This window comes from Oceanobacillus sp. FSL K6-0251 (assembly GCF_038004725.1).
GTDB lineage: Bacteria > Bacillota > Bacilli > Bacillales > Amphibacillaceae > Oceanobacillus > Oceanobacillus oncorhynchi.
This window is the reverse complement of record NZ_JBBORS010000001.1, coordinates 3,193,715-3,251,385: the sequence shown is the minus strand read 5'-3', so window position 1 is coordinate 3,251,385 and position 57,671 is coordinate 3,193,715. Positions and strand designations below refer to the sequence as shown.

56 protein-coding genes, 1 tRNA gene and 1 riboswitch (1 of these 58 cut by a window edge) are annotated in these 57,671 nt (G+C 39.3%); of the genes, 34 read left to right on the top strand and 23 right to left on the bottom strand.

The genetic code is table 11. The features are described from left to right. On the bottom strand, positions 1–80 hold the 5' portion of the coding sequence (locus MKY45_RS16260; RefSeq protein WP_042535404.1) for an ABC transporter ATP-binding protein. It extends 1,648 nt beyond the left edge of the window; only the first 80 of its 1,728 coding nucleotides appear in the window; the start codon lies at positions 78–80; its stop codon lies beyond the left edge, outside the window. A 708-nt stretch (positions 81–788) separates the two neighbouring features. Next, positions 789–861: transfer RNA gene (locus tag MKY45_RS16255), tRNA-Val, on the bottom strand. A 299-nt stretch (positions 862–1,160) separates the two neighbouring features. Between MKY45_RS16255 and MKY45_RS16250 the strand changes: the two genes are divergently transcribed. Both MKY45_RS16250 and MKY45_RS16245 read left to right on the top strand, forming a co-directional pair. Continuing rightward, on the top strand, positions 1,161–2,396 hold the full coding sequence (locus MKY45_RS16250; RefSeq protein WP_193063234.1) for a dicarboxylate/amino acid:cation symporter: 1,236 nt from the start codon (positions 1,161–1,163) through the stop codon (positions 2,394–2,396). Between the two features lie 139 nt (positions 2,397–2,535). Next, positions 2,536–2,736, top strand: a complete 201-nt coding sequence (locus MKY45_RS16245) for a CsbD family protein (protein ID WP_042535399.1) — start codon at positions 2,536–2,538, stop codon at positions 2,734–2,736. A gap of 540 nt (positions 2,737–3,276) precedes the next feature. On the opposite strand, the gene MKY45_RS16240 is transcribed toward MKY45_RS16245, so the two are convergent. The 3 genes from MKY45_RS16240 to MKY45_RS16230 form a co-directional block, all read right to left on the bottom strand. Then, on the bottom strand, positions 3,277–3,468 hold the full coding sequence (locus MKY45_RS16240; protein ID WP_042535397.1) for a hypothetical protein: 192 nt from the start codon (positions 3,466–3,468) through the stop codon (positions 3,277–3,279). A 281-nt stretch (positions 3,469–3,749) separates the two neighbouring features. Then, on the bottom strand, positions 3,750–4,352 hold the full coding sequence (gene rpsD, locus MKY45_RS16235; protein ID WP_042535395.1) for a 30S ribosomal protein S4: 603 nt from the start codon (positions 4,350–4,352) through the stop codon (positions 3,750–3,752). 393 nt (positions 4,353–4,745) lie between these two features. After that, positions 4,746–5,225 (bottom strand): GAF domain-containing protein, encoded by a 480-nt coding sequence (locus tag MKY45_RS16230; RefSeq protein ID WP_193063236.1) that lies wholly within the window; start codon positions 5,223–5,225, stop codon positions 4,746–4,748. Positions 5,226–5,355: 130 nt separating this feature from the next. Here MKY45_RS16230 and refZ point away from each other — a divergent pair, with 130 nt between their 5' ends. From refZ to MKY45_RS16205, 5 genes are all read left to right on the top strand, one after another. Further along, complete coding sequence (refZ, locus tag MKY45_RS16225; RefSeq protein ID WP_042535390.1) at positions 5,356–5,979, top strand: forespore capture DNA-binding protein RefZ; 624 nt, start codon at positions 5,356–5,358, stop codon at positions 5,977–5,979. Between the two features lie 173 nt (positions 5,980–6,152). Continuing rightward, a complete protein-coding gene (ezrA, locus tag MKY45_RS16220; protein ID WP_341173111.1) occupies positions 6,153–7,847 on the top strand; it encodes a septation ring formation regulator EzrA in 1,695 nt (564 codons plus the stop codon). A gap of 157 nt (positions 7,848–8,004) precedes the next feature. After that, positions 8,005–9,147, top strand: a complete 1,143-nt coding sequence (locus MKY45_RS16215; RefSeq protein ID WP_042535386.1) for a cysteine desulfurase family protein — start codon at positions 8,005–8,007, stop codon at positions 9,145–9,147. A gap of 5 nt (positions 9,148–9,152) precedes the next feature. After that, entirely contained in the window at positions 9,153–10,355 is a 1,203-nt protein-coding gene (gene thiI, locus MKY45_RS16210; RefSeq protein ID WP_042535385.1) for a tRNA uracil 4-sulfurtransferase ThiI, read from the top strand. Between the two features lie 845 nt (positions 10,356–11,200). Next, positions 11,201–11,398, top strand: coding sequence for an alpha/beta-type small acid-soluble spore protein (locus MKY45_RS16205; RefSeq protein WP_040979745.1), 198 nt, complete (start codon positions 11,201–11,203; stop codon positions 11,396–11,398). A 161-nt stretch (positions 11,399–11,559) separates the two neighbouring features. Here MKY45_RS16205 and MKY45_RS16200 read toward each other — a convergent pair whose 3' ends face one another. Continuing rightward, positions 11,560–12,357 (bottom strand): NAD kinase, encoded by a 798-nt coding sequence (locus MKY45_RS16200; protein WP_042535382.1) that lies wholly within the window; start codon positions 12,355–12,357, stop codon positions 11,560–11,562. A gap of 271 nt (positions 12,358–12,628) precedes the next feature. On the opposite strand from MKY45_RS16200, the gene MKY45_RS16195 reads away from it, so the two are divergent. The 3 genes from MKY45_RS16195 to tpx all read left to right on the top strand — a co-directional run bounded on the left by MKY45_RS16195 (position 12,629) and on the right by tpx (position 14,294). Next, on the top strand, positions 12,629–13,189 hold the full coding sequence (locus MKY45_RS16195) for a DUF2953 domain-containing protein (RefSeq protein WP_042535380.1): 561 nt from the start codon (positions 12,629–12,631) through the stop codon (positions 13,187–13,189). Further along, positions 13,186–13,701, top strand: coding sequence for a GerW family sporulation protein (ytfJ, locus tag MKY45_RS16190; RefSeq protein WP_042535378.1), 516 nt, complete (start codon positions 13,186–13,188; stop codon positions 13,699–13,701). The genes MKY45_RS16195 and ytfJ overlap by 4 nt, the downstream gene beginning before the upstream one ends. Positions 13,702–13,793: 92 nt before the next feature. Beyond that, the gene (gene tpx / locus MKY45_RS16185; RefSeq protein ID WP_042535376.1) at positions 13,794–14,294 is read left to right on the top strand and encodes a thiol peroxidase; all 501 of its coding nucleotides are present in this window, start codon (positions 13,794–13,796) and stop codon (positions 14,292–14,294) included. Between the two features lie 45 nt (positions 14,295–14,339). On the opposite strand, the gene ade is transcribed toward tpx, so the two are convergent. Together ade and MKY45_RS16175 are read right to left on the bottom strand one after the other, a co-directional pair. Further along, positions 14,340–16,115: an adenine deaminase gene (gene ade / locus MKY45_RS16180; protein ID WP_289584940.1), complete on the bottom strand. Its 1,776-nt coding sequence runs from the start codon at positions 16,113–16,115 to the stop codon at positions 14,340–14,342. Between the two features lie 21 nt (positions 16,116–16,136). After that, positions 16,137–17,453, bottom strand: a complete 1,317-nt coding sequence (locus tag MKY45_RS16175; RefSeq protein ID WP_193063239.1) for an NCS2 family permease — start codon at positions 17,451–17,453, stop codon at positions 16,137–16,139. A 155-nt stretch (positions 17,454–17,608) separates the two neighbouring features. Continuing rightward, positions 17,609–17,712, bottom strand: a riboswitch (purine riboswitch). A gap of 182 nt (positions 17,713–17,894) precedes the next feature. Between MKY45_RS16175 and MKY45_RS16170 the strand changes: the two genes are divergently transcribed. Together MKY45_RS16170 and MKY45_RS16165 are read left to right on the top strand one after the other, a co-directional pair. Continuing rightward, the gene (locus MKY45_RS16170) at positions 17,895–18,887 is read left to right on the top strand and encodes a class I SAM-dependent methyltransferase (RefSeq protein ID WP_193063241.1); all 993 of its coding nucleotides are present in this window, start codon (positions 17,895–17,897) and stop codon (positions 18,885–18,887) included. A 21-nt stretch (positions 18,888–18,908) separates the two neighbouring features. After that, complete coding sequence (locus MKY45_RS16165) at positions 18,909–20,093, top strand: acetate kinase (RefSeq protein ID WP_042535370.1); 1,185 nt, start codon at positions 18,909–18,911, stop codon at positions 20,091–20,093. Between the two features lie 101 nt (positions 20,094–20,194). Here the strand turns inward: MKY45_RS16165 and MKY45_RS16160 are convergent, their stop codons facing one another. Further along, positions 20,195–20,626 carry a universal stress protein gene (locus MKY45_RS16160; RefSeq protein ID WP_042535369.1) on the bottom strand — a complete coding sequence of 144 codons (432 nt, stop codon included), beginning with the start codon at positions 20,624–20,626 and terminating at the stop codon, positions 20,195–20,197. 211 nt (positions 20,627–20,837) lie between these two features. Further along, the gene (locus MKY45_RS16155; protein WP_193063243.1) at positions 20,838–21,935 is read right to left on the bottom strand and encodes a M24 family metallopeptidase; all 1,098 of its coding nucleotides are present in this window, start codon (positions 21,933–21,935) and stop codon (positions 20,838–20,840) included. Between the two features lie 186 nt (positions 21,936–22,121). Between MKY45_RS16155 and MKY45_RS16150 the strand changes: the two genes are divergently transcribed. The 4 genes from MKY45_RS16150 (at position 22,122) to MKY45_RS16135 (ending at position 25,299) form a co-directional block, all read left to right on the top strand. Next, positions 22,122–22,790: a PspA/IM30 family protein gene (locus MKY45_RS16150; protein ID WP_042535367.1), complete on the top strand. Its 669-nt coding sequence runs from the start codon at positions 22,122–22,124 to the stop codon at positions 22,788–22,790. A 92-nt stretch (positions 22,791–22,882) separates the two neighbouring features. Beyond that, complete coding sequence (locus MKY45_RS16145; RefSeq protein ID WP_042535366.1) at positions 22,883–23,569, top strand: metal-dependent hydrolase; 687 nt, start codon at positions 22,883–22,885, stop codon at positions 23,567–23,569. A gap of 122 nt (positions 23,570–23,691) precedes the next feature. Further along, on the top strand, positions 23,692–23,919 hold the full coding sequence (locus MKY45_RS16140) for a hypothetical protein (RefSeq protein WP_042535365.1): 228 nt from the start codon (positions 23,692–23,694) through the stop codon (positions 23,917–23,919). 72 nt (positions 23,920–23,991) lie between these two features. After that, the gene (locus MKY45_RS16135) at positions 23,992–25,299 is read left to right on the top strand and encodes a DRTGG domain-containing protein (RefSeq protein WP_193063245.1); all 1,308 of its coding nucleotides are present in this window, start codon (positions 23,992–23,994) and stop codon (positions 25,297–25,299) included. 132 nt (positions 25,300–25,431) lie between these two features. Here the strand turns inward: MKY45_RS16135 and MKY45_RS16130 are convergent, their stop codons facing one another. Beyond that, the gene (locus MKY45_RS16130) at positions 25,432–25,725 is read right to left on the bottom strand and encodes a YtpI family protein (RefSeq protein ID WP_042535359.1); all 294 of its coding nucleotides are present in this window, start codon (positions 25,723–25,725) and stop codon (positions 25,432–25,434) included. Between the two features lie 116 nt (positions 25,726–25,841). Between MKY45_RS16130 and MKY45_RS16125 the strand changes: the two genes are divergently transcribed. Then, entirely contained in the window at positions 25,842–26,786 is a 945-nt protein-coding gene (locus MKY45_RS16125) for a DHH family phosphoesterase (RefSeq protein ID WP_193063247.1), read from the top strand. A gap of 134 nt (positions 26,787–26,920) precedes the next feature. On the opposite strand, the gene ytrI is transcribed toward MKY45_RS16125, so the two are convergent. Both ytrI and MKY45_RS16115 read right to left on the bottom strand, forming a co-directional pair. Further along, positions 26,921–27,424: a sporulation membrane protein YtrI gene (gene ytrI, locus MKY45_RS16120; protein ID WP_042535356.1), complete on the bottom strand. Its 504-nt coding sequence runs from the start codon at positions 27,422–27,424 to the stop codon at positions 26,921–26,923. Next, positions 27,424–27,756, bottom strand: a complete 333-nt coding sequence (locus MKY45_RS16115; RefSeq protein ID WP_042535354.1) for a YtrH family sporulation protein — start codon at positions 27,754–27,756, stop codon at positions 27,424–27,426. The genes ytrI and MKY45_RS16115 overlap by 1 nt, the downstream gene beginning before the upstream one ends. Before the next feature lie 235 nt (positions 27,757–27,991). On the opposite strand from MKY45_RS16115, the gene dnaE reads away from it, so the two are divergent. The 7 genes from dnaE (at position 27,992) to MKY45_RS16080 (ending at position 38,903) form a co-directional block, all read left to right on the top strand. Further along, on the top strand, positions 27,992–31,309 hold the full coding sequence (dnaE, locus tag MKY45_RS16110) for a DNA polymerase III subunit alpha (protein WP_193063249.1): 3,318 nt from the start codon (positions 27,992–27,994) through the stop codon (positions 31,307–31,309). Positions 31,310–31,602: 293 nt separating this feature from the next. Then, positions 31,603–32,841 carry an NAD(P)-dependent malic enzyme gene (locus MKY45_RS16105; protein WP_042535350.1) on the top strand — a complete coding sequence of 413 codons (1,239 nt, stop codon included), beginning with the start codon at positions 31,603–31,605 and terminating at the stop codon, positions 32,839–32,841. Positions 32,842–33,500: 659 nt separating this feature from the next. After that, positions 33,501–34,355: an acetyl-CoA carboxylase, carboxyltransferase subunit beta gene (accD, locus tag MKY45_RS16100; RefSeq protein WP_042535348.1), complete on the top strand. Its 855-nt coding sequence runs from the start codon at positions 33,501–33,503 to the stop codon at positions 34,353–34,355. A gap of 6 nt (positions 34,356–34,361) precedes the next feature. Further along, positions 34,362–35,315, top strand: a complete 954-nt coding sequence (accA, locus tag MKY45_RS16095) for an acetyl-CoA carboxylase carboxyl transferase subunit alpha (protein WP_341173110.1) — start codon at positions 34,362–34,364, stop codon at positions 35,313–35,315. A 342-nt stretch (positions 35,316–35,657) separates the two neighbouring features. Beyond that, positions 35,658–36,617, top strand: coding sequence for a 6-phosphofructokinase (gene pfkA, locus MKY45_RS16090; protein WP_042535344.1), 960 nt, complete (start codon positions 35,658–35,660; stop codon positions 36,615–36,617). A 36-nt stretch (positions 36,618–36,653) separates the two neighbouring features. Continuing rightward, positions 36,654–38,414, top strand: a complete 1,761-nt coding sequence (pyk, locus tag MKY45_RS16085) for a pyruvate kinase (RefSeq protein ID WP_193063252.1) — start codon at positions 36,654–36,656, stop codon at positions 38,412–38,414. 93 nt (positions 38,415–38,507) lie between these two features. Further along, positions 38,508–38,903, top strand: coding sequence for an FxsA family protein (locus MKY45_RS16080; protein WP_042535342.1), 396 nt, complete (start codon positions 38,508–38,510; stop codon positions 38,901–38,903). An 86-nt stretch (positions 38,904–38,989) separates the two neighbouring features. On the opposite strand, the gene ytvI is transcribed toward MKY45_RS16080, so the two are convergent. Beyond that, positions 38,990–40,099 carry a sporulation integral membrane protein YtvI gene (gene ytvI / locus MKY45_RS16075; protein WP_341173109.1) on the bottom strand — a complete coding sequence of 370 codons (1,110 nt, stop codon included), beginning with the start codon at positions 40,097–40,099 and terminating at the stop codon, positions 38,990–38,992. Between the two features lie 493 nt (positions 40,100–40,592). On the opposite strand from ytvI, the gene citZ reads away from it, so the two are divergent. The 8 genes from citZ to MKY45_RS16035 all read left to right on the top strand — a co-directional run bounded on the left by citZ (position 40,593) and on the right by MKY45_RS16035 (position 50,264). Next, positions 40,593–41,714, top strand: coding sequence for a citrate synthase (gene citZ / locus MKY45_RS16070; RefSeq protein ID WP_042535340.1), 1,122 nt, complete (start codon positions 40,593–40,595; stop codon positions 41,712–41,714). Positions 41,715–41,768: 54 nt separating this feature from the next. Then, a complete protein-coding gene (icd, locus tag MKY45_RS16065; protein WP_042535339.1) occupies positions 41,769–43,043 on the top strand; it encodes an NADP-dependent isocitrate dehydrogenase in 1,275 nt (424 codons plus the stop codon). 152 nt (positions 43,044–43,195) lie between these two features. Beyond that, a complete protein-coding gene (gene mdh / locus MKY45_RS16060) occupies positions 43,196–44,134 on the top strand; it encodes a malate dehydrogenase (RefSeq protein ID WP_212928482.1) in 939 nt (312 codons plus the stop codon). A 466-nt stretch (positions 44,135–44,600) separates the two neighbouring features. Continuing rightward, positions 44,601–46,013 (top strand): hypothetical protein, encoded by a 1,413-nt coding sequence (locus MKY45_RS16055; protein WP_042535334.1) that lies wholly within the window; start codon positions 44,601–44,603, stop codon positions 46,011–46,013. Positions 46,014–46,223: 210 nt separating this feature from the next. After that, the gene (locus MKY45_RS16050; protein ID WP_193063258.1) at positions 46,224–47,957 is read left to right on the top strand and encodes a carbon starvation CstA family protein; all 1,734 of its coding nucleotides are present in this window, start codon (positions 46,224–46,226) and stop codon (positions 47,955–47,957) included. 80 nt (positions 47,958–48,037) lie between these two features. Continuing rightward, a complete protein-coding gene (locus MKY45_RS16045) occupies positions 48,038–48,298 on the top strand; it encodes a cory-CC-star protein (RefSeq protein ID WP_042535332.1) in 261 nt (86 codons plus the stop codon). 48 nt (positions 48,299–48,346) lie between these two features. Then, a complete protein-coding gene (locus MKY45_RS16040; protein ID WP_341173108.1) occupies positions 48,347–49,303 on the top strand; it encodes an ArsA family ATPase in 957 nt (318 codons plus the stop codon). Next, a complete protein-coding gene (locus MKY45_RS16035) occupies positions 49,284–50,264 on the top strand; it encodes a quinone oxidoreductase family protein (protein ID WP_042535328.1) in 981 nt (326 codons plus the stop codon). Before MKY45_RS16040 ends, MKY45_RS16035 begins: the two co-directional genes overlap by 20 nt. Positions 50,265–50,419: 155 nt before the next feature. On the opposite strand, the gene MKY45_RS16030 is transcribed toward MKY45_RS16035, so the two are convergent. The 8 genes from MKY45_RS16030 to nfsA all read right to left on the bottom strand — a co-directional run bounded on the left by MKY45_RS16030 (position 50,420) and on the right by nfsA (position 55,142). Beyond that, positions 50,420–51,280: a DUF421 domain-containing protein gene (locus MKY45_RS16030; RefSeq protein WP_042535326.1), complete on the bottom strand. Its 861-nt coding sequence runs from the start codon at positions 51,278–51,280 to the stop codon at positions 50,420–50,422. Between the two features lie 12 nt (positions 51,281–51,292). Then, on the bottom strand, positions 51,293–51,496 hold the full coding sequence (locus MKY45_RS16025) for a DUF1657 domain-containing protein (protein ID WP_042535324.1): 204 nt from the start codon (positions 51,494–51,496) through the stop codon (positions 51,293–51,295). Positions 51,497–51,507: 11 nt separating this feature from the next. After that, positions 51,508–51,858, bottom strand: a complete 351-nt coding sequence (gene spoVAE, locus MKY45_RS16020) for a stage V sporulation protein AE (RefSeq protein WP_042535322.1) — start codon at positions 51,856–51,858, stop codon at positions 51,508–51,510. Beyond that, positions 51,855–52,871 carry a stage V sporulation protein AD gene (gene spoVAD / locus MKY45_RS16015; protein WP_042535321.1) on the bottom strand — a complete coding sequence of 339 codons (1,017 nt, stop codon included), beginning with the start codon at positions 52,869–52,871 and terminating at the stop codon, positions 51,855–51,857. The genes spoVAE and spoVAD overlap by 4 nt, the downstream gene beginning before the upstream one ends. Beyond that, on the bottom strand, positions 52,871–53,350 hold the full coding sequence (gene spoVAC, locus MKY45_RS16010; protein ID WP_042535319.1) for a stage V sporulation protein AC: 480 nt from the start codon (positions 53,348–53,350) through the stop codon (positions 52,871–52,873). Before spoVAC ends, spoVAD begins: the two co-directional genes overlap by 1 nt. Positions 53,351–53,410: 60 nt before the next feature. Continuing rightward, entirely contained in the window at positions 53,411–53,857 is a 447-nt protein-coding gene (locus MKY45_RS16005) for a hypothetical protein (protein ID WP_042535317.1), read from the bottom strand. Positions 53,858–53,943: 86 nt separating this feature from the next. Then, complete coding sequence (locus tag MKY45_RS16000; protein ID WP_042535315.1) at positions 53,944–54,147, bottom strand: DUF1657 domain-containing protein; 204 nt, start codon at positions 54,145–54,147, stop codon at positions 53,944–53,946. 260 nt (positions 54,148–54,407) lie between these two features. Next, positions 54,408–55,142 carry an oxygen-insensitive NADPH nitroreductase gene (nfsA, locus tag MKY45_RS15995; protein WP_341173107.1) on the bottom strand — a complete coding sequence of 245 codons (735 nt, stop codon included), beginning with the start codon at positions 55,140–55,142 and terminating at the stop codon, positions 54,408–54,410. Positions 55,143–55,391: 249 nt separating this feature from the next. On the opposite strand from nfsA, the gene MKY45_RS15990 reads away from it, so the two are divergent. Beyond that, a complete protein-coding gene (locus MKY45_RS15990; protein WP_042535311.1) occupies positions 55,392–55,793 on the top strand; it encodes a YwpF family protein in 402 nt (133 codons plus the stop codon). Positions 55,794–55,980: 187 nt separating this feature from the next. After that, on the top strand, positions 55,981–57,345 hold the full coding sequence (locus MKY45_RS15985) for a TrkH family potassium uptake protein (RefSeq protein ID WP_341173106.1): 1,365 nt from the start codon (positions 55,981–55,983) through the stop codon (positions 57,343–57,345). A 72-nt stretch (positions 57,346–57,417) separates the two neighbouring features. Here MKY45_RS15985 and MKY45_RS15980 read toward each other — a convergent pair whose 3' ends face one another. Beyond that, the gene (locus MKY45_RS15980; protein WP_445667626.1) at positions 57,418–57,540 is read right to left on the bottom strand and encodes a YjcZ family sporulation protein; all 123 of its coding nucleotides are present in this window, start codon (positions 57,538–57,540) and stop codon (positions 57,418–57,420) included. Between the last annotated feature and the right edge of the window lie 131 nt (positions 57,541–57,671).

The window sequence follows — 57,671 nt, the reverse complement described above, 5'->3', positions numbered from 1 at the left end:
GTAAGCTCGATAAGCATTAATGAGAATGCAATTATTGAAGGAAATGTATAAGGTCTTAAATAGGAAAACACCTTTCGCAAATCAACCACCCGCCAACTAAAAGAGTAAAAGTATTCAGAAATTAAAATGGAAATAAATTGTTTACTATATTATAGAATGAATGGTGATAAATAAGCCAGTATTTGGTTCGGTTTACGAAGTGATGATGGGGGGGAGTTATAACCCTGTAAAATCTACAATAATAACTATATAAATTGAAATTAATAGCTACCGCTACAACGGGTTTCATGGGGTGAGTAATCGCAACCCTAGAAAAACACTCCGCTTTCCGTGGGCCCCGAGCTCATCTCCTTTAAAGAAGACTTGCTGATTGGCAAGCCGTTAGGCGCAGACAGAAGCAAAGTCGCACTTATGCCCCGCGGGTAGAAAAAAAGAAGTTCGCTTTTTTTCTGCGGGGTCTTCCCTCCGCGCTTTCCCACGACGGACAGGACGTCCTAGTGTCGGTCGTTGGTCACAGGACGTGACCGTTCTTAGCTGACCAGGAGTCTCTGTGTTTTTCTTCTGGGACTGCGGTTACTCGCCCCACCGAAAACCATTGCGATTACTCGCCCCATCAAAAACCATCGCTAGTTACTGTTTTCAATCATTATTTCGTCGTTTTTATAAGAAAAATAAAGTGTAATTTCTTACTTCAATTTATATAGATAGTATGTAAAAAGGAAAACGAGCATGAGTAAAAATAAAAATAGCAACTCCTAAATGGTTAGAAGTCGCTATTTATTAATGAATGATTCCGATTGGACTCGAACCAACGACTTCCACCCTGTCAAGGTGGCGCTCTCCCAGCTGAGCTACGGAATCGTATGTAAGTACAAATTATATTATACAGCCAAATGAAGCAGAAGACAAGCTAATAAATATTTATTTCGTTCTAATTGAATCGCATCGAAAAATGAGTTTTTGATGACTGCTTTATTTTAATAGACTATTCTCTATGCTTTTGTCCGCCTGTTAAAGTGGAATAAATGAGGGACAATACATCTTAGGAATAGATAAATTTAAAATCATAAGAATATTTAATAACTTTCCTTCAATTCTTCCTTCCTGTAAAATGAAATAGATTACATTATATTTAATTTGAAAGAGAGAGGAAATATAAAATGCTAGAAAAATTAAAAGCCTATCGATTTCCACTTATTCTTTTAGCTTCTATTATTATTGGAGCGATAATTGGATTGATTTTTGGAGATGATGCAACTGTTATCAAACCTTTTGGGGATTTATTTATTAATTTATTATTTATGATTGTTATCCCGCTTGTATTTTTCTCTATTTCGTCAGCGATTGCCGGCATGGATAGCATGAAGCGGCTTGGGAAAATCATGGGGTCGATGATTACCGTATTTGTCGTAACCGGGGTGATTGCTTCTGTAGTGATGCTTATTGCTACTGTTATATTCCAGCCGGGCTCAGGTGTCGATATCCCTTTAAGTACTCCTGAAAATATAGAAGAACAGAGTTTAGGGGATCAATTAGTCAATACATTTACAGTACCTGATTTTGTTGATTTATTTTCAAGAGATAATATGATGGCCCTTATTGTGATGTCCATCCTGGTCGGTGTTGCAACTGGATTGGCAGGAGAGAAGGGGAGACCGTTTGGAAGATTGCTAACGAGTGCTTCCGATGTGTTTATGAAGTTAATTAAACTCATTATGTATTATGCTCCGATTGGGCTCGGCGCGTACTTTGCATCCTTAGTAGGGGAATTTGGTACAGCGTTGATTGGTGATTATGCCAGGGCAGTGATTGTCTATTACCCTGTGGCTGTATTGTATTTTGCGATTGGTTTTACATTATATGCCTTCCTTGCTGGCGGAAAAAAAGGAGTCAGCCGCTTTTGGAAAAATATACTTGGACCGGCTGCAACCTCACTGGGGACTGGAAGCAGTGTTGCAACAATCCCGGTTAACCTGCAGGCGGCAGAACGGATTGGTGTTCCGAAAGATATTCGTGAGACCATTATGCCGCTTGGAGCCACCATTCATATGGATGGTTCCTGTTTATCTGCTATGTTAAAAATCGCCTTTATCTTTGGGGTATTTAATCAGGATTTCACTGGAATCGATACATTTTTAACTGCCATTGGTATTTGTTTATTATCTGGTATCGTGATGAGTGGAATTCCGGGAGGCGGCTTTACAGGGGAGTTAATGATTATCACATTGTATGGCTTTCCGATTGAGGCCCTGCCAATCATCACAGCTATCGGAGTGGTTGTTGACCCGCCGGCTACAATGGTGAATTCTACTGGTGATACGGTGTCGAGTATGGTTGTGGCAAGACATATCGAAGGGAAAGACTGGATGGAGAAAGCAGATGCCGCCAGGACTTAATTTATAAAATGCAAAGGTGCTGTGTCCCGGTAAGTTTGGGGCACAGCACCTTTTTTAAATTATTTAGTTTAGAAATATATTATTCGTGGAACACAAATAATATAAATAAATTGTTAGATTTCGTAGGAGGTATATTAACATGAGTGATGGTTTTAAAGATAAAATTAAAGGTGCAGGAGATAAAATAAAAGGTGAAGCAAAAGAAGCGTACGGCAAAGCAACAGATAACCCGAAAAAGCAAGCGGAAGGAAAAGCTGATAAAGCAAAGGGTGCCGCAAAAGATAAAAAAGGCGAAATAAAAGATGAGCTGAACAGTTCGAATGAAAATGATACAAAATAAAAGGCTGTTTTAACGGCAATAACATTTTGAAAATCGTTAGGTCGGCTTTTGCCTAAATATAAAAACCCCAGATACCTTGATAAGCAAGGAATCTGGGGTTTTTTGAACAGGCTTCACGCTATTAATGAGAGTAGAAATGAATGGAATATAACAGCCTTGATATAGCAAGGTTTGAATGGTCATTTTGTAAAGAGTAAGAAAGTATATAAAAAATGCTGAATATAGCCGCTCCAACGGAAAAAGCAACAGGTAGACCTGAGCAGGAAGCGGTTTTCTTACCGTGAGGCTGAACGTTGCCCGCGGAAAGCGACTTCCCGTAGCGGACATCCGGACATCGCTTCGGCGAGGACACCTGTGATTTAAAGACCAAGCGGTGTTCTTGGTTTTTCTAAAACCCGCCGAAAAAGCAGGCGAAACTGCATTCATGGATACTCCAAACTGATTAACCTGAACCAGATTGTGGTTCTTAAGATTAATAAAATAATTTTCATTTTATAAAAATAGCCCTTCACAGAGCGTGAGAGGCCTTATCAATTAAATTTACTGTTTTTCCATGTTATTAAACTCTGAAGTGTCGCGAATTGACCAACTAATTATTCCTGGTCCAGCCACAGGCTCAGAATAGATGATTTTCTTTCTGGAAATATTTTTAAAATATTCATTAGCTTCTTTTTGAGAATTAGCGACTACTGTATGTTGCGCCCCGTTCGTATAAATATCAAATGCTTCCATTTTAAAATCCCTCCAAGTTATTAAACGTATTATTCTTTCTCATGTTTAAAAACCAGTATTGCCAATCTATCTATATATTAAACAATCAATAAGGACTTTTTAAATAAAAAAGCCCTCATATTGAAAGGTTAAGCTTCCTGCTCACGCATTTTTTCTAACTAAAAAGCCACCGAAAATACAGTTCTTCAACCTATTGCAAAATGTATAAAAAAAAAGCCTTGAAACATTGATTTAACAACATTTCCAAGGCTTTTCTTGTATTTAAATTCAGTTCAACCCGATTAACGAGAGTAGAATTCAACAATAAGCTGTTCGTTAATCTCAGCTGGAAGTTCAGAACGCTCAGGGAAACGAGCATACGTACCTTCTTTTTTCTCCGCATCAAAAGTAGTATATTCTGGTACGAAGTTGTTCACTTCAATCGCTTCTGTAACGATATCTAGTTTTTGAGATTTTTCACGAAGAGCAATTGCTTGACCTGGTTTTACAGAGTAAGATGGGATATCTACGCGAACGCCATCTACTGTAACGTGACCATGGTTAACCAATTGGCGAGCTTGTTTACGTGTGCGAGCAAGACCTAAACGGTAAACAAGGTTATCAAGACGAGATTCAAGAAGAATCATGAAGTTTTCACCATGGATACCTTTCATGTTACCAGCTTTATTGAACAGGTTACGGAATTGACGTTCGTTCAATCCGTACATGAAGCGTAGTTTTTGCTTCTCTTGCATTTGCAAGCCGTATTCAGATAGTTTTCTGCGTGAGTTCGGTCCATGTTGACCAGGAGCGTAAGGGCGTTTATCTAATTCCTTACCAGTTCCAGTTAATGAAATGCCAAGACGACGTGATTTCTTCCATACTGATCCAGTATAACGTGACATAGGACATTTCCTCCTTTATGTTTTATTTGCATAAAATAAAACGCGCGTGATCGTTCCGTTGTTCATTATGTTTTCATGTACCATCGCTCCAGCAGCAGAGAGTTACACGATACACCTTTATAAGCTGAAACTTACAAAGGAACAAAATGAGTGCAAGCGTCGACTCACTTAGGCCACTTTATTATTTTACACAAATTATAGTATATAATTTACATATACGCTTGTCAACATAAAATTAACATAGAGTTAAATAAATCAGGCTAAATTAGAGTGAAATTAACAAAATGTTAAGTTAGAATATTTTTTTCTCTAAGAGCAAAAATGATTTATTATGCATTCGAATCCGTTATAATGAATATATCTACAGTTACCATTTATAGTGAAAAAGGACGTTTATAAATGTTTCTCAAGCTGTGCAACAAATTTTTCTAAATTATCTTGATCGATTGCATCGAATCTGTCATAAATCGGACTGTCGATATCCAAAACACCGATAATTTCCTTATTGCGGGAAATAGGAATAACAATTTCGGACTTTGAAGCTCCGTCACAGGCGATATGACCAGGAAATTGATGGACATCTGCTATACGCTGTGTTTTATTTTTAGAAACCGCAGTACCGCAAACTCCTTTTCCAAAAGGGATACGAATGCAGGCAGGAAGTCCTTGAAAGGGGCCGAGCACTAATTCTTCGTTTTCGGTTAAGTAGAATCCAACCCAGTTAACTTCATCTAAAAATTGGTTGAGCAGAGAGGAAGCATTTGCTAATAGCGCGGTTTGATTTGATTCTCCTGTGGATAGTGCGTCCAGTTGTTTAATAAGAAGCTCATAGTCTTTTGTTTTTTCTCCAGAATAATCAAGTTGTTGAAACATGATGTATTACCTCCTAAAAGTTTATAGTAAAAGCGTGACAAATAATGACATATTGAAATTTATTGTCGATAATCGATTAAAGGATTTATCCCTTTCTTTGTCGTATGAATAGAGTAAGGAGTTGAAAAGAATGAAAAATAATATAACGAAGCAAAAAGTAGTTGATGCTGCTTCCTCCCTATTCTTTCAAAAAGGATTCCATGGCACTTCTGTGCGCGATATTGCAGAGCGGGCCTCTGTGAATGTTTCCTTGATCAGCTATTATTTTAAAGGGAAGCAGGGCCTTTTAGAATATGCTGTAACAAACTATTATGAAGCATATTTAGAAAAAATAGAAGAATCACTGGAAAAAACAGAAGCTGATGCTGCAATCTATCGATTAAATGAATTAATTTTTACAATTATACATTATAAGCAAATGCATCATCAATTAACATGTTTTATTCAGCGCGAATTATCTCTTGATTCCGTGTTTGTCAGAGAAATGACCGTCACCTATCTGGCGAAAGAAAACTATTATTTAAAAGCGCTGTTTCAGGAAACAATTGGTAAAAGCGTCGGACAGGAAGAGAAGCACTATTTATTTATGCAGCTGAAGGGGATGCTGATTACCCCTTATATTTTGCATTCAGATTGGAAGGACCAAATTGTAGGGGAATTTGCTCATGAACAATTTGTTAAAAAGTATACAAAAAGTATACAAAAATGGATACAGTTTAATACGGACGTGAGGATAGGAGGGGAGATTCAATAATAAAAAATATGTCTTTTTCTCCGTATTACAATAAAAAGTTGTTGAATCGATAAGAAAAATGTATTTTCTTTAGCCAAAAGGGCGGAATACATGATATTATAAAGGATATATTATTGTGATTTTTATAATTGTTGATATATTTATATAGAGGTTTATTGGTTGGGAGGCAAAGTATGGCTGTCGTAGTAGGGATTATTTTAGCGATTATTGTATGTTTAACCGTTGCTTTAATTGTAAGAAAACGAGTTTACGATCATGTGGACCATATAGAAAAATGGAAATTAGATATCACGGATAGAGATGTAGCAAAACAGATTGGGCAGATTAAAGCATTGAATCTTTCTGGAGAGACCTTAGAGAAATTTGAAGCCTGGAAAGAAGAATGGGAAAAAATCGTAACAAAATCCTTGCCTGACGTAGAAAAATATCTTGTGAATGCAGAGGAAGCAGCTGACCGTTTTCTTGTGCCGAAAGCAAACAAGATTTTAAAAGAGGCGGAAAGTCATCTGGGGAAAACAGAAGAAGAAATAAAAGAAATTATTGCAGAGTTAGAGGAATTACTTCGTGCAGAGGCAAATGGACGTGAAAGCGCGGAGGAATTAAAGCCTAGAATCAAAGGATTAAGAAGCATGCTTTCCCAATCCAGATACCAGTATGGCAAGGCTGAAAAGGAATTTGATAAAGAAATTGATGCATTGGAACTGATGCTGGAGCAGTACGATGAATTTGTGAATGATGGTGATTATTTAAAAGCAGATGAAAGCATTCAAGAGCTAAAGGAAAGTACTCAAACGGTAGAGAATAAATTAGAATTATTCCCTGATTTGCTCAAACAAGTAAAGCAGGATATGCCGTCACAATTAACAAATCTTTCCGCCGGTATGAAAGAGATGAAGGAAAATGGATACCGGATTAAACACTTAGGTTTTGAAAAAGAAATTATTACATATCAGGAACAATTGAGAAATCTGGAATCTCAGCTGGAAACAGCAGATATAACAGAAGTTGAAGAGCAGCTTCAGCAAATGGAGACCCGTATTTCAGAAATGTACGAAGCGCTGGAAGGGGAAGCAATTGCTAAAAATTATATAGAGAAGAAAGCTCCGGAGTATGAAGATTCAGTAAAACAAATAAGTGCTACGTATGAAGCAGCAACACTGGAAATTGAAGAAATCCAAAAAGCTTACCACGTAGAAGACGATGATATGGAACGTTTCCAAACCATGGGTAAAGCGATCAAGGCTTTGAAAAATCATGTAGAAACAATAGAGCAGAGTATAGATGATGACAAACAATCTCATTCTGAATTGAAAAAAGGAATTGAAGAAGGCTTTAAGAAGATTGAAGAGCTGGAAGAGGAACATGAATCGTTTAAAAAGTCTATCGTAAATTTACGGAAAGATGAACTGGAAGCAAGAGACAAGCTGGAAGAAATGCACGGCCAGCTTGCAGAGTTGAATCGAAAGCTGAAAAAGAGTAATATACCAGGAGTGCCAAGTTATATTTGGACGCGTTTTGAAACAGCATTGCAAAAAAACAATAAAGTAATGGAAGCATTAGAAACCTACCCTCTGGATATGAGCAGCGTACAGCACGCATTGACGGAAGCAAAAAGCTCGATTGATCAAGCTTATGAACAGGTGGATATGATGTTGGATCAGGCTTACTTGACGGAGCAGGTGATTCAATATGCAAACCGCTACAGAAGCCAAAATTCAGAGCTGGATCATAAGCTGAAGGAAGCTGAAAGGCTATTCCGTAATTTTGAATATGAGCTTTCTTTAGAGCATGCCGCCAATGCAGTAGAAGAGGTAGAACCCGGTTCTTTAAAGAAAATAGAAACGTATCAAGAGGAAAGAAACAATTAAAATAACTTTTAACAAATGGTAAGTTCCTTAGATTTTTCCGCTACGATAACATAAGAAATATAAGATGAAGGCTGTCGCTAAGAATGAAATACTTATTGCTTAGGTCAGCCTTACATTTTTGTTTATGCAAAAAGATTTAATGTAAGAAGGTGCAAATATGATATATTTTGATAATAGTGCGACGACGAAGCCGCATTCAGAAGTCGTAGATAGTTTTACAAAAGTGTCCGCTAACTACTTTGCCAACCCCTCATCCATACATCCTTTAGGGGGACAAGTTGAAAAGCTGCTGGAGGCAGCCAGACAGCAGGCAGCGGATTTAATTGATGTGCCGAGAGAAACGATCATCTTTACCTCTGGAGGGACAGAAGGAAATAATACTGCCATCAAAGGAGTTGCCCTGGAGCATCAATCACGCGGCAAACATATTATTACCACTGGAGCAGAGCATCCATCGATTCATGATACTTGCGGGAGTCTGGAAAAACTGGGCTTTGAAATTACCTATTTACCTGTGACAGAAAATGGAACTGTTTCTGCAGCAGATGTAGAAAAAGCCATTAGAAAAGATACCATCCTTGTTACTATGATGCAGGTGAATAATGAAATTGGTTCGATTCAACCGGTTGAAGAAATTGGGACTGTTTTGAAAAAATATCCGAAAGTATTATTTCATGTGGATGCCGTACAGGGTTTAGGGAAGGTTCCTTTGAAACTTACGGGTTCTGGCATTGATATATGTACCTTTTCCGGTCATAAAATTCATGGTCTAAAAGGAACCGGACTTCTGTATGTCAATCATACAGCGAAATTATATCCGCTTTTGCATGGCGGAAGTCAAGAATCGGGTATTCGTTCAGGAACAGAGAATGTAGCAGGCGCTGTTTCCTTTGTAAAAGCATTGCGGTTAATCAAAGAAAAGGAAAGCAGTCAAAAGGATAATGTTTTAAAAAGGCTGCATGATAAGCTTATAAATGAACTTCATCAGATGGAGGATGTAGAAATTAACAGTCCGGAAGATGGTGCGAATCATATTGTTCATTTTTCCGTTCCTGGAATCAAGCCGGAGGTTATTATCCACAGTTTAAGCCAGAAAGAAATATATATTTCAACAAAATCTGCTTGTTCCTCCAGGGATTTAACAGAAAGCCATGTGCTCGTTGCCTGCGGAAAACCAAATGAAGTTGCTTCTTCCGGCTTACGGGTAAGCTTTTCTTATGAGAATACGGAAGCAGAAGCGGCAATTTTTGTAGAGGAATTAAAAAAAGCAATTCAACAATTTAAAGAGGTATTGAGGTAGATAATATGCAATATGATCATATATTAATTCGTTATGGAGAGTTAGCATTAAAAGGAAAAAATGCCAAGCAGTTTATATTAAAGCTTCATGATAATATACACCAGAAGGTAAAAGAGTTTGATGGTGTGAAAGTAATGCGGACACAAGGGAGAATGTTTGTCCTGCTAAATGGCAATCCGCCGGAGCCAATCATTGAAAAACTACAAAACGTTTTTGGCATTCATAGCTTAAGTCTGGCAATTCGTGTAGAAAACGATGTGGAAGAGATAAAAGAAGCGGCTCTCTATGCATTAAAGCGGGAGCCGAATGCGAAAACATTTAAAATGAGCGTTCGCCGAACAAAAAAAGATTTCCCAAAGCATTCGGGAGAAATGAATCATATCCTGGGCAGTCATTTATTAACGAATACGGAGGATATTACCGTAGATGTACATGACCCTGATTTGGAAATTAAAGTAGAGATACGTAAGGAAGCAACCTATATTACGAGCGGAACCATCAAGTGCCGGGGCGGATTGCCAGTCGGAACTTCAGGAAAGTCGCTGCTGCTGCTTTCAGGAGGAATTGACAGCCCGGTGGCCGGATTGTTAGCAATGAAAAGAGGCGTACATTTAGAAGCAATTCATTTTCATTCTCCGCCATTCACCAGTGAACGCGCGAAGCAGAAGGTGCTGGATTTAGCGAAGCAGTTGACGACATATGGGAAATCAATCAAAGTGCATATTGTTCCATTTACCAAATTACAGCAGGAAATTTTTAGAGAGATGCCGAATGATTATGCGATGACTATTATGCGCCGTGTGATGTTTCGTGTCAGTGAGGAGCTTTGCAAGCGCGAAGGAATCTTATCCTTGACTACAGGAGAGAATCTTGGGCAGGTGGCAAGTCAAACCATGGACAGCATGCACACCATTAATGAAGTGACCAATTACCCTATTATCCGCCCATTGATTGCGATGGATAAAGATGAGGTTATTCGAATTGCGCAGGATATCGGCACATATGAAACATCGATATTACCGTATGAAGATTGCTGTACAATCTTTGTGCCGAAATCTCCAAAAACAAAGCCGAAGCGGGATAAAGTGAATTTCTATGAATCGAAATACGATTTTACTCCGTCCATTGAAGAAGCGATAGAGGGAATAGAAACCATAAAAGTAACCGAGAAGACCTTGTTTAATGAGGATTTTACAGACCTTTTCTAAGTAATATCTCAACTTTCGCACCTAAGAATAAGCAAATATATCTTGCTATTCCAGGAGGAACATGTTCTCCATTACCATGCTTGCATTTTAGTGAAATATCCGGCCAACCACTCCGCTTTCCGACGTACAAATGTTTTCGATGGGACGAGTAATCGCAGTCCCAGGACGTGCAAGTGCAGGCGTTGTGACAGGAGTCACGGGCTTAGCCTGCAAACCACTTAGGAGTCTGCGTGGTTGGCCTGTGCTCTGATAGGATTCTGCAGTGAATGAAAGAAATAACATCTCAATGAGTTGGATGAAATAGCAGCTTTCGTCTGAACAACCCAATCATAACAGCATGGATATGAAATAAAGAGGATAGCTTCGATGTACAGAAAGGAATCTTGGTCGAACATTTTACCATACAGCATGAAAAATATGTTCTATCTGATTAAACATCTATTTGGTGAGGTGTTTTCCATGTATAGAATATCCTACTAGCGGAGGAAAAACACCGAGACTCCTATGGGAAAGCGCAATGGTCTTCTGCGGGGCGAGTAATCGCAGTCCCAGTGGGAAGACCCCGCAGAAAAAAGCGAACTTCTTTTTTTGAGGAGGCTGAGCGCAAGCCCATGGAAAGCGTAGTGTTTTTCCGCAGCGGTGCTTTACACTTCACCTTCTATTCTTTGTCAAGGAAGTTATCCAAGGAACAATCAACTCCTGTTTCTATAGAGATAAAGTTACTTTTTAATGTGCGAAAGTTGAGTAATATAAAAAGGACATGCACAAGAAAAAATTACCATAAAAACAAATGCATGTTTCTCCCCTGCTTGGTGCAATCTATAGTTACCAAGGAGGTGAACAACATGGCAAACAATAACTCAAATCAATTAGTTGTTCCAGGAGTGCAACAAGCACTTGATCAAATGAAATACGAAATTGCTCAGGAATTTGGTGTTCAACTTGGTCCTGACTCAACTTCTCGTGCTAACGGATCTGTTGGTGGAGAAATTACGAAAAGATTAGTAACAATGGCTGAGCAACAATTTGGTGGAACTAAATAAATAACATGATTGGCTGGCTGCCTCCGCTGATGCGGGGGCAGCCTTTATATTTGGATCTGATAAAAAACCTGCCGCAGCTTATTAGTGCAGTGCGCGGCAGGTTTTGAATTATTTTATTAAGGAGAATTTCCCCTGGAACTGCAGCTGAGTGAAGTTACGTTTTATAAAAAAGTACGTTGTATACGATTCCAGAAAGTGTTGTTTGACATTCTGACGGTTTTTATAACGGTGTTGTCCATTTCGATGTCTACATGACGAATGCGCTGTACAGGCCATGCTTCATTATCGAGACTGATAATTGGATAATCATTGCCGTCTTGAATGACTTCCAGCTGCAGTCTTCTATTCTGATTTAATATAAAAGAGGATCCTAATGTACGATAATTATTATTATTTAAAGAGGCGACTTCAGAAACTTGAAAGCTTGACAGTAACGGGTCGATAACTGCCCCGTGAGCTGATTTGGAGTAGCCTGTACTACCTGTAGGAGTAGATACTACCATGCCGTCACCCCGGAATGTTTCAAAATGTTCATCGTCTATTTTAACATCGATAACAATCGTTTTAATAATACTGGAGCGCAGAGATACTTCATTTAAGCAATAAAAAGCTTTTTCTCCATTCACACTCACTTTAATTGTTGGAAAACGGCGGACTTCTATTTTATTATTTGTGACCGCATCAATCATTTCTTCAAATCTGGTTATACTAAAATCACAGTATAATCCAATTTGATCCCCATCCGCGATACCTGTATAGATGCAATCCTGGCGGAAACCGGTGCGGCGAACTGCCTGCAAAAAGGTGCCATCTCCGCCAATACTGACAATAATAGACGCATCTTTAGATTCGTTCACGACATTCAAACCATTTTGTTCCGCCAGCGATTTCAGGTGATTTGTTTTTTCGCCTTCCTGTCGAGGGTGGTAATAAAAGAAAATGTTATTTCGATTCTGCATATAATAACCTCCAAACAAAATATAGTGGCACTGTACGCTTCTGTCAGTCTGCTCTATCCATGATATAGAGCCGTCATGTTGTCAGACAGGAACGGATGAGCTGCTTTTTATTTCAAAAGGAAGTGCAAGAGCACCATCCTCCTTTAGAAATAAGCATTTTCTATCTTTATCATAACATTTTCTAACTGGTATTTCTCTTTAGAATATGAACAGATAGTGAATGGTATAGGAAAGGGAACCAATTGAAAATACACATTCAGGAGCGCTGATTATGGATAGTTTATACATTATTTTAATTCTTATCGCAGGAATAGTTTTTTTCATCGCTTTTTTCCTGCAAAGTAAATGGATTATTAAAATTAAATATCAATTTCCGGAAATGCGTGATGCACAGATTTCTGTCTATCTTTATAAATGGTGTGTGATCAGGCAGAAGAATTTACGTATATCAAACCAGGCAGAGATGGAAAAAGGATTTATCCATTTTTATAAGCTGTTGCGGGAGAAAAAGCTTCATGTTTTAAAAGAAATACGATTACAAGCTTTATTAAAGGAATTGCAGGTGCTTGAATTTAAATGGCAGACCAAAGGAGGAACAGGGAATGCCTTTACTACTTCTATCACCAGCGGGACAATGTGGGCTGTAAAAGGGTGGCTGGTCGGTTACCTTTCACAGCACCTTCAGCTTTGCGGGAAACCGCAAATTAATGTTCAGCCGGATTTTCAAAGTGCCCGTCTTGAGACTGCTTTTTCGTGTATGATTTCCTTCCGCTTAGGAAAAACTATTCTAGGAATCATGCGTGTATTGAAAATAAAGGAGGTAAGAAAATGACAGAACATCCAATAGAAGGTTTGATGTCTAGCGCAATGAAAAATATACAAAAGATGGTTGAGGTAAATACAATTGTAGGAGAGCCTTTAAAAGCACCCGATGGGACTGTGATTATTCCTGTTTCCAAGGTTGGTTTTGGTTTTGCGGCGGGCGGAAGCGAATTTATGCCGTCAGAATTAAAGGCAGATGATGTGGAAGAGCACGAAATTCCATTTGGCGGCGGAAGCGGGGGAGGAGTATCGATTACACCGGTTGCTTTTCTCGTATTAAAAGAAGGAAAGATGGATTTGGTTCATATGGATCAGCATACACATCTGTATGAAAAATTAATTGATTTACTGCCAGAGCTGCTGCAGCGATCAAATATGCTGAAAAAAGAAAAAAGTGGCGAAAAGAAAGTAGAGCAGCATCATCATAAAAAAGATGAAAAAGAACGGGTAAAAACTTCAGAGAAGGAGCCTGAAAAGGAAAAGGGAGAATTAGAATCGATTCTTACCCGTTTTGAAATATAGATTGTCTACAATAGCTATAATTGGACAGTTTGTATAACAAGCCCCATAATAGGAATTGAATGATAATAGTAAAGATGGGGAGGAGAAATATCATGCCAAAACAAACTACATTTAAACAAGAACCCGTTACATTATTAGGAGAAGAACAAAAAGCAGGGAACAATGCTCCTGACTTTACGGTACTTGCAAATGATTTATCTGAGAAAACATTAGCTGATTACGAAGGAAAGGTGAAACTAATCAGTGTTGTGCCTTCTTTAGATACTGGTGTATGTTCCGAGCAGACTCGTCGTTTTAATGAGGAAGCAGCCAGCCTGGATAATGTATCGGTACTTACAATCAGCATGGATTTGCCATTTGCTCAAAAACGCTGGTGCGGTGCAAATGGGATTGAAAACGTAGAAACATTATCTGATCATCGCTCCGCAGATTTCGGCGAGAAGTATGGTGTGCTTATTGAAGAGCTTCGTTTATTAGCCCGTTCCATTTTCGTTGTGGACGAAAATAACAAAATTACTTATGTGGAATACGTTTCAGAAGTATCAGACCATCCGGATTATGATGCGGTATTGGAACATTTAAAATCAAAATAATAAAAAAAGCATGGTTTCCGCTTGGGACCATGCTTTTTTTATTGGTTATTCTACGGATTCAAATAATGGAATCATCTTTTGTGTTGCTACATCCAATAATCCTAAATCAGTAATTCGTACTTCAGGGATGACAGTTAAGGTTAAAGAAGATAATGCCATCGAAGGAGAGCGTCTGCCAACCTTTACTCCCATGGAATCTGCTGTTTGATTAAAGGAATCAATTTTTGGTGCAAGCTCTTCCACAGGTTCCGCTGCCATTAATCCGGCAATCGGCAAGTTAACTTGTGCTTTGACTTCTTGATTAGATACAAGGCAAAGTCCGCCGCCGGAAGCTTCTAATTGCTTGGCAGCTAGAAGCATATCCTTTGTATTTTTTCCAACAACGACAAGGTTATGGCTGTCATGCGCAATCGTAGTAGCATAAGCTCCTTCTTTTAATCCAGCATTTTTCAATATACCTACAAATGGTTTTCTACCTTGCCCATGTCTTCCAGTTACTGAAACATATAGGCAATCCTCTGGGAGAGATGAAATAACCCCATTTACAGCTTCCAGTTCCACCGTTCTTTTCTGTGTAGTACCGATTGGAAGCATCTCCATCGTATTGATTCTTACTTTTCCGTTCTGTACGGGTGAAGTAATTTGAAAATCTTCCTCTGTTAATACAGGGATGGAAACTGTATTTTTTGTTAGTGGCGGTACTTCACTGGATAGGGTTTCTGTTAAATGCTTCTCCTCCACCAATTGTTTTCCTTCGACAAATACATCGTTGATATCCATCTCATCAAGGGAGTTGACAAGGGAGAAGCTGGCGATATAGCCGGAGGCAATCGCTCCCTGATCTCTCAATCCGAAACGGACCGCACCATTTAAACTTGCATAGCGAATTGCTAATGGTGCGGGAATTCCTTCTTCAATACAGCGGCGGACGACCCGGCTCATTTGTCCGTTTTTCAGCATATCACTAGGTTCCACATCATCTGTACACATGGCAATATTGGAAGCGTAAGGAAGAACCTTCCATGCTTCTGCAGCAATGTCAGCAAATTGGCTGACACTGGATTCCCGGATATAGATCAGCATGCCAGCCCTTAATTTCTCAATAATTTCATCTGATTTACGGCTTTCATGATCTGTATTTACTCCAGCAGCAAGGTAGGCGTGCAAATCTTTTCCTGATACTCTTGGCAGATGGCCTTCGTTCAGCTTATTTTTTTGCAGACCAGCTTCCACAATGCCTGCCATTCGATCATCTTGGTTAATGACACCGACATAATCCATGACTTCAGCAACACCGACTGCTTCCGGCAAGTCTAATAGTTCATTAATATCTTCCGGACCAAATGCTGCCCCAGCTGTCTCCACACCTGGGACCGCTGGTACGCAAGAAGGAATGGTAAGTAAGAATTGTACGGGCAGATTTCTGCTGGCGGCTGCCATGTATTCCACACCTTCTTTTCCAAGGACATTTCCGATTTCATGCGGGTCGATAACTGCTGTTGTGGTGCCATGACGTAAAACTTCGCGGGCAAACATGTCTGGTGTAACCATTGTGCTTTCGATATGCACATGACAGTCAATCAATCCTGGAATGGCATATTTTCCTTTTGCATCGATTTCTTTTTCACCCTCGATAGGAAAGGAAGGTTTGCCATTTTCATACGCAGCAATTGCACTAAAACGATTTTCTTTTATGCCGATATCGGCAGGATATACTTCTGCAGTAAATACGTTAACCAGCTGTGCATTCCGGATAACTAAATCCATTTTGATATCTCCGCGTGCTGCAGCTACGATTTGGTTGCGACTATATTTCATCATTTTTTTCCTCCTTGTGTTGCTTTATTCTGCTAAGGTTATAAAATAAATAATCAATGGGATAACAAGAACAAACAGTCCCGGATGAACTTCTTTTATCCGGCCAGACAAGCTTTTTACAACAACATACATAATAATACCGGCAGAAATTCCGTTTCCGAAATTAAAAGTGAAAATGGTGATTACGATGGTAATAAATGCCGGCAATGATTCCGTAACTTCTGTGAAATCAATGTTTTTAACAGAAGAAAGCATGGTTAACCCAACTAAAATCAAGGCTGGAGCTGTTGCTTCTGTAGGAATAATCATAATAATCGGCGTAACGAATAAGGTTGCTAAAAATAAAATTCCTGTAGAAACAGCAGTTAATCCAGTACGGCCGCCTGCTTCGACGCCAGCTGCAGATTCCACATAGGTTGTCATGACAGGGACAGAGAAGAAGGAGCCCAAGGTGGTACCGCCTGCATCCACTAAGAAAGGCTTATCAATATTCGGCAGGTTTCCATTCTTGTCCAGCATGTTCCCTTTTCCAGCAACACCCAGCATGGTGCCGAGGCTGGAGAAGAAGTCCGGTACGAAAAAGGCCAGCATAAATGGGAAATATGCCATTTTTAATGCATCCATGATATCTAATTGAAATAATACTGGTCCCGGACTTTCAGGTAATGAAAATATGGATTCAGGAAGCTGAGTTACTCCCATTGGAATACCAATAATGGTTACAAGCGCAATTCCGATTAATAAATGTCCGCGCACATTTCGTGCTAAAAGAACACTCATAATGAGAAATCCAATTAAAGCGAGTATAGCACTGGGGGAGCTGACATCGCCTAATTGCAGAGAATTTGCACCCTCATCAGCAACCACCAGCCCCGCATTTCGAAAACCGATGAGTGCAATAAATAAACCGACACCTGCACCAATAGACAATTTGATTGCCGGCGGAATAAGGCGAACTATCAATTTTCTTAAACCGAAGATGGTAAATAATACGAATAGGATACCTGAGATAAATACCATACCCATCGCGGTTTGCCAAGGAATTCCTTCAGCGAGAACCAAAGTGACTGCTAAAAAAGCAACAGAGCCCAGGCCGGGAGCAAGGGCAAACGGACGGTTACTGTATAACCCCATTAGTATAGTGACTATTCCTGTCATCAGGATGACGGAAACAGTAATAGGCCCTACAGGCATCCCCGCTTCCTCCAGCATTCCAGGAACAATGATAAGAACGTATAGCATGGTCATAAACACAGTTAATCCTGCTGTCAATTCTGTTCGTGTATCTGTTTTGTTTTCCGTTAAATGAAAGAATTGATTAAGTTTGTTAGAAAACTTCATAAGATGACGATCTCCTTCTAAATGAATTGTTGGATGTGTCTCGTAAAATAAACAAAGTTCGGAAAAAACAGGATATCCCTGTATTTCCGAACTTTGTAAGTTAAAGTTATGTGTAACAGAATTGTACCAATTCAAAACCCAAATAAATGCTATAGTTAACATAGACTTTAACTACGTAGTCCGGTTCTTTGACGGGAACCAGGTAGAAACGCTCAGACCATATTACTGAGAATATACGAGTTAAATACACTTAAGTTACTATAGCAGACAGTGGTTGAAATATCAACATAAAAAATGAACGTTTTGAGGAAAAATAGATTTATTGTTCGTGTTTTCTGGGTAAACTGCTAACATATAAGAATATGTAAGAGAAATTCCTTTTACATCTGTCTCAAGTATTGTTAAAATAGAAAGTTGTCAGCTTGGATAGGAGGACATGCCATGGAGCAATCAAATGTTGAGAAATTATTTAAATCTATAGATGAAGTTACTGAAATCATACAAAATGCAAAAAATGAAACCTATCTGGAAAGTTTGATTATCGCTTTAAATATCATCTTAGATGATGGAGCTCAAGATGAGTTAGACGATGTTACAAAGCACAAGGTTGCAAAACCGGTTCAAACAGTTAATGAAGAAGAATTTGATGCAGAAACGTATCGAAAAGCGTTAAGCCTGTCTATTTTAAAAGGGATGAAAGGGGCTTCGCAACAGCAGCATTTAATGACGCCTGATACAGTCGGCTTTTTAATCAGCTACCTGACAAATAAGCTGATTGATAAAAAAGGGCAAATAAGTCTTTTTGACCCGGCTGGCGGGACAGCTAATCTGCTTACCATCGTCTTGAATCAATTGGAAAATCCTTTTAAAGCATATGCTTCTGAAGTCGATCCCGCGTTGATAGAGCTGGCTGTGTTAAATGCCAATTTGCAGAAAAAAGAAATCAGCTTTTATCATCAAGACAGTTTACGGCCTTTCCTGATAGAGCCTGTAGATATGGTTGTCACAGATCTTCCAGTAGGGTATTATCCAGATGATGTGACAGCGGAAGAATATCAATTAAAGGCTGATAAAGGAAATTCTTACGCACATCATTTATTTATAGAGCAGAGTTTGAAATATTTAAAAGAGGGCGGCTTTTTTATCGGTGTTATCCCGGAATTTTTATTTGACAGTGATCAATCGGACAAGCTGCATGCGTTTTTCCAGGAAACTGCACATATTGTCGGAGTCATCCGCTTGCCGGAAACATCTTTCAAGTCAAAAAATCAGGCGAAAAGTGTATTAATCCTGCAGAAAAAAGGGTATGGTACAAAAGAACCGAAGCAGCCGTTACTTGTACAATTGCCTTCATTTAAGAATGCGCAAGCAATGGCAGATATTATCAAACAAATCAATGAATGGTTTACATCCTATCCAAATAGGATTAAATGAAAATATAGGAGTGGAATGAAAATGAGTAATGTATTAGCAATTAATGCGGGGAGTTCATCTTTAAAATTTCAATTGATAAAAATGCCTGAAGAGGAAGTAGCGGCAATCGGCCTAGTAGAAAGAATCGGATTACCAGAATCTGTTTTTAAAATGGAAGCAAATGGAGAAGAAGAAAAAACAGTTACAGATATTCCAGATCATAGTGTAGCAGTAAAAATGTTATTAGATGCTTTAATTTCTCAAGGAATTATTCAATCATTTGATGAGATTGATGCGGTAGGACACCGTGTTGTTCATGGAGGAGAGTATTTCTCTGATTCGGTTTTATTAGATGATGAAGCAATTCAAAAAATTGAGGAAGTATCTGAACTGGCTCCTTTGCATAACCCTGCTAACTTGACTGGAATCAATGCTTTTAAAGAAATTCTTCCAGATGTTCCAATGGTGGCAGTATTTGATACAGCGTTCCATCAGTCTATGCCGGCATCTTCTTATTTATATAGCTTGCCAAGAAACTATTATGAAGACTATGGAATTCGTAAATATGGATTCCACGGAACTTCTCATAAATATGTTTCTGAGCGTGCGGCGGAGCTTTTAGGAAGACCGTTGGAAAGTCTTCGTTTAATTTCTTGCCATATTGGTAATGGCGCCAGTGTTACAGCAATTAAAGATGGGAAATCAATGGATACTTCAATGGGCTTTACACCGCTAGCCGGAGTAACCATGGGGACAAGATCTGGAAATATTGACCCTGCCTTGATTCCTTATATTATGCAGCGTACTGGGAAAACAGTTGACGAGGTATTGCATGTATTAAATAAAGAAAGTGGAATGCTGGCATTATCTGGGTTCTCTAGTGATTTACGTGATATTCAGGATGAAGCAGATACGAATGAACGAGCTGAGCTTGCATTAAATGTGTTTGCTGGGCGTATTCATAAGTATATTGGATCGTATGCTGCTAAAATGAATGGCGTGGATGCAATTATATTCACTGCAGGTGTAGGGGAAAATAGCATTGCTATACGTGAAAAAATTCTTACCGGTTTAGAATTCATGGGCATTTATTGGGACCCAAAACTAAATGATGTTCGCGGGAAAGAACAATTCATCAACTACCCGCATTCTCCAGTAAAAGTAATGGTCATTCCGACAAATGAAGAAGTAATGATTGCCCGGGATACCGTTCGTTTAAGTCAATAACATATACAGCCCAAAAAGCCTTTTTACTCATGAAGCTTATCGAGTAAAAAGGCTTTTTCAATACATTTTTAATAGGAAAATAAAAAGATTCTTAAAAAGTTCTAGCGCGTAACAAGCACGTCGCAGCTGGCATATCTCGTAATGCTTTCAGATACACTTCCAATTAAGAAGCGCTCTACAGCATTCATCCCGGTTGCCCCGCACATGATTAAATCAGCTTCAAAATTAGCCGCTATTTCTTTAGCAATTTTGACTTTAGGAGACCCATATTCAATGCAGCGGACAATATCTGTTAATCCGGCAGCTTCAGCCTGTTTGACGTAATCATCCAATAATTCTTTCGCATACGTCTCTGCTCTTTCGGATAAAGAACGGTCATACGCTTCAGCTGTTGAGAAATTACGAGAGTCCACGACATGAGCAAGAATCAATCGAGCATTATTTCGTTTAGCAACAGCGAGCGACTTAGTAAAAGCCTTTTCAGCTGCTTTCGATCCATCTACTGCGACAACAATATTTTTATATTCCATCATGATTCATCTCCCCTTTCTACTATTATTATATACCTGATTTGTAAGCGTTACAAACGAATAAATGTAAATTACATAACATTTCGAAAAAAAGTCAAAAAAGCAAATGAAATGATTCTAAAATTCGAAAAATGCTTGACAGTCGAGCTTAAAACAATTTTAGAATCAATAAAACCCCGGTCTTCTGCAGACCGGGGTTTTCGTAATTTAAAAACTAAGAAATAATTTGTAATGTTTTTGGATATTTTGTCAGCTCTAAAGGCATATAATTGGTCGTAAACAGCATATCTTCAATTCTTACGCCGCCAATATTTGGAACATAGATTCCAGGTTCAATCGTAAAACACATTCCAGGTTCGATAGGAAGGGTGTTTTCGCTGTGCATGGAAGGATATTCATGTGTTTCAATTCCCAATCCATGCCCAAGCCGGTGTGTGAAATAGTCACCGTATCCTTGCTCTGTAATATAATTTCTTGCGATTTTATCTAATTCGCCGACTGCAGTGCCGGTTCTGCTTGCATCTATCGCTCTTTCTTGTGCTTCCAACACCGTGTCATATATCTGTTTCTGTTCATCTGAGATATTACCAAAGGCAACAGTCCTTGTAATATCAGAGCAATAACCTTGATAAATAACTCCTAAATCGAAGAGAACGAAACTATTTTTCTCTAACTGCGTTTTATCAGGATTTCCGTGAGGGGAGGCTGTTTTTGAACCGAATAAAGCCATGGTCTGAAAGGACATCTCGCGTATACCCTGTTTTTTTAAGGTGTGCTCAATGGTCGCAACTACCTCTAGTTCGGAGACACCTTCTTTTAAGGCTTCCACACCAGTTTTAACACCTAAATCTGCTAATTCAGCGGCTGTCCGTAATAAATCATGCTCTTTTTTGGTTTTAATTAAACGCAGATTTTGGATAACTGGCGTGGCATCTATATAGGCCGCATCCGGGAAGATTTCTTGAAGCTGGTTATAACGGTAAAGCGTCAGATGGTCTTTTTCCACTGCCATGACAGCTGGTTCTTTTTCTTGTTTCTTTAAGAACGCCTGTAAGGAATGCCAAGGATTTTCATGGTCATAATAGCTTACAATCAAATGCTCCCATCCGGCATTTCTTGCATCATCTTCTTCCATTTTAGGTAATAGAAATATCGGGTCGATTCCGTCCATAACAAGGATTCCGATAACTCTTTCATGCGGATCAGTATAGTATCCGCTTAAATAATATACATTTGCTTTGGAGCTGATAAAACAACTGTCCGCTTGCTGTTTTTTTAGCTCGGCAAATAAATGGTTAATTCTGTCTGACATTATTTTTTGCCTCCTAGTTGATTAGTATTACTGCTGTTTGACATGAATAAATAGTATGCTCTAAAAAAATTATAGCAGATAGAAAGAAAAAATCCGATAAAAATGAAACTTTTTGCGAAATCAATCGTATTTCATACTGTACACGGACCGTACATTACTATTACTTATTCCAAGAGGAGGATTTGTATGTTTCAATTTTTTAATCGAATGAAAACAATTGTCAGTTCAGAACTGAATGCAATGATTGATAAGGCGGAAGATCCGGTCAAGATGTTAGATCAGTACTTGCGGGATATGGGCAAGGATATTGAAGAGGTTGAAGCTGCTGTAGCAAAACAAATGGCCAATGAAAAAATGCTGAAGCGCAAAGCGAATGATGCGAAAGCGATGGTGGAAAAGCGCCAGGAACAGGCTGAAAAAGCAGTAGAAGCAGATAATGAAGAATTAGCGAGAAAAGCATTAGAAGATAAAAGACATCAGGAGAAATCGTATGAGTCTCTACAAGCTTCTTGGGAGCGCGCGGATGAGGATGTCCGAATCCTGAAAGAAAAACTATCTGAAATGAAAAAAGAATACCAAGAAATGAAATTGAAAAAAGACTCCTTAAAGGCACGTGCAGAATCTGCGAAAACAAGAACGAAAATGAACCGTACAATGTCTTCTATCGGCAGCGATCAATCTCGTCAAGGATTTGAAAGAATGGAAGAAAAAGTACTGCAATACGAAGCAGAAGCAGAAACCTCAGAAGATTTAAATGAAAGTGCGCGTACGCTGGATGATGAATTCAAAGAGCTTGAAAATAATAATGGTGTGGATGATGAATTAGCTGCTTTGAAAAAGAAATTTAATAAATAATTGCTGAAAAAGATGCATAGAAATACCTGATAGCGGGAAGACACACTACGAAATCAAAATAATAATCCAAATCGTCAAAGGAGAGATTTTCAGTGAAAGTATCTTTTCATGGACATTCTGTAGTAAAAGTAGATACAGGAAAGCATCGCATCATTATTGACCCGTTTATCAATGGAAATGAAGCATGTGATTTAGATCCGAGTACGGAAAAGGCTGACGTTATTTTGCTGACACATGCTCATAATGATCATGTCGGAGATACAGTGGAAATAGCTAAAAATAACGATGCCTTGGTTGTAGCGCCGAAAGAACTTGCCGATTATATAGCATCAAAAGGTGTGGAGGCACATCCAATGCATATCGGCGGTTCCCGTGAATTTGAATTTGGGAAAGTGCAGCTTACGCAAGCTTTTCACGGCTCATCCTATGAAGAAGAGGATGGAACAGTCATTTACGGAGGAATGCCTGCAGGAATACTTCTTACAGTAAATGGAAAGACAATGTATCACTTAGGAGATACGGCATTGTTTACAGATTTAAAAATGTACGGTGAATTAAATGATATTGATATTGCCTTTATTCCAATCGGTGATAATTTTACGATGGGGCCAAGTGATGCACTGCTTGCAGCTGAATGGGTAAATGCCAAGACAGTTGTTCCTGTGCATTATAATACCTTTCCGCCGATTGTTCAGGATCCGGAAGATTGGGCATCTAAAGTGAAGGCTGGTAATGCCCGCGCAATGAAAGTTGGAGAAACAATCGATTTAACTTCTTAACGTGCGTGTTCAAAAAGTATATATTTTGCTAGAAAACCACAGAGATAGATTATATTCTGTGGTTTTCTGCTGCATAGAAATCATCCTCGCTCATACAATTATAAAAAAGGAGGATGCCAGCCTTGAAAACAAATATTATTCTAAGGTTATTATTAGTTTGCTTTTTTATCTATATTGCATGGCCGATGGTTCCGCAGTCTTCCAGCTCTTTAGAATTCCTCTTTTGGGGGTGCTGGTTATTATTTGCCTTTGTATTTATCGGCGCAAATCTTGCAACACTATTAAAAATGTCCCGGCCCCCGGTTATGGAACAGGAGGGGATAAATAAGAAGAAACTGCGCAGCCATTGAGTTTCTCCTGTATCAATTGTATAATAAGACTAATATGTTTTATATAGTACAGTTGAAAGAGGGTGATGGCAGATGGCGACCAAGCATGAACAGATTTTACAGCATATTTTATCATTGCCAGTTGGAAGCAAGATATCTGTCCGTCAAATTGCGAAAGATTTAAATGTGAGTGATGGGACTGCTTACCGGGCGATTAAGGAAGCAGAAAATCAAGGAATCGTAAGTACGATTGAACGTGTAGGAACGATTCGGATCGAGAAGAAAAAGAAAGATAATTTTGAAGAGCTGACGTTTGCTGAGATTGTTAATATCATTGATGGACAAGTACTTGGAGGCAGAGACGGGCTTCATAAAACACTCAGTAAATTTGTGATTGGCGCCATGCAGTTAAATGCCATGATGCGCTATACGCAAGCTGATTCGCTGCTGATTGTCGGAAACCGTTTTGAAGCGCATAAGCTTGCTTTAGAAGCGGGAGCAGCTGTCCTGATTACAGGAGGCTTCGATACGGATGATTCTATAAAACAGCTTGCCAATGAAAAAAAATTGCCTATTATTTCGACAAGCTATGATACGTTTACAGTTGCGGCTATGATTAACCGCGCGATTTATGATCAATTGATTAAAAAGGAAATTATTTTTGTAGGAGATATTTCAACACCGTTTGAGTCCTCTTATTATTTAGCGGCGAAACAGCAGGTGAAGGATTGGTATATTAATAATGAAGTTTCCTCGCACACACGATTTCCGGTTGTGGACGACCGTATGAAAGTAGTAGGAATGGTTTCTTCGAGAGATATCGTCGGGAAAGACCAAACTACATTTATTGATCGTATCATGAGCCGGAAGCCGTTAGTTGTTCAGGAAAAAACATCTTTAGCCTCGGTTGCACATATGATGGTCTGGGAAGGTATCGAGCTCGTTCCTGTGGTGGATAGTTCGCATGTATTAAAAGGCGTTGTTTCCAGACAGGACGTATTAAAAGCCATGCAGCAGATCCAGAGACAGCCGCAGGTCGGAGAAACAATTGAAGATATTGTTGCTAACAATATGTCGCAGAATCCGAGTGAGGAAGGGTTGTTTGAAGCGCATGTTATTCCGCAAATGACAAACCATTTAGGAACATTATCACATGGTGTATTTACAGCTCTCATCACAGAAGCAAGTGAAAAAATGATGAAAATAGAGAAGAAAGCAGAAATTTCGATTGAGAATATTACGGTTTATTTCAGCAAGCCGGTACCAATCGACAGTATTTTACTTCTTAGGCCAACACTTTTAGATGTCGGCCGTTTATATGCAAAGATAGATGTAGAAGTAATGCATGGACAAACTACTGTCGGACGGTCATTGATTATGGCGCAGCTGATCAATCGGTAACAGCGTAATTGATTTTTCTTTTGAAGACGAAAAAAACAACTGGAATACGATAATTCCAGTTGTTTTAAGCTGAAATGAAGCAATTTATTCAAAATGTAACGATCTGATTTGAAAGCTGTGCTTCTATTTTACCTAGTTTGGATGCAATCTTCTCCACTCTTTTTGATAGTGCCGTGCTTCTTTGAATCCACGAATCAATTGCATTAATCCTAATGCAAAGATAACAAGGCCGATAAACAAGCTGAGCTGTGTCAGATAAAGGGAGTATTGATTAATGGAAAAAGCGATTAAAAATGCTCCCAGGCTGGATCTCGCCCGGCCATTAAAGTATTTTTGTGTTAACGTATTTTTCTCTTTGAGGATTGCTACTTTATAATAGATATAAAAGACAGCTGAAATTATAATTATTATTGGAAAGATAACCATTTTAAATGCTCCGCTCCTAATTACATATTGTTTAATGCTACGTTTATTGTACCGTTTTTTTATCAATTAATCTAGGAAAAATCATAACTATATCATCAACAAAAAGGGAGATTGTCATGGAAATTACAAAAATTATTGAAGCGATTGAAGCAAGCGAGAGAATCATTATACATCGGCATGTCCGCCCTGATCCGGATGCAATTGGATCTCAGATGGGGTTAAAAGCATTGATTAGACATTCCTTTCCGGAGAAAGAAGTCTACGCTGCAGGAGAAGATATCCCGTCCCTGACTTTTTTAGCGCAGATGGATGATGTATCAGACGAGCTTTATCAGGGAAGCTTAGTCATTGTCTGTGATACAGCAAACCAGCCGCGGATTGATGATGATCGTTATAATAAAGGAAAACAGCTGATAAAAATCGATCATCATCCGGTCACAGATTCTTATGGAGATATCGAATGGGTGTCTACCGATGCCAGTTCTACTTCTGAGATGATTGTTGGTCTTGCATTGGAAGCGCGTCCCCGGGGCTGGAATTTAAATAATGAAGCAGCCCGTCTCTTATATGCAGGAATCGTTGGGGACACAGGAAGATTTAAATTTCCAAGTACAACTGTGAAAACATTTCAATATGCCGGTGAATTAGTTCGTTATGATTTTGACCGGACAGCTATATATGATGGGTTATACGAGGCGGAGGAAAAAGTATTGCGGTTAAGCGGCCACATTTTACAGCATTTTAAGATGTCTGAGAATGGGCTGTGTGTCATTAAATTAACTGCTGAATTATTGAAAGCATTTGATGTTACTGTGGAGGAATCAAACCAGCTTGTCCAGACGGTAGCAGATGTCAAAGGGATTAAAGCATGGGTATTTTTTATTGAAGAGCCTGACCAAATTCGGGTGCGTATCCGTTCGAAAGGAATTGTAATTAATCAAATTGCTAAGAAATATAATGGCGGAGGACATCCGTTGGCCTCTGGTGCAACCGTATATAACTGGGAGGAAGCAAATCATTTAGCAGCTGATTTAGAAAAAGTGTGCAGGGACGAAGTTTAAAACAGATGTAATTGCTGAAATTGGAGAGATATGAAACAAAGCTAAGGCTGTTATGCGAGAGGCAAGATAAAATAATTTGTCTGCGTTATAACAGCCTTATTGATTTAAAGTGGATAATGAAACGAATCATACTATCATCTTACGGATTCAGGCAGGACCACAACTCTTAATTCTGAACCAAATGCAATTTGTCGGACACGGAATTGGTAGCTCATGCCATCAAGAGTGAAGGCTTTATTTTCGATTGTTGCGATTAATAGCTTATCTGAACGTGATACAAGCTCTACTTCCTCTCCGATGACGTGGTTGATTTCTTCGCGAATCAAAGCCCGCAGCTGATCCTGCATTAATAAATCGATACGCATCGATTCCGGGTCTTCTATCTCAATGTCGATTCTTGAGATGGTGAGCGGCTGTTTGGTCTGCTCGCTTAAATCTTCTTTATCCTTCAGCAGGGTCTGATTTGTTTGCTCCAGCTCGGTTACCTCATTCGACAGCTCCATATTCTCTTTTAACATTTCTTCATACATGGTTCCGTACATATAGGTGAAGACCATATAGGAAATAATGCTGCCGAAAAAGAAACCGACAAAAATGAGCTGCCAGCTTGTTTTTTTATGATAATGCGGGATGTGCATCAGGGAGCATCTCCTTGTGAAAACCATTGAATAATAATCAGGCCAACCTTTACTCCGCCCATTGCAGATAGAATCAACAGGATCTGTTTTACTAAATCCATTGGAGTTCCGTCGAATAACCCTCTTTCAAAGTTGGCGATTGCGTCAAAGGTGCCTCCGATTGCAGCGACAATCCCCCATATTCTTAAGCGTTCTGCGATTCGATTCATAGAGGTCAGGGCAGCATCTCCGGTGGCGAAATCACCTATGCTTCCTATAATCGATCCTCCGATGATGACTCCTAACGCAATAAAAAAACAATGAATAAATGCTGCAAAAAATCTTTCCTCCATACTGTGACACTCCTCGCATGATAGCTTGTCTGCTAATTGGCAATCCTTATAATTGGAGGTTGCTATATTCTAGCTTATGAATGAAACAGACAAGTTATGAAAACTAAAACGATAGGCACATATGTACTATCTTGTTATAATAGATATAGAAATGCGTGTTCAAGAAGCAGGAAGACATTCGATTTCTCATTTTAAGGAGTTTTTTGAACATCCTCTAGAAAGAAGGCAGGGTAGAATGACGTACACACATATATCGGTGAAAAGCGGCTATAGTTTAATGGAGAGCACCATTTCTATACCAAAGCTTGTTCAAAAAGCAAAATATTTACAGTATCAAAGCCTCTGTTTAACAGATGAGGCTGTTCTTTATGGTGCTGTTTCATTCTATAAAGCTTGTATGGATCAGGGGATTAAGCCGATTATTGGCATGCGGATTTCTGTTCAGATGGATGATAATGAACAGGAGATTCCATGTATCGTTCTCGCTAAAAATAAAACAGGCTACCAGCAGCTTCTACAGTTAAGCACCTATCTGCAAACAAATCAGCTTGATAAGCTGCCGGTTGAACAGCTTGGGGAATATACAGACGGTGTCATCGGTGTACTCTCTGGAAAGGCATTCCTGAGGGCTGGCAATGATTCCTCCGAAACAGAAAGCCAACTACTCTTTCAACAGCTTAAAAAGGCAGAAGCTTATTTTGAAGAAGGTGACTTTTATGTCGGCATCGATTCAGCTTCACATCAGCTGCAAATATGGAAAAAGGCGGACTTCGCTTATGTGGCGATGCAGAATGTAGTGTATTTAGACGAACAGGATGTATTGGCTTATGATTGCCTGCAATCGATGCGGTTCGGGGAGAAATGGGCTCCAAAACGAAAGGAACAGCTGCCTGAAGGTCATCATTTTACTTCTCCGGAGGAAATGAAGCAATTATTTCATACTTGGCCGGAGCTGCTGGATAAGACTGAAGAAATCGCAGGAAAATGTACTGCCTATTTACATTTTGATGAGCAGCATCTGCCTTCCTTCCCCACGCCGGATCAGGTAACCGCAGATACCTATTTGCGGGAGCGCTGTGAAGAGGGTTTGCAGGAGCGGTACCCGGTCGTTACAGAAGCTCATCGAAAACGGATGGAATATGAGCTGAATACGATTATCAATATGAACTACAGCGATTATTTTTTAATTGTTGCCGATTTTATTCAATTTGCGAAAGATAAACATATCATGGTCGGACCGGGAAGGGGATCATCAGCTGGTTCCATTGTTGCTTATATTTTAGGAATCACAGAAGTTGATCCATTAAAATATAATCTTCTGTTCGAACGTTTTTTAAATCCGGAACGGCTGACTATGCCGGATATTGATGTAGACTTTTCTGATATCCGCCGTGATGAAGTAATTGATTATGTAAGAGATAAATATGGCAGGGAGCATGTTGCACAGATTATTACTTTTGGCACCTTTGCGACACGCTCGATTCTCCGAGAACTGATGAAAACAATGGATGTCCATGATCAGGATGTTGCTTATATTTTGCGGGAAATGAAGCGGGCATCATCCAAAAGTATTCAACGGCTGCTGCAGGATTCAACGGAATTAGCATCCTATGTAAAGGCCTCTGAAAAATTAAAGGTTTTATTTACCATCGCGATTAAATTAGAAGGCTTGCCAAGAAACGTGTCTACTCATGCTGCGGGCGTTGTGATTAGTGAGCAGCCTTTAATGAGAGATGTTCCGTTGACAAGCGGCACAGGGGAAACGTACTTGACACAATATGCAATGAACGAATTGGAAGCCGCAGGTCTGTTGAAAATGGACTTCCTGGGGCTCCGAAATCTTTCGTTAATAGAAAGAGTCATGAAAGGTGTGGCATATACCCAAAACAAAGGAGAAATATTGACCCATATTCCAGAACAGGATGAAAAAACGTTTGCCATGCTGCGACAAGGGGAAACCAGCGGTGTTTTTCAGTTAGAATCAACAGGGATGCAGCGTGTTCTAAAAGAGCTGCAACCATCCTCGTTTGAAGATATTGTAGCGGTTAATGCGCTTTATCGTCCAGGTCCGATGGATTTTATCCCTGTGTATATCCGGCGTAAATTTAAGCAAGAAGCTGTAACCTATCCGCATCCAGATTTAGAACCGATTTTAAAATCAACCTATGGTGTTCTGATTTATCAGGAGCAGATCATGCAGATTGCGCACCGTATTGCCGGTTTCAGTCTTGGTGAGGCGGATATTTTAAGAAGAGCGGTAAGTAAGAAGAAAGACAATATGATGCAGCAGCAGGAGGCAGCCTTTATCAAAGGGTGCTTAAAGAATGGCTACTCTCAGGCTGTGGCTGCGGAAATTTTCAGCTGGATTGTCCGCTTTTCCAACTATGGATTTCCAAGAAGCCATGCTGTCGCCTATAGTAAAATATCCTATCAGCTCAGTTATCTGAAAGCACATTATCCAGAAGTATTTTTTTCATGCCTGCTAACGGATGCTAAAAATCAGCCCGAAAAGCTGTCTATGTACCAGGAGTCGTTAAAAGAGCTTGCAATTAAGATACTCCCGCCACATATTAATAGAAGCTATCAGCAATTTACAGTGGAGAAAAACATGATACGTACCGGGTTAGCTGCTATTAAGTCTATCAGTTATCAAGCGTTGGTTCATATTTTAGAAATCCGAAAAGAGGCTTCTTTCACCAGCTTTTTTGATTTTTGTATGCGAATCGATATAAAAAAAGTAAATCGGGCCGCTATTAAAAACCTGATTTTAGCTGGTGCATTTGATACGTTTCATCCCAATAGGGCAAGCTTGATTGAAACGATTAATCCAGCGCTGGAACAAAAGGAATTGTTTCAGGGGATGTATGAAGATGCCTCCTTATTTCAGGATGCGTTGGAATATACAGAAGCGGAAGACTACTCCAAAATACAAAAGCTCACTTTTGAGAAAGAATTGATGGGTATCTATATCTCAAATCACCCATTTGAAAGTTATCGGAATGTATTAAGAGCGAATGGAATACTTTCTTTTAAACAGGCAGAGGAGTTCATCGGGAAGAGAAAAGAAATCTATACCGTCGGAGTAGTAGAAGAGATAAAGATTATACGCACAAAAAACAGAGAAAGAATGGCATTTTTAACAGTGTCGGACGAAGATAAAAAGATGGATGCTGTTCTTTTTCCGGATTTATTTCGGCAAATTTCGAATCAGCTGGAAGAGGAACAGCTGGTTTGGATGCGTGTTACGGTCGAAGAGAGAAACCAGAAGCGTCAGTTTATTTTAAAGGAAATAGCAGCACTGGATTTGTCTGAAGTGGATATACCAGAAACGAATAAATTATTTATACGAATGACAAACCAAGATAAAAGCAGTGTTTTGAAATATTTGCAGCAAATAGCTGAACAGCATCCGGGGAAGACGCCGGTAATCGTATATGATCCTGTAAACAGAGAAACCTACCAGCTTGCAAACAGCTATTCTCTTCAAGTGACAGAGAAAGAAATGAGACAGCTGAAAAATTATTTTGGAAATGATAATGTGGTTGAGCGCTGATTTTATACGCTATTAGAAAACACCCGAAATATATTTTGAAAATAGAGGAGAAGCCGAATTTTTTACCAGAAACCGGCTTCTTCTTTATTATATATTTTGAAGAGGGGAAGGCAGCAATTTTTCATGTATTTCGAGTGATAATGGCACAATATAAAAAACTGAAATTTTACGACAGCAGCTACTTTACACAAGCATACCATCTGTTATAATAAAGGGGATAAAAATGGCTTGGCCTAATATGTAAGCGCAATAATTATACATATTACTTACTGTATTCAAAGGAGCGGAATTCAATGGCAAACCTACGAGACGAAGCATTACATTTACACGAACAAAAGCAAGGGAAGCTGGAAGTGAAGACAAAGGTGCCGGTGAGGAATAAAGAAGATCTAAGCTTAGCTTATTCTCCTGGTGTAGCAGAGCCTTGTAAAGAAATCTATGAACGAAAAGAAACCGTCTATGATTATACGATGAAAGGAAATATGGTTGCGGTAGTAAGCGACGGTTCTGCCGTTTTAGGACTTGGTAACATTGGTGCAGAAGCTTCTTTACCTGTGATGGAAGGAAAAGCGGTATTATTCAAAGGATTTGCAGGCGTGGATGCTTTTCCAATCTGCTTGGATACACAAGATGTCGATAAAATTGTAGAGACTGTTAAATTGATGGAGCCGACCTTTGGCGGGGTGAATTTGGAAGATATTGCAGCACCTAACTGCTTTATTATAGAAGAGCGGTTAAAAAGCGAAACCAATATTCCCATTTTTCATGATGACCAGCATGGCACGGCAATTGTCACAGTGGCAGGCCTGATGAATGCTTTAAAACTGGTAAATAAAGATTTCTCTAATATCAAAGTCGTAGCAAATGGAGCCGGCGCAGCTGGAATCGCAATTATCCGCCTCTTAAAGAGCCTGGGAGTTCATGACATGATTATGTGTGATTCTCGCGGTGCAATTTATGAAGGACGTCCTAAAGGGATGAACAACGTAAAAGAAATGGTCGCAAAATATACCAATGCGCAGAAGATAGAAGGAAGTCTGGAAGATGTATTAGAAGGTGCAGATGTATTTATCGGTGTTTCAGTAGGTGGCGCTTTAACAAAAGAAATGGTTGAAAAAATGAATGATGATGCAATTATTTTTGCAATGGCGAACCCGGATCCAGAAATCCTGCCTGAGGATGCAAAAGCAGCTGGAGCAAAAGTAATCGGCACCGGCCGCTCCGACTTTGCGAACCAAGTCAATAATGTGCTTGCTTTTCCAGGGATATTCCGGGGAGCTTTGGATGTCAGAGCAACGCGTATTAATGAAGAAATGAAGATAGCTGCTGCAGAGGGGATTGCATCTTTAATAGAAGACAGAGAGTTGAATGAAGACTATGTAATTCCTTCTCCTTTTGACGGACGAGTTGCACCGCTTGTAGCTAAGCACGTAGCGGAAGCAGCAATGAAATCCGGAGTTGCCCGCATTCACGTAGATCCGGAAGAAGTGGCAGAGAAGACAAGACGTCTGACAAAGGAAATCAATAAATAATTTGACATTGTAATTATCCCCTGAGACATTTTAATTTTTATTCAAAGTGTTTTAGGGGTATTTTATGTAAAAAAATAAAAACTTAAAATGAGATATTAGTTATCCTGTCTAATTTAAAATATTTTTTAATCTGTTTGTTGAATCATTTGGAAGAAGGCTTGATATAAGGTTATCAGAAAGCTTTTATATCCGTTTATTTGATATATAATGATACATTTATAATGACAATCTGATTGCGCGACTTGCAAACAGGTGGTAATCTATTTGTTGGGTTTCTATTTGATTTCTGTAGAAGAACAAGTAAGTACGTGTTCAAAAGTTGCCAAAGGTTTATAATGGGACGAGTGTTTACAAATGTTTTCAATGAGGTGACCGCACAAAAAAAGCGAACTTTTTCACCTGCGTTTATGGGGTTGCGATTACTTGCCCCGCTATAACTCGTCCGCAGCGGTCGCATTAACCTGAAAAATATACCAGCTTTATTTTTTATCATCCATTTTAAAACGCACTACTATAACTTGGGAAAATAGTTTACAATGGTAAGATAGGAAAAACGTTCTTACCTGAAAGCTCTATTTGAATGCTGGTTAATAGATGCAATTTATTTATTATATATTTTATACACAGTTAACCTGGCAGCAGAAAAAGGGGGGATAAACTTGCCACTTAAAGATTTTTTCGGCAAGCGTAAGAAGTATGCATCAATCCCGAGCGAGAAAGCAAAAGTAGATGTTCCAGAGGGGTTAATGCAGAAGTGTGATAATTGTAAGCAAATCTATTATCGAAAAGAGATAGTTAAGTCTTTATATGTTTGTCCAAACTGCGGATATCACCATCCGATGACAGCATGGACAAGAATTGAGAGTTTATTTGACGAAGGAACATTTACAGAATGGGATGCGGGCCTGACCTCTGCTAACCCGCTTGATTTTCCTGATTATGAGACGAAGATCAAGAAGGACCGTCAAAAAACAGGTCTGAACGAAGGAATTGTTACTGGTACAGGTGCGATTGAAGGAAATCAGGTTGCATTTGCTGTCATGGATTCCAATTTTCGTATGGGAAGTATGGGCTCTGCCATCGGTGAAAAAATAGCGAGAGCGATTGAAAATGCCAGAGAAGAGTCGATTCCTTTCATTATATTTACAGCATCTGGCGGAGCTCGTATGCAAGAAGGGCTTTTAAGCTTAATGCAGATGGCAAAAACATCCTTTGCTGTGAAACGATTTAGAGACAGCGGCAATTTAATGATTTCCGTGATGACTCATCCGACTACTGGCGGTGTATCTGCAAGCTTTGCATCTATTGGAGATTATAATTTTGCAGAACCGGGAGCGCTTATTGGTTTTGCCGGGCGGAGAATTATTGAACAGACAATCCGGGAAAAGCTTCCAAATGATTTTCAAACAGCTGAATTTCAATTAGAGCATGGCCAAGTAGACAAGGTTATTCACCGTCATGATATGAAAACAACGCTTGGAAAGCTTCTTTGTATGCACACGGATGGGAGGTAATCAAAAATGCCAATATTAGAATTTGAAAAGCCGATTGTGAATTTGAAAGAAAAGATCAAAGAACTGAAATCTTTTACAGAGAATAGTGATATTGATTTAAGAGACGAAATCAATAATCTGGAGGAACGTTTAGCAAAGCTGGAAGAGGATATTTATGGCAACCTGAAACCCTGGAATCGTGTGCAGATGGCCAGACATCCTGAACGGCCGACCACGCTGGACTATGTCGATAGATTATTTGAAGATTTTATTGAATTTCATGGAGACCGCTTATTTGGCGAGGATGAAGCAATCGTTTCCGGAATTGCTTATTATAAAAAGCAGCCGGTGACAGTGATTGGACACCAGCGGGGGAAAGATACGAAAGAAAATATTAAACGTAATTTTGGCATGCCGCATCCGGAAGGTTACAGAAAAGCCTTACGCCATATGAAGCAGGCCGAAAAATTTAACCGCCCAATTATTACGTTTATCGATACCAAAGGGGCATACCCTGGGAAAGCTGCAGAAGAAAGAGGGCAAAGTGAAGCTATCGCCAAAAATCTAATGGAGATGGCCGGTTTAACGGTTCCCATTGTATGTATTGTGATAGGAGAAGGCGGCAGCGGGGGCGCCCTGGGAATCGGTGTTGGAAATCATGTTCATATGCTGGAGAATGCTACATATTCTGTTATTTCTCCGGAAGGTGCAGCTTCGATTCTTTGGAAAGATGCAGGAGAAGCACAGCGTGCCGCTGAAACGATGCAGATTACAGCTCCAGATTTAAAAAAATTAGGTGTTATTGATGAAATGATTCCTGAACCAAAAGGCGGCGCACATCGAGATATTGATATACAAGCTGGTCTTATTGATCAAGTGCTAGAAAAATCACTGAACGAGCTGAAAGCATTGTCACCAGAGGATATAGTTGAAGAAAGATGGCAAAAATATAAAAAGATAGGTTCATTTCAAACGATATAATTGTTTATAAAGGCTGAGAATGAATGTCAGCCTTTATTTTAGTTTGGATTATAATGAAAGAATCATGTAAAATAGAGAATGTAGTGGACGAAAGATAAGAAACCAAGCCTTTAATGATTTTGGTTTATCATTGCAGTCTCAGATGATTTTCTTTATCTTTTATTTATGTAGGGATATGTTCAGGTGTTTTAAAAATGTAATAGAGGGAATTGGACAAACTAGTACAACAGAGCGGGGTTGGCTTGTTGTTTGAGAAACGGGCTGTATGTTAGAAGTCAGCACTTGGATATATTTAAAATAAGTTGGACATTGCAATATTTTAACTATAAGGTGGGAAAATAAATGAAAAAAATTGGTGTTTTGACTAGTGGTGGAGATGCCCCCGGCATGAATGCTGCAATCAGAGCAGTTGTAAGAAAAGCAATCTATCATGACATGGAAGTGTTTGGAGTCAAAAATGGTTATCAGGGATTAATGGATGGTAATTTTGAAAAAATGCATCTTGGTTCTGTAGGTGATATTATTCATCGCGGCGGGACGATTTTATTTTCAGCTAGAAGTGAAGAATTTAAAACTGATGAAGGTCAGCAAAAAGCAGTCGAACAACTGAAGGAAGCCGGAATTGAAGGGCTAATCGTAATTGGCGGTGACGGCAGTTTTAAAGGAGCACAAAAACTGACGGCAAAGGGAATTCCTTGTATCGGTGTGCCGGGGACGATTGATAATGATATTGCAGGAACGGATTTCACAATTGGTTTTGATACATCTCTTAATACGATTATAGACGCTGTGGATAAGGTTCGTGATACGGCTACTTCCCATGAGCGTACATACGTCATAGAAGTAATGGGCCGCAATGCAGGAGATTTAGCATTATGGGCTGGCTTATCCGTTGGAGCTGAAAGTATCCTCATCCCCGAACAAAACGATGAATTCTCTCAAATCGTTGACCGGTTAAACCGCGGACATAAACGTGGGAAAAAGCACAGTATTATCCTGCTCGCAGAAGGCGTCGGCAATGGGTTTGACGTAGGGAAACAAATTGAAGAGGCTACTGACTTGGAAACAAGGGTAACTGTATTAGGACATATTCAAAGAGGTGGTTCTCCAACTGGCCAAGACAGGGTATTAGCAAGCCGTCTGGGTGCTGCAGCTGTAGAATTGCTCTTAAATAATAAAGGCGGTCGTATGGTCGGGATTCAAAACAACAAAATTGTCGATAATGATATTGATGACATTTTAAAATTGAAGCATCATATTGATAATGAAATGTTCCAGTTATCTAAAGAATTGTCTATTTAATGAAAGATTGGTATTGAATTGAAGGAGGAAATAATAATGAGAAATACAAAAATTGTTTGTACGATAGGGCCGGCATCAGAATCGGTTGAAAAATTGGAGCAGTTAATCGATGCAGGAATGAATGTAGCCAGATTAAACTTCTCCCATGGAGACTTTGACGAGCATGGTGCGCGAATCAAAAATATTCGTGAAGCAGCTGCCCGAAAAAATAAAACGGTAGCGATTCTTCTGGATACAAAAGGTCCTGAAATTCGCACAGGTAATTTTAAAGAAGGAAGAGCAGATATTGTTCAAGGGAATGAAGTAATTGTTTCCATGAATGATGTAGAAGGTACTGCTGAGCGATTCTCCATTACGTATGGTGGATTGATCAATGATGTTCATCCAGGATCTAAAATCCTTCTGGATGATGGTTTGATTGAATTAGAAGTAAAAGAAATCAAGCAAGAAAGCGGAGAAATTGTAACGGTAGCGTTGAACTCTGGGGAAATCAAAAACAAAAAAGGAGTTAACGTTCCGAACGTATCTGTTAATCTTCCAGGAATTACAGAAAAGGATACCAATGATATCATTTTTGGAGTGGAGCAAGGTGTAGACTTTATTGCAGCATCCTTTGTACGCCGTCCTTCAGATGTATTGGAAATCAAAGAAGTACTGGAGCAGTATCAGGCAGAGCATATTAAAATTATCCCTAAAATTGAAAACCAGGAAGGCGTAGACAATATTAACAGCATTCTGGAAGTAAGTGACGGTTTAATGGTTGCCCGTGGAGACTTAGGTGTCGAAATACCTGCAGAAGATGTACCTCTAGTTCAGAAAAAGCTTATTACGCAATGTAATACAGCTGGAAAACCAGTTATTACAGCGACACAAATGTTAGATTCCATGCAGCGTAATCCTCGTCCGACCCGTGCAGAGGCTTCTGACGTTGCAAATGCTATTTTTGATGGTACAGACGCTATCATGCTTTCTGGTGAAACAGCAGCTGGTAATTATCCGGTGGAATCTGTTCAAACCATGAGTAATATTGCATTAAAAGCAGAATCTGCATTAAATCATAAAGTAATTTTAGAAGAACGTTCTAAAAATGTAGATATGGAAATCAGAGAAGCGATTACGCAATCTGTTTCACATACGGCATATAACTTAGGTATTGGTACAATCATTACACCGACAGAAAGCGGATCGACAGCCCGCATGGTTTCCAAATATCGTCCGAAAGCAACGATTATTGCTGTAACCGTGGATGAAGTCGTAAATCGTCAGCTTTCTCTTGTGTGGGGTGTTCATGCAGTAATGGGAACTCCGACAAAATCTACAGATGAAATGCTGGAAGTGTCTGTCAAACAGGGGCTTGAAGCGGGCGTATGCAAACGAGGAGAAACTGTCCTTGTTGTTGCAGGGGTACCGGCTGGAGAAAAAGGTACAACAAATCTGATGAAAGTTCATGTCATTGGAGATGTAGTTGCAAAAGGACAAGGTATCGGAAGAAGTAAAGCATACGGACATGTTGTCTTTGCTAAAAACAATGAAGAAGCATTGACCCGTATGAATGAGGGAGATATCCTTGTAACACATGCTACGGAAAAAGAAATGATGCCGGCAATTGAAAAAGCTGCTGCCGTTATTACAGAAGAAGGCGGTTTGACTTCGCATGCTGCTGTAGTTGGTGTCAGCCTTGGAATCCCTGTTATTGTAGGTGTAGAGAATGTCTTTGATTTATTGGAAGACGGTCAGGACATTACAGTAGACAGCAGCCGCGGACAAGTTTACGCAGGTCACGCAGGTGTATTATAATAGGTAAGCAAGCAAACAGAACCTCCGAATACAATCGGAGGTTCTGTTTATACATTCCAAAAGTATAGCTGCACGATAGAAAGGATGTTAACAATGAGAAATAAATACCTTCTTCTGGCATTTATTATTATACCGGCAATCGAAATTGGAGTATTTCTATGGCTAAGCCAGCTTATAGGTGTGCTATGGGTAGTCGGATTAATTATTACAACAGCTATATTAGGGATTTTTCTGGCCAGATATCAGGGAATGGAAGTATTCAGACGTGCGCAGCTGCAATTACAAAGAGGGGCCCCTCCGACAGAAGAACTTCTTGATGGTCTGGCAACCATGCTTGGAGCATTCCTTTTGATTATTCCGGGCTTTGTTTTAGATATTGCAGGATTATTATTATTAATACCCTGGACAAGAAATCAATTTAAAAATCAGCTTAAGAAAATCGCTATGCAGTTAATGGGGAGAAATACAATTATTTATCGTCGCTGGTAGAGAGAGTTCAAAAGGGGTCCAAACGATAAGCGCTTTTCTCTGTTTGCTTCTAATTCAGCCCCTTTTTGAACACAGCTTAGCAGGAATCACCCTTTAATATAAAGGAATAATTGCTGAAACACCCCAGATTTTTTGATGGCGAGCATCACAACTAAACTGACCGGGGCAAAGATTAATCCCAGAACACCAAACCATTGGACGCCTAAAAACATCCCGATCAGCATCATTAAAGGCGAGATGCCAATGGAAGTTGCCATGATTTTAGGCTCTATAAACTGTCTGATAATAATAATCAGGCCGTACAGCACAGATAAACCAATCGTTAAGGAATAATTAAAGGTTAAAAAGCTAAACAGAATCCAAGGTATTATAATAATGCCGATTCCTAAATAAGGAATAAAGTCTGCGATTGCAGCAAACAATACAATGGTAATTGCATGCTCCACCCGAAGGATGAGCAGACCAGTCCACAAAATAACCGCAGAAATACAAACCAGTATTACCTGTGCTTTAAAGTAACCAATCACAGCTTCTTTTAAATGAGAGACTATTTTTTGATAAAGCGTGTACCAATTAGAAGGCATCATGTCATGGATGCGGATTTGAATATTTTGGAAGTCGTAGCTGATCATAAAAGTAGCCAGTACAATAAAAATAAGAACAGTAAAAGAATTTGGCAGTATAATTAAAAAATTTGCTGTCTGCTGCATCAGTATTTGAAAGAAATGAGTAAAAGCAGACGTCATCGAATCTGTAAAGGAATGAATATATTCATAGACTTCCAAACGATAATCGACATGCAGTGTCGTCAGCAGAGAAAGCAATTTATCGTATAATGGCAGGATGTGCATATCTAATAACTGCTGAAACTGTTCCATTATATGACGGAAATAAGCAGGAAGCCTGTCCGATAAATAGCTGATACCTTGATAAACTTCGCTTATTAAAAAGTATAGAGCAATCGTAAATAAACTGAGAAAAAGACTGAATGTGCTGATTAGAGCAAGCAGCCTCGGCATTTTAAGTGTGTTTACAAACCATCTGATCAGCGGCTGGAAGAGTAAAGAAAGCAGGAATGCTATCAGAATAGGATAGATATAAGGAAATAATATATAGAATAGGAAAAGACTGCTGCATAAAGTGCTGATAACAATAAAAGAACGGATAAGTTGTCCAAGGATTTTTGATTGCATCATATTTCCTCCAGAAAAAAAGACCTAATTTAATCTATGATTGGAAGCGGCAAAGTAGAAGTAATAAGGTCTTTGCATCATGGGTAAGTAGTAAAACGCCAGCAGGAAATGGAGGAATCTAACAGTTATTTAACATAATTTAAACGGTTTCAATTCACATTCTGCTTTTTATCATTTATAATGAAAGATGGGCAGATAATAAATATTGCTATAATCAAACTGAAGGGTACAAATGGAAAGGTAAAGTATTTCTATGTTTGTTTAAAAGTAGAATAATAAATTCATTGATACGTAATGGTCAAAAGACTCTGGTTCCACGTTTACATTGTCCGCGAAGCGCACGTTCCATCACCTGAATGATACGAAGTGAATGTATAGTAATTGCTCAATTTTATTCCTACATAGATTTAAACAATCAAAAAAGTTTGTCACCCTTGTATTATTTTATTTGAAATGAATATCTAATACTTTGATTAACTGGAAAGGGAGAGGTAATATGTCAACATCAAAAAAAGGATTAGAAAATATTGTCGCAACACAATCAGCAATTAGTTCGATCATAGATGATCAATTATCCTATGTGGGTTATAAAATTGATGATTTAGCTGAAAATTCCAGCTTCGAAGAAATTATTTATTTACTTTGGAATCAAAAGCTGCCGACTCAATCAGAATTAAATGCGTTAAAGGCTGATTTAGCAAAGAATATGAATATTTCAGATGCTATTGTCAATCATTTGCGTTCCTATGATTTGAACAGTGTGCATCCAATGGCAGCTCTTCGGACAGCGGTTTCATTATTGGGGATTTACGATGAAGAGGCTGATGTCATGGACGAAGAAGCAAATAAAAGAAAAGCTGTTCGTATCCAGGCAAAAATTGCTGCTGTTGTAGCTGCATTTGCAAGGATTCGTGACGGAAAAGACCCTGTTCAGCCAAAAGAAAACTTAAGTTATTCTGCCAATTTCTTATATATGCTGAACGGAAAAGAGCCGGAAGATATTGAAGTAGAAGCAATCAATAAAGCACTCGTGCTCCATGCTGATCATGAATTAAATGCATCTACGTTTACAGCACGGGTTTGTGTAGCAACCCTTTCAGATATTTACTCTGGACTTGTAGCAGCGATTGGAGCGCTAAAAGGACCATTGCATGGCGGTGCAAATGAAAATGTAATGAAGATGCTTCTGGAAATCGGCGAAGAAGAAAATGCTATCCCTTATATTAAAGAGAAGCTGGAAAACAAAGAAAAAATTATGGGCATGGGCCACCGTGTGTATCGTGATGGAGACCCGAGAGCTAAATTCTTGAGAGACATGTCCAAACAGCTTACCAAACTGACAGGACAGGAAAAATGGTATAATATGTCCATTGCTATTGAAGATTATGTGAAAGAGCATAAAGGACTTCCTGCAAATGTCGATTTTTACAGTGCATCGGTTTATCACAGCCTGGGAATTGAAGAGGATTTATTCACACCAATTTTCGCAGTAAGCAGAACTTCCGGCTGGATAGCGCATATTTTAGAACAATATGCAGACAATCGGTTAATTCGTCCGCGTGCCGAATATAATGGACCGGATTTACAAGAATATGTATCTATTGAACAAAGAGGATAATATCGTTAAAATGTAGTAGAATAGATTAGGAATCATTAATAGGAGGTTTTATCTATGACACAAGGTGAAAAAATTGTAGTAGAAAATGGCGAAATGAACGTACCAAACAAACCAATTATTCCATTTATTGAAGGGGACGGAACTGGTCCAGACATTTGGGCTGCTGCTCGCCGAGTAATCGAAGCGTCTGTTGAAAAAGCTTATAATGGAGAAAAAGGAATTGATTGGTTAGAAGTATATGCCGGCCAAAAAGCATTTGATAAAACAGGTGAATGGCTGCCGCAGGATACGTTAGATAAAATCAATGAATATAAAATTGCAATCAAAGGACCTTTAACTACACCAATCGGCGGCGGGATTCGCTCCCTTAACGTTGCTTTGCGTCAGGAATTAGATTTATTTACCTGCCTGCGTCCAGTACGTTATTTTGAAGGCGTTCCATCTCCAGTAAAACGTCCGGAAGATGTAGACATGGTTATTTTCCGTGAAAATACAGAAGATATTTATGCTGGTATTGAGTGGCAGGAAGGCACTGACGATGTGAAGAAAGTGCTTGACTTCCTGAAAAATGAAATGGACGTAAAAAATGTACGTTTCCCTGAAACTTCAGGTATCGGTGTGAAACCAGTATCGGAAGAAGGAACAAAACGTATTGTCCGTGCGGCAATTAACTATGCATTAACCGAAGGACGCAAAAATGTTACTTTAGTACATAAAGGTAACATTATGAAATTTACTGAAGGAGCTTTCAAAAACTGGGGTTATGAAGTTGCTGAACAGGAATTCGGTGATAAAGTGTTCACTTGGGCTGAATATGACCGCATTGTAGAAGCAGAAGGCAAAGAAGCAGCAAATAAAGCAGAAGAAGATGCATTAGCTGCCGGTAAACTTCTAGTAAAAGATTCGATTGCAGATATCTTCTTACAACAAATCCTTACTCGTCCAAAAGAGTTTGATGTTGTTGCAACAATGAACTTAAACGGTGACTACATTTCTGATGCACTTGCTGCACAGGTAGGCGGTATCGGGATTGCACCAGGAGCAAACATCAACTATGATACTGGACATGCTATTTTTGAAGCAACGCATGGTACTGCACCAAAATACGCAGGACTAGATAAAGTAAATCCATCTTCTGTTATTTTATCTGCTGTATTAATGCTTGAGCATTTAGAGTGGAGAGAAGCAGCTGATTTGATTACAAAATCAATGGATAAAACAATTGGTTCTAAAGTTGTAACTTATGACTTTGCACGTTTAATGGATGGCGCAACTGAAGTGAAATGCTCTGAGTTTGCTGATGAACTGATCAAGAACATGGAAGCATAAGCACCAAAATAAAAAAGTGTAAATATAGGAAGGTCAGTATAACTGACCTGACCTAAACAAAAGAAAATGTTTGTGGTGACGAGAGGTATCGGTGCTGCAAGCATTTTCTTTAAATGTATGTTATTTAAAAACGACTAGGGGAGGTATGTAAAATGAGTTCTGCACGAAAAAAAATTTCCGTTATCGGTTCTGGCTTTACAGGAGCGACCACGGCATTAATGGTTGCACAAAAGGAATTAGGGGATGTTGTTCTTGTTGATATTCCTGATATGGAGAATCCGACAAAGGGAAAAGCGCTGGATATGGCAGAAGCAGCACCGGTTCAAGGTTTTGATGCGAAAGTGACGGGCACGTCTGATTATGCGGAAACAAAGGATTCTGACTTAGTTATCATCACTGCAGGAATTGCACGGAAACCGGGAATGTCCAGAGATGATCTGGTCAATACAAATGCCAAAATAATGAATACGATTACAAAGGAAATTGTTAGGTATTCAGCCGATGCAACGATTATTGTGCTGACCAATCCGGTAGATGCGATGACTTACAGTGTGTATAAAGCTTCCGGGCTTCCAAAAGAACGTGTTATCGGACAATCCGGGGTGTTGGACACAGCCCGTTTTAGAGCCTTTGTAGCGGAAGAATTGAATATTTCCGTGAAAGATATTACCGGTTTTGTTTTAGGCGGACACGGTGATGACATGGTCCCGCTTATCCGTTATTCTTACGCAGGCGGCATCCCGCTTGAAAAGCTGATTTCGAAAGAACGGTTACAAGAGATTGTACAAAGAACCCGGACTGGCGGCGGTGAAATTGTAAATCTGTTAGGAAATGGAAGTGCTTACTATGCGCCGGCTGCTTCTTTAACCGTAATGGCAGAAGCAATACTAAAGGATCAGCGCCGGATATTACCATCCATTGCTTATTTAGAAGGGGAATACGGCTATGATGGTATTTACTTAGGTGTACCGACTGTTCTTGGCGGCAAAGGGATTGAAGAAGTGATTGAGCTGGATTTAACAGAGGAAGAGAAGCAGCAATTAGATAAATCTGCAGAATCTGTAAAGAAAGTAATTGACATTCTGGAATGAATTTTAATAAAAGCGCAATGGTTTAAAAATAGACCATTGCGCTTTTATTAATGACTCAACTTTTGCACATTAAAAAGTAGCTTCATTTCCATAGAAATAGGAGTTGATCGTTCCTTCGAAAATACCCTTGACAAAGAATAGAAGGTGAAGTGTAAAGCACCATCACCAATTCCAAAAAGGCCGGATATGTAACCAGCAAGCATGCTAATGGAGAACATGTTCATCTTGGAATAGCAAGATAAATTTGCTTATTCTTAGGTGCGAAAGTTGAGTTAATGAATAAGAATGTTTTAAAAAATAGCTGAAAACAGCCGCTCTAGCAAGAACACCAAGTTTTAGAGACAAAGTGATCATCTTGGTTTTTATTATGAGTAAAAATACATTTTCGATTGGTTATTATTTTGTACCCGCTGCCTTCATTATTGCATAGGCTACTATACATAATGAAGGAGAGGATCTGAATGAAATGAGTTTAACTATCCCGCATTTATTGTATGGATTTTTTACTTTGCTTATTTTAATAACAATGATTTTCCGGAGAGGCATTGTTCTTCCAAGCCTACTAGGAACATTTGTTATTGCCTGCTTTTATAAAGGAAGTATAGTCAGCGGATTTATGGCTATTTTTAACGCTAATTTAGTCGCAGCACGTGAGCTTTTTAGTATCTTTTTGATTATTACTTTTATGCTTGCGCTATTAAATGCCTTAAAAGATTTGAAAGCGGATGTACTGATGATTCAGCCAATTCAGAAGGTCATGGTCAATGGACATTTATCTTATTTTGTTTTAATCGCTGTGACGTATGTGGTTTCTTTATTTTTCTGGCCGACACCAGCTGTCCCGCTTATTTGTGCTTTACTTGTCCCTGCAGCGATACGTTCTGGGCTGCCGGCGATTACAGCGGCAGTTGCGATTACAATAGCAGGCCAGGGGATGGCTTTATCCTCTGACTATATTGTTCAGGTTGCACCAGCTCTTTCTGCAGCTGCAGCGGGTGTAGAAACTTCAGCAGTTGCTGATCGGGCACTGGTTTTATCTATTATTACCGGTGTGATTGCTTCTGTATTAGCTTATTTATTTTACAGAAATTCGATTCGTTCAAAAGTAGACCCTAGAAATCAGACAGAAGCAGAACAAATTCAAGATTATGATTCCTCCGGCCATAAGGCAGCTTCGAAGCATTTGAACAAGTGGAGTCGCGCGTTTGCCTGGCTGGTGCCAATTGTTTTATTATCCGTCGTCGGATATATGCTGTACAGTAAATTTTTTGGATCCAGTGATTTGGTCGGTGGAGAAGGAGCTGCCTTCGTTGGCGGAGTGGCAGTGATTCTATTATTATTGGCTACGGCTGTATTTGGAAAGCAAAATGCGTTAGATTATGTGGGGAATCATATCACCAATGGATTTGTATTTGCCTTTAAGGCAATGGGACCAGTTATCCCGATTGCAGGATTTTTCTTCTTAGGAAATGCGGAATTTTCACGGGAAATATTACTTGTAGAAGAAGCGCCATCCTTTTTATTCGATATCATTTCATCCATCCAGGCCTTTCTTCCGGAAAGCACGGTGTTTGTTGCTTTTAGCTTATTAATTGTAGGGATTATCACAGGACTGGACGGATCTGGCTTTTCCGGCTTGCCATTAACGGGAGCATTAGCTGCATCCTTAGAATCTGCTTCCATCGATGCAAGTACATTAGCAGCAATAGGCCAGCTTGGAGCAATTTGGACTGGCGGAGGAGCATTAATTGCATGGTCCTCCCTAATTGCTGTTGCAGGATTTTGTGGTGTTTCAGCAATGGAACTAGTCAGGAAAAACTTTTTTCCGGTCATACTGGGACTATTTATAGCGACGCTTGCTGCGTTAATCATATTTTAATGGAAGAGAAAATATAATTGTATGGGTTAGGGTTGTTCATTCTGGCTCATACAATTTTTTAGCTGTTTTCCAATGGTATTATTTGAAATTTTTTAAATATAATGTGAATATATGTTTGAATATGTTAAACTGTTAAAAAATCCATAAAGGAGGTTTTTAATAAAAAATAATTTAAGCGCTTACAAAAAATAAAAGGAGGGGAAGTTTTACATGAATGCAATTTTAATAGCTTTCATAGGGATTGTTGTATTTATTTTAGGCTATCGGTATTATTCCAAGTTTGTTGCAGAGAAAATATTTCGATTAGACCCGAATTATGTTACTCCGGCACACCGTTTCAAGGATGGTGTGGACTATGTCCCAACCAATAAATTTGTTTTGTGGGGGCATCATTTTACATCTGTAGCAGGTGCTGCTCCTATCTTGGGACCGGCAATTGCTATTTATTGGGGCTGGCTTCCGGCTTTTTTGTGGGTTGTTTTAGGAACCATTTTTGCAGCTGGTGTCCATGATTTTGGCACATTGGCATTATCTGTCCGAAATAAAGGGTATTCTATTGGAACAATTGCAGATCGCTTGGTCGGGAGAAGGGCAAAGCTATTATTTTTATTCATTATTCTTATTCTCGTATTGATGGTAAATGCGGTGTTTGCATGGGTTATTTCCAATTTATTTATTAGTTATCCTGCAAGTGTATTTCCTGTTTTTATACAAATTCCGTTAGCTATTTGGATTGGTTATGCAGCATATAAACGGAATATAAAAATGCTTCTTCCCTCTGTTATTGCATTAGTTATCATGTATGCAGCGGCTATTATGGCAAGCAGGGTCGGCTTCCTTCAAATTGATTTAGTCAGGTATATGGGAGGAGAGAATGGCACTGGTTTGTTCGGACTGGGTACTGTTTCAACGGCGTTCCTGATATGGATTGTTATTTTGATGGTATATGTATATATTGCGTCTACACTCCCGGTATGGAAATTGCTGCAACCGAGAGATTTTATTAATTCGCATCAATTAGTTGTCGGACTGGCTATTCTTTACTTGGGATTGCTTTTCACGTCTCCAAGTATGACAGCTCCTGTAGTAAATGAAAGTCCGGATAGAAGCTTTCTGCCGCTGCTATTTATCACAATTGCCTGCGGTGCGATTTCCGGCTTTCATGGACTAGTATCCTCAGGGACATCTTCTAAACAGCTGGATAAAGAAACCGATGCGCGTTTTGTAGGTTACTTTGGAGCAGTAGGAGAAGGCATTCTGGCCCTGGTTTCCATCATTGCGGTAGGGACATTCTTTGCAAATACCGATGCGTTTTCACAAGCCTATACTTCTTTTAATGAAGCGAATGCCATTGGTCTTGGAACGTTTATCGAAGGAGCGGCAACATTAGCGCAGGGGCTGGGAATTCCAACAGATATAGCAACGACAATCGTATCGATTATCGTTGTCAGCTTTGCTGCGACGACATTAGATACCTCGGTACGCTTGATGCGGTACATTATTGCAGAATTAGGGATTGAATATAAAATCCAGCCATTAACGAAAACACATGTAGCGACAACGGTTGCTGTGCTTTCCAGTGCGGCACTTGTGTTAATTCCTGAAGGTCCAAATGGTTTCGGGTCAGGCGGCTACCTCATCTGGCCACTATTTGGCACTGCCAATCAATTACTGGCTGCCATTAGTTTATTCTTAATTGCTATTTGGCTAAAACGAAAAGGAAGTAATTATATGGTTGCGCTCATCCCGATGATATTCCTGATCTTTATGACTTTGTTTGCGATGTTCCAGCAGGTGGCCTTTGAATGGTCGTGGATGGGAACAGGTTCCAATATGCTATTGTTTGTTCTGGGCTCTATTATCTTTGTATTTGCGATTTGGATAGCTCTGACCTCCTTTTCAGAACTGATGAAAAAAGTAGAAGATCCGTTAAATAAAGATTGATTTTGCTTCCATACATATCTTCTTCAAAAGATATGTATGGAGGTTCGATATAAATAAATTATAGCCGGGAGGGCGGGAAAATGTTCACAGACAGGTTAAAACAGTTGATCCACTATTATGAGGAAGTAATAAGCTTGCCGCATAAAACAGAAGTAGCCAGAGAATTAAGAAACGAAGATGATTTTTTCTTGCTGCTTCTATATTCTGAAATGGTAGGAATACCGAACCCGGTTTATTATTATACGTTGGAATTATACCCGTATATCATTGAATCCTTCCATGATTGGCATTTACGAATGGGGATGGATAAATCACCACTTAACGGGATTCGCTGCTGTTAAAAAATTGGATGGGCATGCTGGCCATACATTGGAAGGAGGAGAGAAAGGATGCTTGGAGATAATAACCGGATTATTTTTGTAGGAGGCAAAGGCGGCGTCGGGAAATCCAGCTCGGCTGCTGCTTTGGCAACGGGATATGCAGAAAAAGGCTATCGTACCTTACTCATTTCAACGGATCCAGCTCACAATATAAGCGATATTTTTCAGCGGCAGATCGGTGGAAATATCACCTATATTGAAAAAAATCTATATGCGCTGGAAATTGATTCTGAAAAAGAAACAGACGCGTATATTCAAAAGGTTAAAGAAAACATACAGGGGGTTGTTCATGTTCAGATGATGGAAGAGGTACACCGTCAATTAGACACAGCAAAAGCCTCGCCGGGAGCAGATGAAGCTGCCTTATTTGATAAACTCATATCAATTATTTTGGAAGAAGGGGCCAGGTTTGATAAACTAGTATTTGATACGGCTCCAACAGGTCATACGATTCGGTTGTTATCTCTTCCGGAATTAATGGGAATTTGGATTGAAGGTCTATTAAATAAAAGGAAAAAAACGAATACACAATATTCGCAATTGCTAAACGATGGACAAGCCGTAGATGATCCTATTTACGATACATTACAAGAAAGAAAACAGCGGTTTACCAAGGCAAGAGAAATTCTATTGGATAAGCAGGCAACAACCTTTCTATTTGTTTTGAATCCGGAGAAATTACCAATATCGGAAACCAAAAAAGCAATTCATCTCCTGGAGAAATTTCAGATAGATGTTCCTTACATTATTGTCAATAAAGTGTTGCCAGAGGAGACCGGCGCCGGTTTTTTTGAAAAACGGAAACAAAATGAAAAAATCTATTTAGAACGTATCGCCGTGGACTTTTCTACTCAAACGATTTTGTATATTCCCTTTTTTTCTGAAGACATCACAAACCGTAAACAATTGAAGCAAATGGGAGCTTATTTGAAGGAGGTATTAGCGGATGAGAGCACTAGTACATGAAAATGGAAGCTTGCATATGAAAGAGATGGAGCTCCAAAGTCCGGGAGGATCAGAAGTTGTTGTAAAATTGAAAGCAGCAGGGCTTAACCGGAGAGATTTAGCTATTCCGAACCGTCGTAAAGAAACGGAAGAAGCATTGATTCTTGGCTCAGATGGAGCGGGAATCATTGAAGAGGTAGGAAAAAATGTCAACGATGTAAAAGTTGGCGATGAAGTGATTATCAATCCGGCTTTACGCTGGGTACGAAATAGTGAGGCGCCGCCGAAAGAGTTTGATATTTTAGGCATGCCAGACCATGGTACGTTTGCTGAAAAAATTGTGATTTCTGAAGATCAGGTAGAACCAAAACCGGCATATATGAGCTGGGAGGAAGCGGCAGCCTTTCCGTTAGCTGCATTAACAGCGTATCGGGCAATGTTTACTAAAGGGGAACTCGAAAAAAAAGAAACGGTATTTATTCCCGGAGCAGGCGGCGGTGTTGCGACTTATTTGATTGCATTTGCAAAAAATATCGGTGCCCGGGTAATTACAACTTCAAGAAGTGAACAGAAAAGAGAAAAAGCACGAGAGCTCGGTGCGGATGTCGTGATAGATACGGCAGATGATTGGGAAGAGAAATTAAGCAATGAAACCATTGATATGGTAATTGATAGTAACGGCAAAGCAACCTTTCAACGTTCTTTAGCCATTTTGAAAAAAGGCGGTAAATTTGTTACATTCGGTGCGACAACAGAGGATGTTATTGATTTTGATTTACGTGCTTTCTTCTATGGACAATACAAATTGATTGGTTCTACAATGGGGTGCCGGGAAGAACTTATGGCTGCGTTAGCACATGCAGAGAAATACCAATTGCATCCTGTTGTTGACCGTGTTTTTTCCTTGGATCAAAGTGTAGAAGCACTTAGTTATTTGGATGAAGGAAAACAGTTTGGAAAGGTAATTATTCGTATTTCTTAAAGCGGATATTTAAAAAAGAATTCCTATAGGAAGAAGCGGCAGATTGATGAAGAATAAAAGCAGAGAGACTGACGAGCGCTGATGTGCTATAAAAGTCTCTCTGCTTTATATTGTATTGGCACTGGTCAAAGGAAAAGCAAGCATTAGAACGATATTTATGATTTTAAATAGGGCTCCATCCGGTTGACCGCTTCTTGCATCCGTTTTTGGTTCCGGTCATATACTTCCTTGGATGCAGGGTTATCAGTAGCTAAAGCAAACAGCTCTAAATCTGCTTGGCATTTTTTCATGCTGGCTAATAACAGAGCAGATTGTGCCGGCTCAGGAACGGTGATATGGTCGTCATAGAGATCAAGAAATAATTGTCCTTGATGGTCTACTTGACCGAGAAACACATTATCTATGGTAACATTTTGTTTTTCTAACTCTGCTTCCAGCCACGTCGGGTTTAAGGAAGCATTAGCCAGAGGCTCCAGCAGTATATTGCCGTCAGCAATAACCGTTTGCGGTTCTTTAGCTGGTGCTGGAGTGATATTTAAGTCTTTTAAAGTGATGGGCTGGTTTTCCTTTTTAGGCAAAACATTTAATTCCCCAGTCGGCTCTAATACGGCAAATTCAACATCGGAAACGAGGAATTGATTATTGTTTCGAAGCTTTTCTAATAAATCATCAGTAGAATAGCCTTCTTTTTTTAAGTTTTCCTCCATAATTTTTCCATTTTGTATAAAAACAGTACTTTTCCCATCCGTGAAATCTCGCATCCGTTTGCTTTTTAACGATAACTTTTCAATGGTGAAGGCAGCAATAAACCAGACAAACATCGCTAATAATGCATAATAAAAGCTATTATACGGATCCACTGTATGGAAGGCGGCAATTCCTCCGAGTACGATTCCCGAAATGGTTTCAAATATATTGAGCTGTGATAATTGCTTTGCGCCCAGCCACTTTACAAAGAAAAATAAGACGGTGATTAAAATAATGGAGCGAATAATAATGGATATCCATTCAGGCATGATTTTCCCTCCTTATGACTTATATTGCGGTTCTTGTTTGTCGATATGAATAACCTGCTGATGTATATCATGGCGTGTTTCTTTGATTAGCTGCGAAGCTTCTTCAATTGCGGCTTTTAAATCCTGTTCCATGGAAGCGGCGTATAATAAATCTAATCCTGCTTCAATGGATTTTAATGTAGCGTAGCACGTCTTTACCTGTGATCCTACTGTCATAAAACATCTTCCTATCCTTTTGGTTTGAATATCATGGCGCCGATGACACCGAATATAATGGCGGCTGAAATACCAGCACTTGTAACCTCAAACATTCCAGTTACGACACCGATTAATCCGTGTTTATCCGCTTCCTGCATAGCTCCATGAACTAAAGAGTTCCCAAAGCTTGTGATAGGAACGGTAGCGCCTGCTCCTGCAAAATCAATAAGCGGTTCATACCAGCCGAGTCCATCCAAAATCGCTCCAGCAATAACCAGAATAGATAATGTATGTGCAGGAGATAGCTTAAATACATCAAACATAATTTGTCCGATAACGCAGATAAGTCCTCCTATTACAAATGCCCAGAAAAAAATCATAGATGTTCACCTCTTGCTTCGATTGACACTGCATGTGCAATACATGGGATAGGAGCTTTCTGCTGAATGCTCAAGGTTGAATGCAAAGACCCGGTTGCCACCACAAGAATTCGTTGTAAATTCCCTTTGATGACTTCTTGAAGGTAATGGCCATATGTCACGATAGCAGAGCATGCTGCACCACTGCCTCCAGCAAGAACTGGCTGATCTTCGCGGTAAATTGTAATCCCGCAATCCACATATTTTTCTGATTCAATCGGAATATTTCTGTCACGCAATAAATCAAAAGAAACCTCTCTGCCCACATGCCCCAGGTCGCCAGTGATGATTAGATCATAATAAGACGGATCTATCTGCAGGTCCCGTAGATGTGCTTCAATCGTATCAGCAGCAGCGATAGCCATTGCGCCCCCCATATTAAATGGATCTGTCATCCCCATATCAGCTACTTTTCCAATCGTCGCCGAAGTAACAGCCGGTCCTGTTCCGTTCTGAGCAACAAGCGCACAACCGGCTCCGGTAACTGTCCACTGGGAGGTTGGAGGTTTTTGTCCGCCGTATTCTGTCGGATAGCGAAATTGTTTTTCTGTCGCTGCGTTATGACTGGAAGCGGCACAAAGAATATAATTTGCTCCCTTTGCATTTATAATAGAAGCTGCAAGTGCCAGGCTTTCCATTGAGGTAGCACAAGCGCTGAAAGCTCCCAAAAAAGGAATGCTGCTTGTACTTGCTGCAAAGCTGGTCGGTGTCATTTGATTGATTAAGTCGCCGGCAATCAAAAATTCAATATTTTCTTTTTCGATGCGGGCTTTTTTTAATGTAGTCTGTATCGCTTCCTCCAGCATTTTTTGCTGGGCTTTTTCCCAGGAATCCTGATTGAGCCACATATCCTCATGAAGCGTATCGAATGCCTCGGGGATGTTCCCCTTTGCTTCAAATGGTCCGCCGATTGTTCCTGTAGAAAGAATAGCCGGCCGATTTTCAAAAATCCAGGATTGATGTCCTTTCAGCATTAGAATCCCCCCCATTGCGTAAGTATGGTTTTAATAATGGCTACGACAAATGCAGAAAAAACACCATAAACAATTACCGGGCCGGCAAGTTTAAGCATATTGCTGCCCACGCCGAGAATAAAGCCTTCAGAACGATATTCGATTGCTGAAGAAATAACGGCATTACCAAACCCTGTCACCGGCACTGCAGATCCCGCTCCGGCAACCTGTGCAATACGGTCATAGACCCCAAATCCGGTTAACAGCATTGTAATAAAAATTAATGTAGCAATCGTCGGATTTCCAGCTGTTTTCTCTGTGAAATTAAATTGATAAATATAGAAAGTAGAGATGAGCTGTCCGATGAAACAGATAAATCCGCCTATAAGAAAAGCTTTGATGCAGTTTTTAAAGACAGGCCGTTTGGTTTCCCGCTTTTGTTGAAAAGCCTGGTAGCGCTGTTGATTTGGCTGTAGCTTTTGTTTCTTTTTATCTCCCATGGAAAGCACTCCTTTTCAGGTTAATACACGAAAGAAATGAAGATAGCTCGTCATCAAATATCAAGTCTGTTCCTTGGACAGATGGATGATTTCCTTCATTTTTTTCTTGATTTCTTCTTTTGTTAATGTTTGATTATCCATTTTTTCTTCCAGCTTTGCTGTTTCCAGGATGATCTTTTTATCCGTCGATAATTCTATTGTAAAATCAGGAAAGGCCTGTTCGAGTTCTTTTTGATAGGCTTCCGTTTTATCTTGCAGCGAAAAACGCTCATGATGTGGAACTTCGATGGTAACGAGCAATGTATCATCTGTATTTACTGCATGAACAGCGGTAATATCATCTTTATTAATCAGCAATTCCTTTGCCTGTGTTGCGGGATCCTGAGAGGAATTGGTGGATAAATGCTTTATATTTGGATTTTCTGAATAAGAAGATTCGTTCTGATGATTACAGCCGACTAAAAAAAGAATAAAGAGGAGCAGCAGGGCCATTTTTTTATTTCGCATATATTCACATCCTGTTCTGTAACGAAATATGTAGGGCGGAGGACCAGACAGTCCCCCTGTTTTCCTGTATTTGCTGACATATCTTATTACTGTTTGTATTGAGGCTCTTCCTGCGTAATTTGTTGCATCCTCGGTTCTAATTGGTCTAAAATACCCTGTGTTTGTTGTGCTGCATTTTTATATAGCTGTTTTGCTTGTTTATTATCTGTTTGAAGAGCAAATTGCTCCAGACTCGCCTGAGCACTTTTTAAACCTGCTACAGTTTGTTGAACTTGTGTGCCTACTGTCATCTTCCTCACCCCTTTTCATATCTTGCACTTATTATTTTGATGAAATAATTATATTTTATGCTTGTAAACAATTTCCAAAACCTATATGGACAGGAAAGCAATGAAGACGTGTAAAAGCAGGTGACGGGAGGGAAAGTAAATAACAGGAATCGTGTTGACGTTGGAAGGATAATGAACGTAAACATAAAAAAACGACAGGTACCTGTCGTTTTTAACATATATCGCAACAGATGGAAGCTTATCCAAATGTTAAATTTTATTTATTGTTTGTTTAAGTTTTTTGATTTTACAAAAGGTCCTACATCCATGCGTGTTGGTTTTTTATATTTTTGGCTCATTTGTTCTGTCCATGTTTCCTGTTTGTTATTCGAATTTCGCGATTCATAATAATCTTTCATAGTCTGATCGTATTCCTGAATAAAGTGTTTTTGTTTGTCAAAAGGAATATACTGATTTTCGTGATAAATTGCCGGAAACGGCAAACGTGGTTTGATATCTGGTATTTCTGTCGGGTAGCCAATCGCCAGGCCGAACAATGGAACCACATGATCCGGTAATTCCAGAACATCGTTGAAGGTCTGGATATCATTACGAAGGCTTCCTAAGAAACAGATTCCCAGTCCCAATGATTCAGCAGCAACAACAGCATTTTGAGCAGCTAAAGCGGCGTCGATCGTTCCTACTATAAATTGTTCGGTGCTTTCCAAATTTTCGGTATGTTCGATTCCATCCAGTTGTTCAAGACGATGCAGATCCGCGCAAAATATAAGCAGATGACCATTTTTCTTTACATGCTTATGCCCCGAAATGGCATAGAGTTTTTCCTTGAGGTCCTGGTCCGATACACCGATGATACTGTAGGCCATCACATTACTGGAGGTGGAGGCGCGTTGTGCACTTTCTACAATTGTTCTTATTTGAACGTTGTTTAAGGGTTTATCTGAAAATTTTCGAATAGAGCGATGATTCATTAATGTTTCAATGACTTGATTCATACGGGTTCCTCCTCTTCATCGATACTGTTCCATAAGTTATTATAATGATTTATTTTGAAGACAATACTCGATAGCAAGTGTATCATGGGATTTACATCGGTTCCAAGAAACTTGCTCTTTTACAATGAATGGTGTAAAGAAATTATGTTATTATAAAGGCAATATAAATCTTTATAATAACATGAGCAGCAGCTGATGGGCTGAGAACAGTAAAATCCAAAAGTTACATATGCTGGAGGGGCGATGTGTGTGAAAACATTTAAACTGCGTAAATTGGTTGTTTTAGATTATGATAAAGGATTAGAAGGAACAGAAGTGGAGCTGATTGACGGTCTCATTATTAATCGGGAAGATGATTATGATACATGGTTGATTGAAGGATTTATTAATCGTAATTACTGGAATTATTTTGAGGATAAAAAACATGAGGAACTGATGGTGCAAGCAACCATTACAAAAGAGAGCAATGAACCTGCTTCATTTATAACAAAGATGACTGAGATGCATGAAATCGGACAACAAATGAATGTAATGCTGATGGGGAAAATTATTGATAAACAAAAGAAAGATGTGGAGCAGCTATTAACTGCGCTGGTGGAAGATGGATATGAGGGAGAAGAGTTAATTCAAAAATTCAAAGAAATCTATTAGAGGATGTTCACAAAATCCAATAAAAAATGATATGTCAGGAAAAGGAGCTTCTCCCAAGAAGATCCGCGACGTGCGGGCAGCGCAGAAATCATCGCAACACGATGTGCTCTGATCCGACTGGTCCTTTTAAGCGTACTGTTTAAACATGTGCAAACAGTATTCACATGATAAGAAGAAGGGAAAAACAATGAATAAAGAACGAAAAAAATTTGAGACGCCCATCCGGCGTTCTCCATTTCAAATGCTATTGATTTATTATATGGCTGCGATAGCGCTATCGACTATATTGCTATCTTTACCTGTTTCGCATAAGCCCGGTATTGATATTCCTTTTATTGATATTGTTTTTACGGCTGTCAGTGCGATTAGTGTAACAGGATTAAGTACTATTTCCATTGCAGATTCATTAAGTACCACGGGAATTATTTTTTTAGCTCTGATGATGCAGATTGGAGCAGTAGGGATTATGGCAATTGGTACGATACTCTGGGTGGTGTTAGGTAAACGGATAGGTTTTAAAGAAAGAAGCATGATTATGACCGACCAGAATCAAACGCATTTTAACGGCATGGTACAGCTAATCAAGAATATTATATTCTTGCTGCTGGCGGTTGAAGCAGCTTTTTTCATTATATTAGGCGTCTATTTTATGAGGTATTATGATTCCATAGGAGAAGCATTCCTGCAAGGTTTTTTCATGGTTATCAGTTCGGTGACAAATGGTGGTTTTGATATTACGGGGCAATCCATGATTCCTTTTCAATCTGATTATTTTGTTCAAATAATCAGTATGGTGCTTATTATCATTGGCGCTATCGGGTATCCGGTCATCATAGAGATAAAGGAATATCTTTTGCATAAAAGAAAATTAAAAAAACAATTTCATTTTAGTTTGTTTACGAAGCTGACAACTGTAACTTTTTTTAGCTTGGTTTTGGTTGGTGCGTTCGGCATTTATCTGTTTGATATAAATGGATTTTTTAAAGGTGTTGTCTGGCATGAATCCTTTTTTTATGCGTTGTTTCAGTCTGTTACCACAAGAAGCGGGGGATTGGCGACAATGGACTTAACTTTATTATCAGATACCAACCATTTATTCATGTCTGCATGGATGTTTATCGGGGCATCTCCAAGCAGTGCCGGGGGAGGAATCCGGACAACGACCTTTGCGCTGGTTTTGATTTTTCTATTTACGTTTATCCGCGGCGGAAGAAGTGTTAAAATTTTTCACAGAGAGGTCTACGAGGTAGATTTAAATAAAGCGGTGACTGTAACCTTTTTTGCAATAATGGTTGTATTTTCTTCTGTTATTATCCTTAGTTATTTAGAGCCGTATTCATTAGATGCGCTTATTTTTGAAGTTACTTCTGCTTTCGGAACAGTGGGGTTATCCCTGGGGGTTACAGGTGACTTAACCACATTCAGTAAAATAATATTGATGATATTAATGTTTATTGGACGAGTCGGTATTCTCACATTCCTTTTAGTATTCCGTCGTAAAAAGGATCCAGCGAAATTTAATTACCCGAAGGAAAGAATGATTATTGGGTAAAGGGCGTTAAGAAAGGAATAGTTAGTATGTAAAATAAAATGGCCTGTGCCTTTAGCACAAGCCATTTTGTGTTTAGCAGTAAAATGCAGCTCCTACGATGATTAGTAAAATGAAAAGAACAACAATCAACGCAAAGCCGTTTCCGTAGCCGCCACCATAGCCGCCACCATAGCCTCCACCATATCCATAGCCCATGCTTTTCACCTCCTGAACTTACAGTATTACTGTATGCAGATAGATAAAATGTGTATAGACGTTTGCCTAGTTTTTTAACAGCAGCGTTCTGATACTTCCTCTGTTATTGTTTCAGCAGGCTTTATAAAAGA

Coding starts and splice junctions, on each gene's coding strand:
- MKY45_RS16125 (WP_193063247.1), top strand. CDS start 25,842: ATGGAAATTACAAAAATTATTGAAGCGATTGAAGCAAGCGAGAGAATC.
- MKY45_RS16245 (WP_042535399.1), top strand. CDS start 2,536: ATGAGTGATGGTTTTAAAGATAAAATTAAAGGTGCAGGAGATAAAATA.
- MKY45_RS16170 (WP_193063241.1), top strand. CDS start 17,895: ATGGAGCAATCAAATGTTGAGAAATTATTTAAATCTATAGATGAAGTT.
- MKY45_RS16030 (WP_042535326.1), bottom strand. CDS start 51,280: ATGCCTGAATGGATATCCATTATTATTCGCTCCATTATTTTAATCACC.
- spoVAE (WP_042535322.1), bottom strand. CDS start 51,858: ATGATTTTTTTCTGGGCATTTGTAATAGGAGGACTTATCTGCGTTATC.
- MKY45_RS16130 (WP_042535359.1), bottom strand. CDS start 25,725: ATGGTTATCTTTCCAATAATAATTATAATTTCAGCTGTCTTTTATATC.
- MKY45_RS16230 (WP_193063236.1), bottom strand. CDS start 5,225: ATGTTTCAACAACTTGATTATTCTGGAGAAAAAACAAAAGACTATGAG.
- MKY45_RS16005 (WP_042535317.1), bottom strand. CDS start 53,857: ATGCGAAATAAAAAAATGGCCCTGCTGCTCCTCTTTATTCTTTTTTTA.
- MKY45_RS16025 (WP_042535324.1), bottom strand. CDS start 51,496: ATGACAGTAGGATCACAGGTAAAGACGTGCTACGCTACATTAAAATCC.
- MKY45_RS15980 (WP_445667626.1), bottom strand. CDS start 57,540: ATGGGCTATGGATATGGTGGAGGCTATGGTGGCGGCTATGGTGGCGGC.
- MKY45_RS16135 (WP_193063245.1), top strand. CDS start 23,992: ATGGCGACCAAGCATGAACAGATTTTACAGCATATTTTATCATTGCCA.
- MKY45_RS16250 (WP_193063234.1), top strand. CDS start 1,161: ATGCTAGAAAAATTAAAAGCCTATCGATTTCCACTTATTCTTTTAGCT.
- MKY45_RS16205 (WP_040979745.1), top strand. CDS start 11,201: ATGGCAAACAATAACTCAAATCAATTAGTTGTTCCAGGAGTGCAACAA.
- citZ (WP_042535340.1), top strand. CDS start 40,593: ATGTCAACATCAAAAAAAGGATTAGAAAATATTGTCGCAACACAATCA.
- icd (WP_042535339.1), top strand. CDS start 41,769: ATGACACAAGGTGAAAAAATTGTAGTAGAAAATGGCGAAATGAACGTA.
- MKY45_RS16200 (WP_042535382.1), bottom strand. CDS start 12,357: ATGCAGAATCGAAATAACATTTTCTTTTATTACCACCCTCGACAGGAA.
- mdh (WP_212928482.1), top strand. CDS start 43,196: ATGAGTTCTGCACGAAAAAAAATTTCCGTTATCGGTTCTGGCTTTACA.
- nfsA (WP_341173107.1), bottom strand. CDS start 55,142: ATGAATCAAGTCATTGAAACATTAATGAATCATCGCTCTATTCGAAAA.
- pfkA (WP_042535344.1), top strand. CDS start 35,658: ATGAAAAAAATTGGTGTTTTGACTAGTGGTGGAGATGCCCCCGGCATG.
- MKY45_RS16080 (WP_042535342.1), top strand. CDS start 38,508: ATGAGAAATAAATACCTTCTTCTGGCATTTATTATTATACCGGCAATC.
- MKY45_RS16035 (WP_042535328.1), top strand. CDS start 49,284: ATGAGAGCACTAGTACATGAAAATGGAAGCTTGCATATGAAAGAGATG.
- dnaE (WP_193063249.1), top strand. CDS start 27,992: ATGACGTACACACATATATCGGTGAAAAGCGGCTATAGTTTAATGGAG.
- MKY45_RS16195 (WP_042535380.1), top strand. CDS start 12,629: ATGGATAGTTTATACATTATTTTAATTCTTATCGCAGGAATAGTTTTT.
- MKY45_RS16040 (WP_341173108.1), top strand. CDS start 48,347: ATGCTTGGAGATAATAACCGGATTATTTTTGTAGGAGGCAAAGGCGGC.
- MKY45_RS16215 (WP_042535386.1), top strand. CDS start 8,005: ATGATATATTTTGATAATAGTGCGACGACGAAGCCGCATTCAGAAGTC.
- MKY45_RS16160 (WP_042535369.1), bottom strand. CDS start 20,626: ATGATGGAATATAAAAATATTGTTGTCGCAGTAGATGGATCGAAAGCA.
- MKY45_RS16155 (WP_193063243.1), bottom strand. CDS start 21,935: ATGTCAGACAGAATTAACCATTTATTTGCCGAGCTAAAAAAACAGCAA.
- thiI (WP_042535385.1), top strand. CDS start 9,153: ATGCAATATGATCATATATTAATTCGTTATGGAGAGTTAGCATTAAAA.
- MKY45_RS16115 (WP_042535354.1), bottom strand. CDS start 27,756: ATGGAGGAAAGATTTTTTGCAGCATTTATTCATTGTTTTTTTATTGCG.
- MKY45_RS16045 (WP_042535332.1), top strand. CDS start 48,038: ATGTTCACAGACAGGTTAAAACAGTTGATCCACTATTATGAGGAAGTA.
- MKY45_RS16150 (WP_042535367.1), top strand. CDS start 22,122: ATGTTTCAATTTTTTAATCGAATGAAAACAATTGTCAGTTCAGAACTG.
- MKY45_RS16175 (WP_193063239.1), bottom strand. CDS start 17,453: ATGAAGTTTTCTAACAAACTTAATCAATTCTTTCATTTAACGGAAAAC.
- rpsD (WP_042535395.1), bottom strand. CDS start 4,352: ATGTCACGTTATACTGGATCAGTATGGAAGAAATCACGTCGTCTTGGC.
- MKY45_RS16240 (WP_042535397.1), bottom strand. CDS start 3,468: ATGGAAGCATTTGATATTTATACGAACGGGGCGCAACATACAGTAGTC.
- accA (WP_341173110.1), top strand. CDS start 34,362: ATGCCAATATTAGAATTTGAAAAGCCGATTGTGAATTTGAAAGAAAAG.
- spoVAC (WP_042535319.1), bottom strand. CDS start 53,350: ATGGGAGATAAAAAGAAACAAAAGCTACAGCCAAATCAACAGCGCTAC.
- MKY45_RS16050 (WP_193063258.1), top strand. CDS start 46,224: ATGAATGCAATTTTAATAGCTTTCATAGGGATTGTTGTATTTATTTTA.
- MKY45_RS16165 (WP_042535370.1), top strand. CDS start 18,909: ATGAGTAATGTATTAGCAATTAATGCGGGGAGTTCATCTTTAAAATTT.
- ade (WP_289584940.1), bottom strand. CDS start 16,115: ATGATGAAATATAGTCGCAACCAAATCGTAGCTGCAGCACGCGGAGAT.
- MKY45_RS15985 (WP_341173106.1), top strand. CDS start 55,981: ATGAATAAAGAACGAAAAAAATTTGAGACGCCCATCCGGCGTTCTCCA.
- MKY45_RS16000 (WP_042535315.1), bottom strand. CDS start 54,147: ATGACAGTAGGCACACAAGTTCAACAAACTGTAGCAGGTTTAAAAAGT.
- ytrI (WP_042535356.1), bottom strand. CDS start 27,424: ATGCACATCCCGCATTATCATAAAAAAACAAGCTGGCAGCTCATTTTT.
- ytfJ (WP_042535378.1), top strand. CDS start 13,186: ATGACAGAACATCCAATAGAAGGTTTGATGTCTAGCGCAATGAAAAAT.
- ytvI (WP_341173109.1), bottom strand. CDS start 40,099: ATGATGCAATCAAAAATCCTTGGACAACTTATCCGTTCTTTTATTGTT.
- tpx (WP_042535376.1), top strand. CDS start 13,794: ATGCCAAAACAAACTACATTTAAACAAGAACCCGTTACATTATTAGGA.
- MKY45_RS16105 (WP_042535350.1), top strand. CDS start 31,603: ATGGCAAACCTACGAGACGAAGCATTACATTTACACGAACAAAAGCAA.
- pyk (WP_193063252.1), top strand. CDS start 36,654: ATGAGAAATACAAAAATTGTTTGTACGATAGGGCCGGCATCAGAATCG.
- ezrA (WP_341173111.1), top strand. CDS start 6,153: ATGGCTGTCGTAGTAGGGATTATTTTAGCGATTATTGTATGTTTAACC.
- spoVAD (WP_042535321.1), bottom strand. CDS start 52,871: ATGCTGAAAGGACATCAATCCTGGATTTTTGAAAATCGGCCGGCTATT.
- refZ (WP_042535390.1), top strand. CDS start 5,356: ATGAAAAATAATATAACGAAGCAAAAAGTAGTTGATGCTGCTTCCTCC.
- MKY45_RS16055 (WP_042535334.1), top strand. CDS start 44,601: ATGAGTTTAACTATCCCGCATTTATTGTATGGATTTTTTACTTTGCTT.